The sequence below is a fragment of the Paenibacillus sp. XP01 genome, from assembly GCF_057364885.1.
The window spans coordinates 6343015-6400685 of sequence record NZ_CP139481.1; the positions used below are offsets into that span (position 1 = coordinate 6343015).

General features: G+C 53.1%; 45 protein-coding genes and 1 pseudogene (2 of these 46 only partly in view). 15 read left to right on the top strand and 31 right to left on the bottom strand.

What is annotated here, in order from left to right:
* Window positions 1-943 carry the 5' portion of a type 2 isopentenyl-diphosphate Delta-isomerase gene (fni, locus tag SNR34_RS28630; RefSeq protein ID WP_486180697.1) on the bottom strand. 125 nt of this gene lie to the left of the window's left edge, so 943 of the gene's 1068 nt are visible here — the first part of the coding sequence; its start codon is at window positions 941-943; the stop codon falls past the left edge of the window.
* 736 nt (window positions 944-1679) lie between these two features.
* Here fni and SNR34_RS28635 point away from each other — a divergent pair.
* The 9 genes from SNR34_RS28635 to SNR34_RS28675 all read left to right on the top strand — a co-directional run bounded on the left by SNR34_RS28635 (window position 1680) and on the right by SNR34_RS28675 (window position 13978).
* Window positions 1680-3158, top strand: a complete 1479-nt coding sequence (locus tag SNR34_RS28635) for a phospholipase D family protein (protein WP_236413059.1) — start codon at window positions 1680-1682, stop codon at window positions 3156-3158.
* A gap of 122 nt (window positions 3159-3280) precedes the next feature.
* The gene (locus tag SNR34_RS28640; protein WP_236413062.1) at window positions 3281-3865 is read left to right on the top strand and encodes a TetR/AcrR family transcriptional regulator; all 585 of its coding nucleotides are present in this window, start codon (window positions 3281-3283) and stop codon (window positions 3863-3865) included.
* A gap of 34 nt (window positions 3866-3899) precedes the next feature.
* The gene (locus SNR34_RS28645; RefSeq protein ID WP_236413064.1) at window positions 3900-4241 is read left to right on the top strand and encodes a DMT family transporter; all 342 of its coding nucleotides are present in this window, start codon (window positions 3900-3902) and stop codon (window positions 4239-4241) included.
* Entirely contained in the window at window positions 4241-4555 is a 315-nt protein-coding gene (locus tag SNR34_RS28650) for a DMT family transporter (RefSeq protein WP_343261886.1), read from the top strand. The genes SNR34_RS28645 and SNR34_RS28650 overlap by 1 nt, the downstream gene beginning before the upstream one ends.
* Window positions 4556-4723: 168 nt before the next feature.
* The gene (locus SNR34_RS28655) at window positions 4724-5662 is read left to right on the top strand and encodes a TetR/AcrR family transcriptional regulator (protein WP_236413068.1); all 939 of its coding nucleotides are present in this window, start codon (window positions 4724-4726) and stop codon (window positions 5660-5662) included.
* A gap of 41 nt (window positions 5663-5703) precedes the next feature.
* A complete protein-coding gene (locus tag SNR34_RS28660) occupies window positions 5704-8925 on the top strand; it encodes an efflux RND transporter permease subunit (protein WP_486180698.1) in 3222 nt (1073 codons plus the stop codon).
* A gap of 605 nt (window positions 8926-9530) precedes the next feature.
* Window positions 9531-11756, top strand: coding sequence for a methyl-accepting chemotaxis protein (locus SNR34_RS28665; protein ID WP_486180699.1), 2226 nt, complete (start codon window positions 9531-9533; stop codon window positions 11754-11756).
* 119 nt (window positions 11757-11875) lie between these two features.
* Window positions 11876-12877, top strand: coding sequence for a GTP 3',8-cyclase MoaA (gene moaA, locus SNR34_RS28670; RefSeq protein ID WP_236413074.1), 1002 nt, complete (start codon window positions 11876-11878; stop codon window positions 12875-12877).
* A gap of 264 nt (window positions 12878-13141) precedes the next feature.
* Window positions 13142-13978 carry a methyl-accepting chemotaxis protein gene (locus tag SNR34_RS28675; RefSeq protein ID WP_236413076.1) on the top strand — a complete coding sequence of 279 codons (837 nt, stop codon included), beginning with the start codon at window positions 13142-13144 and terminating at the stop codon, window positions 13976-13978.
* A 209-nt stretch (window positions 13979-14187) separates the two neighbouring features.
* Here the strand turns inward: SNR34_RS28675 and SNR34_RS28680 are convergent, their stop codons facing one another.
* Entirely contained in the window at window positions 14188-14796 is a 609-nt protein-coding gene (locus tag SNR34_RS28680) for a LysE/ArgO family amino acid transporter (protein WP_486180700.1), read from the bottom strand.
* Window positions 14797-15064: 268 nt separating this feature from the next.
* Between SNR34_RS28680 and SNR34_RS28685 the strand changes: the two genes are divergently transcribed.
* Window positions 15065-16561 (top strand): aminotransferase-like domain-containing protein, encoded by a 1497-nt coding sequence (locus SNR34_RS28685; RefSeq protein ID WP_486182526.1) that lies wholly within the window; start codon window positions 15065-15067, stop codon window positions 16559-16561.
* A gap of 241 nt (window positions 16562-16802) precedes the next feature.
* Here the strand turns inward: SNR34_RS28685 and SNR34_RS28690 are convergent, their stop codons facing one another.
* The 8 genes from SNR34_RS28690 to mobA all read right to left on the bottom strand — a co-directional run bounded on the left by SNR34_RS28690 (window position 16803) and on the right by mobA (window position 26271).
* Window positions 16803-16997, bottom strand: a complete 195-nt coding sequence (locus tag SNR34_RS28690) for a hypothetical protein (RefSeq protein WP_486180701.1) — start codon at window positions 16995-16997, stop codon at window positions 16803-16805.
* A gap of 5 nt (window positions 16998-17002) precedes the next feature.
* The gene (locus SNR34_RS28695; protein WP_236413084.1) at window positions 17003-17830 is read right to left on the bottom strand and encodes a carbohydrate ABC transporter permease; all 828 of its coding nucleotides are present in this window, start codon (window positions 17828-17830) and stop codon (window positions 17003-17005) included.
* The gene (locus tag SNR34_RS28700) at window positions 17827-18711 is read right to left on the bottom strand and encodes a carbohydrate ABC transporter permease (RefSeq protein ID WP_236413086.1); all 885 of its coding nucleotides are present in this window, start codon (window positions 18709-18711) and stop codon (window positions 17827-17829) included. Before SNR34_RS28700 ends, SNR34_RS28695 begins: the two co-directional genes overlap by 4 nt.
* Window positions 18712-18897: 186 nt before the next feature.
* The gene (locus tag SNR34_RS28705; protein WP_486180702.1) at window positions 18898-20178 is read right to left on the bottom strand and encodes an ABC transporter substrate-binding protein; all 1281 of its coding nucleotides are present in this window, start codon (window positions 20176-20178) and stop codon (window positions 18898-18900) included.
* 100 nt (window positions 20179-20278) lie between these two features.
* Window positions 20279-21361 carry a response regulator transcription factor gene (locus tag SNR34_RS28710; RefSeq protein WP_339274998.1) on the bottom strand — a complete coding sequence of 361 codons (1083 nt, stop codon included), beginning with the start codon at window positions 21359-21361 and terminating at the stop codon, window positions 20279-20281.
* Complete coding sequence (locus SNR34_RS28715) at window positions 21358-23148, bottom strand: sensor histidine kinase (protein ID WP_236413093.1); 1791 nt, start codon at window positions 23146-23148, stop codon at window positions 21358-21360. Before SNR34_RS28715 ends, SNR34_RS28710 begins: the two co-directional genes overlap by 4 nt.
* Before the next feature lie 242 nt (window positions 23149-23390).
* Window positions 23391-25397, bottom strand: coding sequence for a beta-galactosidase (locus tag SNR34_RS28720; RefSeq protein WP_486180703.1), 2007 nt, complete (start codon window positions 25395-25397; stop codon window positions 23391-23393).
* A gap of 256 nt (window positions 25398-25653) precedes the next feature.
* Complete coding sequence (gene mobA / locus SNR34_RS28725; RefSeq protein ID WP_486180704.1) at window positions 25654-26271, bottom strand: molybdenum cofactor guanylyltransferase; 618 nt, start codon at window positions 26269-26271, stop codon at window positions 25654-25656.
* 118 nt (window positions 26272-26389) lie between these two features.
* Between mobA and SNR34_RS28730 the strand changes: the two genes are divergently transcribed.
* Complete coding sequence (locus SNR34_RS28730) at window positions 26390-27610, top strand: MFS transporter (protein ID WP_486180705.1); 1221 nt, start codon at window positions 26390-26392, stop codon at window positions 27608-27610.
* Between the two features lie 117 nt (window positions 27611-27727).
* On the opposite strand, the gene SNR34_RS28735 is transcribed toward SNR34_RS28730, so the two are convergent.
* Complete coding sequence (locus SNR34_RS28735; RefSeq protein WP_486180706.1) at window positions 27728-29419, bottom strand: glutamine--tRNA ligase/YqeY domain fusion protein; 1692 nt, start codon at window positions 29417-29419, stop codon at window positions 27728-27730.
* Window positions 29420-29563: 144 nt separating this feature from the next.
* Entirely contained in the window at window positions 29564-29731 is a 168-nt protein-coding gene (locus tag SNR34_RS28740; RefSeq protein ID WP_486180707.1) for a hypothetical protein, read from the bottom strand.
* A gap of 105 nt (window positions 29732-29836) precedes the next feature.
* Here SNR34_RS28740 and SNR34_RS28745 point away from each other — a divergent pair, with 105 nt between their 5' ends.
* Together SNR34_RS28745 and SNR34_RS28750 are read left to right on the top strand one after the other, a co-directional pair.
* The gene (locus SNR34_RS28745; RefSeq protein ID WP_290371423.1) at window positions 29837-30076 is read left to right on the top strand and encodes a DUF2164 domain-containing protein; all 240 of its coding nucleotides are present in this window, start codon (window positions 29837-29839) and stop codon (window positions 30074-30076) included.
* Between the two features lie 33 nt (window positions 30077-30109).
* Complete coding sequence (locus tag SNR34_RS28750) at window positions 30110-30661, top strand: GNAT family N-acetyltransferase (protein WP_236413100.1); 552 nt, start codon at window positions 30110-30112, stop codon at window positions 30659-30661.
* 20 nt (window positions 30662-30681) lie between these two features.
* Here the strand turns inward: SNR34_RS28750 and SNR34_RS28755 are convergent, their stop codons facing one another.
* The 3 genes from SNR34_RS28755 to SNR34_RS28765 form a co-directional block, all read right to left on the bottom strand.
* On the bottom strand, window positions 30682-30951 hold the full coding sequence (locus tag SNR34_RS28755; protein ID WP_486180708.1) for a hypothetical protein: 270 nt from the start codon (window positions 30949-30951) through the stop codon (window positions 30682-30684).
* Between the two features lie 145 nt (window positions 30952-31096).
* A complete protein-coding gene (locus SNR34_RS28760) occupies window positions 31097-31888 on the bottom strand; it encodes an SDR family oxidoreductase (protein WP_236413102.1) in 792 nt (263 codons plus the stop codon).
* 74 nt (window positions 31889-31962) lie between these two features.
* A complete protein-coding gene (locus SNR34_RS28765; RefSeq protein WP_486180709.1) occupies window positions 31963-32460 on the bottom strand; it encodes a GNAT family N-acetyltransferase in 498 nt (165 codons plus the stop codon).
* Between the two features lie 157 nt (window positions 32461-32617).
* Between SNR34_RS28765 and SNR34_RS28770 the strand changes: the two genes are divergently transcribed.
* Window positions 32618-33820 carry a MerR family transcriptional regulator gene (locus SNR34_RS28770; RefSeq protein WP_486180710.1) on the top strand — a complete coding sequence of 401 codons (1203 nt, stop codon included), beginning with the start codon at window positions 32618-32620 and terminating at the stop codon, window positions 33818-33820.
* A gap of 61 nt (window positions 33821-33881) precedes the next feature.
* On the opposite strand, the gene SNR34_RS28775 is transcribed toward SNR34_RS28770, so the two are convergent.
* The 15 genes and pseudogenes from SNR34_RS28775 to SNR34_RS28845 form a co-directional block, all read right to left on the bottom strand.
* Window positions 33882-34868, bottom strand: a complete 987-nt coding sequence (locus SNR34_RS28775) for a GNAT family N-acetyltransferase (RefSeq protein WP_486180711.1) — start codon at window positions 34866-34868, stop codon at window positions 33882-33884.
* Window positions 34869-35002: 134 nt separating this feature from the next.
* Complete coding sequence (locus SNR34_RS28780) at window positions 35003-38392, bottom strand: GH36-type glycosyl hydrolase domain-containing protein (protein ID WP_486180712.1); 3390 nt, start codon at window positions 38390-38392, stop codon at window positions 35003-35005.
* Between the two features lie 332 nt (window positions 38393-38724).
* A complete protein-coding gene (locus tag SNR34_RS28785) occupies window positions 38725-39741 on the bottom strand; it encodes a LacI family DNA-binding transcriptional regulator (RefSeq protein ID WP_236413112.1) in 1017 nt (338 codons plus the stop codon).
* Between the two features lie 458 nt (window positions 39742-40199).
* A complete protein-coding gene (locus tag SNR34_RS28790) occupies window positions 40200-41498 on the bottom strand; it encodes an ABC transporter substrate-binding protein (protein ID WP_486180713.1) in 1299 nt (432 codons plus the stop codon).
* Window positions 41477-43243 carry a sensor histidine kinase gene (locus SNR34_RS28795; RefSeq protein WP_343261869.1) on the bottom strand — a complete coding sequence of 589 codons (1767 nt, stop codon included), beginning with the start codon at window positions 43241-43243 and terminating at the stop codon, window positions 41477-41479. The genes SNR34_RS28790 and SNR34_RS28795 overlap by 22 nt, the downstream gene beginning before the upstream one ends.
* 173 nt (window positions 43244-43416) lie before the next feature.
* Window positions 43417-45066: a type 2 periplasmic-binding domain-containing protein gene (locus SNR34_RS28800; protein ID WP_339275016.1), complete on the bottom strand. Its 1650-nt coding sequence runs from the start codon at window positions 45064-45066 to the stop codon at window positions 43417-43419.
* 90 nt (window positions 45067-45156) lie between these two features.
* On the bottom strand, window positions 45157-46026 hold the full coding sequence (locus tag SNR34_RS28805) for a carbohydrate ABC transporter permease (RefSeq protein ID WP_236413116.1): 870 nt from the start codon (window positions 46024-46026) through the stop codon (window positions 45157-45159).
* 15 nt (window positions 46027-46041) lie between these two features.
* Window positions 46042-46983: an ABC transporter permease gene (locus tag SNR34_RS28810; RefSeq protein ID WP_486182527.1), complete on the bottom strand. Its 942-nt coding sequence runs from the start codon at window positions 46981-46983 to the stop codon at window positions 46042-46044.
* Between the two features lie 241 nt (window positions 46984-47224).
* Window positions 47225-48772 carry a response regulator gene (locus SNR34_RS28815; protein WP_486180714.1) on the bottom strand — a complete coding sequence of 516 codons (1548 nt, stop codon included), beginning with the start codon at window positions 48770-48772 and terminating at the stop codon, window positions 47225-47227.
* Window positions 48773-49171: 399 nt separating this feature from the next.
* Complete coding sequence (locus SNR34_RS28820) at window positions 49172-50089, bottom strand: class I SAM-dependent methyltransferase (RefSeq protein ID WP_343261866.1); 918 nt, start codon at window positions 50087-50089, stop codon at window positions 49172-49174.
* A 173-nt stretch (window positions 50090-50262) separates the two neighbouring features.
* Window positions 50263-51489 (bottom strand): MFS transporter, encoded by a 1227-nt coding sequence (locus tag SNR34_RS28825; protein WP_343261897.1) that lies wholly within the window; start codon window positions 51487-51489, stop codon window positions 50263-50265.
* A 159-nt stretch (window positions 51490-51648) separates the two neighbouring features.
* A complete protein-coding gene (locus SNR34_RS28830; protein ID WP_486180715.1) occupies window positions 51649-53712 on the bottom strand; it encodes a molybdopterin-containing oxidoreductase family protein in 2064 nt (687 codons plus the stop codon).
* Between the two features lie 439 nt (window positions 53713-54151).
* Window positions 54152-55075 (bottom strand): annotated as a pseudogene (locus SNR34_RS28835) (IS3 family transposase).
* The gene (locus SNR34_RS28840; protein WP_339272616.1) at window positions 55024-55341 is read right to left on the bottom strand and encodes a transposase; all 318 of its coding nucleotides are present in this window, start codon (window positions 55339-55341) and stop codon (window positions 55024-55026) included. Before SNR34_RS28840 ends, SNR34_RS28835 begins: the two are co-directional and overlap by 52 nt.
* Window positions 55342-55578: 237 nt before the next feature.
* Window positions 55579-56421, bottom strand: a complete 843-nt coding sequence (locus SNR34_RS28845; protein WP_339275021.1) for a formate/nitrite transporter family protein — start codon at window positions 56419-56421, stop codon at window positions 55579-55581.
* 212 nt (window positions 56422-56633) lie between these two features.
* Between SNR34_RS28845 and SNR34_RS28850 the strand changes: the two genes are divergently transcribed.
* A complete protein-coding gene (locus tag SNR34_RS28850) occupies window positions 56634-57134 on the top strand; it encodes a hypothetical protein (RefSeq protein ID WP_486180716.1) in 501 nt (166 codons plus the stop codon).
* Between the two features lie 77 nt (window positions 57135-57211).
* Here the strand turns inward: SNR34_RS28850 and SNR34_RS28855 are convergent, their stop codons facing one another.
* A protein-coding gene (locus SNR34_RS28855; RefSeq protein WP_486180717.1) for an FAD-dependent oxidoreductase crosses the window boundary here: on the bottom strand, window positions 57212-57671 show its 3' portion. It continues 902 nt past the right edge of the window; 460 of the gene's 1362 nt are visible here — the last part of the coding sequence; its start codon lies off the right edge, out of view; it ends in the stop codon at window positions 57212-57214.

The window sequence follows — 57671 nt, forward strand, 5'->3', positions numbered from 1 at the left end:
AGGTTACGGCCGACTCCAGCAGCGAGCGTCCGAAGCCCGCGAGATCAGCCCCCAATGCAATTGCTTTGGCTGCATCCACCCCGTTATACAGGCCGCCGCTGCCAATCAGCGCACTTTCGGGATTCATGGCGCGCACGTCGCGGATGCAGTCTGCCGTCGGAATGCCCCAGTCCGCAAAGGCTTCTGCCGCCGCACGCCGAACCGGCTGCTTGTTTCGGAATTTCTCCACCTGCACCCAGCTGGTGCCGCCAGCTCCGGCCACATCGACAAAAGCTGCCCCGGCTTCATACAACTGACGTGCCGTTGAACCATCGATGCCCCAGCCCACTTCCTTCACGCCAACCGGAACGTCCAGCACCCGGCACAAACCTTCGATCTGCTTCAGCAGCCCGCCGAAATTGGTATTGCCCTCAGGCTGGAAAATTTCCTGCAGTCCGTTCAGGTGCAGCACCAGCATGTCCGCCCCGGCAATATCGATAGCGCGCCGGAACTCGTCCGGTCCAAAGCCGTAATTCAACTGCACCGCTCCCAGATTGGCGATCACCGGAATATCGGGGGCCCAGCGCCGCACATCGAACGTATGCGCAAGGTCCGGCTGCTCCACGGCAGCCCGAATCGAACCTACGCCGAGCGTCCAGCCCCGCGCATTCGCCACGCGCGCGAGCCGTTCGTTAATCGCGCCGGTCGTATCGCTCCCTCCAGTCATCGAACTGATGAGCAGAGGTGTGCGCAGTTTTTTGCCAATAAATGACGTTTCCAGACTCAACGCGTCGAAATCCAGCTCCGGCAGCGGGTTATGCCGGAAAGCATACCGTTCCAAGCCGGTCGTGATCCCTTCTCCCGCAACCTGTTCCTGCAGGCATAGACGGACATGCTCCAGCTTCCGTTCGCTCGTCGGGACTTCGGGAAGCAGCCGTCTGGCCGCTCTTTCTTGTTCGTTCATGATGCAACCCCCTTATGTGAAATGCCCGCATACAACTCTACCCAGTATACCGTTCCCAAAAGTCGATGGAAAGGGAGCCCGGTACGCTAATCCAAGCAAAACCGCTCCGACCCGCTCACCGACAAGCTGCCCTTACAGCATGACGAACCGATGTGCCCCTGCCCAGATACATCTTGCTTCCCAAGAATAACAGCTATCCATAACCCTGCTTCGATTGCCTGGGCGGGTAAATGTTTAACGTATATCGTTCAGGAAAAACACCACATGATGCAATCGTATGTCATACGCTGCCGAATCACCGTCAGACACAACCTGTATTTCGATATTCGCGACGTCATGCCCGCAACAAAAAACATCCCTGGCTCGGCGTTAGAGATGTCCATGTATCGGAGCCTTTCGGGCAAATATCCCTTTCAGGGCAAAAGGCCAATACCTTGGACAGATGCGGATAGATCGGGAATAGGTGGAAAAACTGATAGAAGCGCCGCGAGATCCATCAGCCAGTGCAATCCTGACTGTTTTTCCGTGTGCAACCGATATTCAGCGCTCCTGAACCTGTGGATTGCAAGGCACGCATCATTGATTTGCCGGATGCCGTCCCCGCTGCATTCCGTTTTTTGCGTCAGCCGCTGCAAACCTGTGGTAATGGTAGACAACATGCACCCGGGCTTTGGCCCATAAGCCAGTCTGTTTCCGCACATACATTCCGATCCTGCCGGATCAAGGGAGGCATCATATGATTTTTTCTCATCGTCATCGCGATCGGTCAGACCCGCGCAGAGCCGTCAGACGTTTTCCGTACATAAGGACATTATTGGGTTTGCTCGCCTTATGGCTCGTCGCTGTTATGGCGTACCAGACATACAAACCTCTGCCGCCCGGCATCTCTTATGCAAGCCCGGAGTATAGGGTGAAGGATGTGAAGTTTTTGTACGATCTGACCTTTCCTTCCGGAGACGGGCAGGTCGAGCATGAACAGCAGATTTTCCAGCGGATGCTTCAGGTCGTCGAACATGCAGAACAATTCGTCGTCGTCGACATGTTTCTTTTTAACGACTATCAGCATAAAGGGCAGCATTTTCCGCCCGTCAGCAGGCAGTTCGCGGATGCACTCATCGCCAAAAAAAAGCAGCATCCCGACATGCCCATCCTGTTTATCACGGATGAAATCAATACCAATTACAATTCCGCGCCCAACCCTCTGCTCGAAAGAATGAAGCACGCCGGCATCGAGGTCGTGATTACGAATGATGACCCGTTAAGGGACTCTACCCCGATCTACTCTGCCGTTTGGCGGACGTTCTTTCAGTGGTTCGGGCAGGCCGGGGAAGGCTGGATTCCCAATCAGATGGCGAGCGATGGCCCGAAGATGACCTTGCGTTCCTATTTAAAGCTTTTGAACATCAAAGCGAATCACCGCAAGGTGGTCACCAGCGAAAAGTCGGCCGTCATTTCATCCGGCAATATCCACGATGCCAGCGTTTACCATTCCAACATCGCCTTTGAAGTAAGCGGTCCCGTCATCGCCGACATTCTGGCAACCGAGCAAGCCGTGCTGGACATGTCCGGCGGCGGACAGGTTCCCGTATACGATCCGCCCGCTCAAAAAAACGACGGAGAGGCGCGCATCCGCTACTTGACCGAGGGAAAAGTGAACGATGCCGTCCTTCAGGAGATCGGCGCGACCGAACAAGGAGACGTGCTCTGGATGGGCATGTTTTACATCGCTTCGCCGATGGTGCTGGATGCCCTGCTGGACGCCTCGAAAAGAGGCGTGGATATCCGCCTGGTGCTTGATCCGAACGAAAATGCCTTCGGGCGATCGAAGCTTGGGATTCCAAACCGCCCTGTCGCCGAAGAGCTGCATGACAAATCGGGAGGGAACATCCATATCCGGTGGTACAACACCACGAAGGAACAGTATCATACCAAGCTGATGTACATCGACAAGTCGAGTGGGGATGACATCCTGCTCGGCGGATCATCCAATCTCACTCCCCGCAACCTCAATGATTACAATTTGGAAAACGACCTGTGGGTCGCGGCTCCGTCGGATCATCCTTCCATGCATAAGGCAGCCGATTATTTTGAAAGAATATGGTACAACAACGATGCCGTATTCACCCTGAGCTTGAAAGCATTTCAGGAAAAAACGACGTTTCTGAAGCGAATCGCCTATAAACTGCAGCTTGTGTTGGGCTTTACGACCTTTTGAAAGAATGGCCCTTTCCATCCGTCTGTCCCCTTTGCGGGCAGGCGGATTTCATATGACACTTGACACGGGATGTGAAATATGAAAATATAATCACCTAACGACCGTTAGGAAGGTGAATGAATATGACTGCAACATCCATTCGGGATGCCGCCCTGATCCATTTTGCGAGAGACGGGTATGAAGGTGCCTCCCTCCGTGCCATCGCGGATGAAGTCGGCATCAAAAAGCCGTCCATATATGCGCATTTCAGCAACAAGGATGACCTGTTTTTGCACACGTTGTCCCATGCCTTTAAAGAAGTACAGCGGCATACGCTGGAATATTTCAGGGACCATGCCCACCTTTCGTTGGAGGAGCGTTTGAAGGGTTTGCTGACTTGGGTGGAGCACGAATACAACACGCAGGCGTCGGCCCGCTTTATGCTTCGCATGTGTTATTTCCCGCCGCTTGCGCTGTACAACGATGTCATGGGTATCGTATATCCGTTTCTGGACGGATTGGAGCGTTCCCTAAAGCGGTTGCTTCAACGTGCCATACGGGAGGGGGAGCTTCCGTCCATTGCGTCCGAACAGGTTGCCGTGGCGTTCATGACCTTGCTGGACGGCGTAACGGTGGAGCTCATTTACGGTAATTCGAGGCGATACAAGATACGGCTCGAAGCGGCCTGGCCTATATTTTGGAGCGGCATTCATCATCTGAGCAACTGACACCAAGGATTGACGAAAGGAGAACTTACGGAGCATGAACCGCAATTGGTTGTATGTTTTTATTGGAGGATTAATCGAAATCGTATGGGTGAGCGGTCTGAAGCATGCCGGCAACGTCTGGGAATGGGCGCTCACCGCCTTGGCCATCATCATTAGCTTTGCTTTGATCATCGCGGCTTCCAAACGGCTGCCTGTAGGCACCGTTTATGCCGTTTTCACGGGAATCGGCACGGCAGGCACCGTGCTGGCCGAAATGATTCTTTTCGGAGAGCCGTTCAAACTGGCCAAAATACTGCTGATCGGCCTGCTGCTTGCAGGCGTCATCGGACTGAAGCTGGTCACCGACCAGCAATCTGCACAAGGGGGTGAGGCATAATGGCATGGCTCGCTCTGGTTGGCGCAGGCATTTGCGAAATTTTCGGGGTCATCGGCATTAACGGCGCCTCTTCGAGAAAAGGCTGGCGCTACGTTGCACTTATGCTCGTATCGTTTGTATGCAGCTTCTCGCTGCTCTCTTATGCCATGACCTCCATTCCCATGGGCACCGCCTATGCCGTATGGACGGGAATTGGGACGGTAGGCAGCACGTTGACCGGCATGTTGTTGTTCGGCGAACGTAAAGAAGCGAAGCGGCTGCTGTTCATCGCCATGATTCTGGTGGCCGCCATCGGCCTGAAACTGATTACTTAATGATCTTCATAAGCTATGGGTGACTTCAAATTAGAAGTCGCCTTTTTTTATCCCCATTTACCAATTCCCTTCCATTTGAAATCGGCTTTTCATTTCGTTTATACTTGTTTTGACCACAAAGTCAATTCAAGAACTCAAAAGTTCGGAGCTGAGGTGGATGTATCGTTAATGAACCCGATTCATGAAATGAACGAGAAAAAAAGGATGGTCATCACGACAGCGCTCCGGTTGTTCTCCGCCAAAGGCAGCACCGGAACGTCCATGCAGGAAATTGCGGAAGTATGCGGCATGTCCAAGGGCAGCCTCTATCTGCTGTTTAAATCCAAGGAAGAGCTTGAAGCCAGCACGATGGAATACTGCGTGTACACGCTGGTCGACGAGATGACCCAGATTGAACAGAGTGCCGGCTACACGGCAAGGGAACGCCTGCTGAAACAGATCGAGACATTGCTCATTCACGTATCTGAACTGAAGGAATTTTTGAGGGTGCAAATGCGCAGCATGATGATCAATGACGAGCAGCCCGGCCGGGATAAATGCAATCCCAAGAACCGCGACCTCGAAATTCGCATCGTGCATTGGTTTAAGGAGAAGCTCGAGGATCTATACGGTCCGGAAATTGGACCTTACACCGTAGACCTCAGCCTGCTTACGCATGGACTGTTTCTTTCCTACGTCAAAATCTGGTTTACGGAAATGCCTTCCCTGACCGTATCCAAAATGGCAACCAATTTGCTGCAAACGATCGATTATGCGGCACATGGGCTGCTGGAGCAGCGCCCTGCCCCATTCGTTCGTTTGGAAGACTGGCCGGCCTGGGCCAGCAACCCTAACACGGACTCTACAATGATGCGTCATCCCATTCACATTATTCGAGAAATGCAGGATGTCGTCACATCGTCCCTTACCGAAGGGCAGATCAAAAACGATGCGCTTGAGGCCATCGCCATCCTGAAGCAGGAAATGATGGAGTTCACGCCAAGGCGCGCAATCATCCTCGGCATGATGCACAATCTGGAGGGTATTTCCGCCATTGAAGCCTTGCATTCCGAGCTTCAGCACATTATGGATGCCATGTACAGCCGGTTCATCCAGGCTGACTCGTAACACCAATATAAAGAGAAGCAGAGAGGAGAAGAAACCATCGCATGAAAGGAATCATTAACTTTTCACTGAACAACAAATTTGCAATCTGGATTCTGACGATTATCGTTACCTTTGCAGGTTTGTACAGCGGGTTGACGATGAAACAGGAAACGATCCCGAACATCAACGTTCCGTTTCTGAGCATCACCGCCATCGATCCCGGAGGTGCTCCGGAGAGCATCGTGGAAGACGTCACCAAACCGCTCGAGCAAACGCTGAGGAATGTGGAGGGCATCAAAACGTTAACCTCGACGTCCATGGAAAACGCCGCTTCCATCATGCTGGAATTCGACTACGGCACGGACCTGGACAACGCGACCGCCGCCGTGCGGGAAGCATTGAACGATGTTCAGCTGCCGGATGGCGTGCAGAAGCCGACCATTTCCAAATTCAGCATCAACTCCTTCCCGGTCGTCTCGCTCAGCTTGTCCGACAAGGAAGGCGGGGATCTGGAACAGCTGACACGTTTGGCCGAATCCGATCTGAAGCCTGCGCTTGAGGACATTGACGGCGTAGCCCAAGTTCAGGTATCGGGCCAATACGTCAAAGAAGTCCAACTGAAATTCGACCAGGCCAAAATGAAAGAACTCGGCTTGACCGAGGATACCGTGAAAGGCATCGTGCAGGGCTCCTCGGTTCGCGTTCCGCTCGGATTGTTCGAACTGGACAAAGCCCAAAAATCCGTCGTGGTGGATGGCAACATCATCAGCCTTGACGACCTGAAAAACCTTGCCATTCCTGTCGTGCCAAGCGGTGCGGGTGCAGCCTCAGGCAGCGGTTCCGCAGCAGCCGCACAAGGCATGGACGCGCAGGCTGGCGCTGCTGCCGGACAAGGCGCCGCAGCCCAAAGCCAAAGCGCTGCACAAGGCGCTGCGGCGCAAGCCACGAACCCTGCGGCAGGTGCGGCAAGCGCCCCTGGCATCCCGACCGTAAAATTGAGCGAGATTGCCAAGATTGAAGTCATTGGCCAAGCAGAGTCCATCTCCCGGACGGACGGCAAGGAATCCATCGGGATTTCCATCGTGAAGTCCAATGACGCCAATACCGTCGATGTGGTCAATGCGGTCAAAGACAAGGCGGAAGAACTGCAGAAACAATTCAAAAACGCCGAATTGACCGTGTTGCTTGACCAAGGCAAACCGATTCAGGATTCCGTCAACACGATGCTCGGCAAAGCCGCCTTTGGCGCCCTGTTCGCGGTCCTGATCATTCTGATCTTCCTCCGCAACTTCCGTTCCACCCTGATTTCGGTCATCTCCATCCCGTTGTCCCTGCTCATCGCTTTGACGGCGCTGAACTTGATGGACATTACGCTGAATATGATGACGCTGGGTGCCATGACCGTTGCGATCGGCCGGGTCGTGGATGACTCGATCGTCGTTATCGAGAACATTTACCGCAGGCTGTCGCTGAAAGGCGAGAAACTGAAAGGCCGTGAACTGATTCGCGAAGCGACGCGCGAAATGTTCATCCCGATCATGTCGTCCACCATCGTTACGATTGCGGTATTCCTGCCGCTCGCCCTCGTAAGCGGTATGGTCGGCGAACTGTTCATGCCGTTTGCGCTGACCATGGTTTTTGCGCTTCTTGCATCCTTGCTCGTGGCGATCACCATCGTTCCGATGCTGGCACACTCCCTGTTCCGCAAAGGGCTGAAAAACACGCACAACCACGAAGAGAAACCGGGCAAAATGGCGGAAGGCTACAAACGCCTGCTGAACTGGACACTGTCCCACAAATGGATCACGTCCATTGTCGCCGTCCTGCTGCTGGTCGGAAGCCTCTTCCTTTATCCGTTCATCGGTGCAAGCTTCTTGCCGGAGCAGCAGGATAAATACGTAACCATTACGTATTCTCCGGAGACGGGTTCGCTGCGCGAAGACGTGGAGAAAGAAGCACTTGTTGCGGAGAAATGGCTCTTGAAACAGCCAGGCATCGAAAAAATGCAATATTCCATTGGCGGAAGCAATCCGCTGAGCAGCATGGGTGGCGGAAGCTCCAACTCGGCCCTGTTCTACATCGAATATAACAAAGACACCAAAAACTTCTCGCAAGTGAAGGAAGACCTTGTCGAAGGTCTGAAAAAGGAAGTCTCCGTCGGCGAGTGGAACGAGCTGGACATGTCCGGCGGACTCGGCGGCAGCAGCCTGAGCGTTTCGATCTATGGCGACAATCTGGAACAGATCAAGCCTGTATCGGATGAAGTGCTCAAGCTGGTTGAAGCAGACACCGATTCTTTTGAAAAAGCCGAAACCACGCTCTCCGATACGTATGGTCAATATACGCTCGTTGCCGATCAGGAGAAACTGAGCTCGCTCGGACTGACTGCCGGCCAACTGGCCATGGCGCTCGCCCCGGCTCAGGAACGCCCGGTGCTGACCGAAGTGGACATCGAGAACAAAACGTATAAAGTTTACGTGGAGACCGATGCCAAACAATTCAAGAGCATCAAAGATATCGAAAATGAAACCGTAACTTCGCCTCTCGGCGTGCAAGTGCCGATCAAAGACGTGGCTGCGGTGGAAGAAGGCACTTCGCCGAACTCGATCATGCGCATCGACGGCAAAATGGTCGCGCAAGTGACGGCCAACATTCTGGCTTCCGACGTGCAAAAGGCTTCGCAAAACTTGCAAGCCGGTATCGATAAACTGGATCTGCCGGACGGCGTCGAAGTGAAATTCGGCGGTACGACCGAACAGATCAATGATACATTTACACAGCTCGGACTCGCCATGGTGGCGGCCATCGCCATCGTATACTTCGTGCTTGTCGTTACCTTCGGCGGCGGTTTGGCTCCATTCGCCATCCTGTTCTCGCTGCCGTTTACCGTGATCGGTATCATGGTAGGTCTGTTTGTATCCGGCGGAACGCTTGATGTCTCCGCCATGATGGGTGCGTTGATGCTCGTCGGCATCGTGGTCACCAACGCCATCGTTCTGATCGACCGCGTTATCCATAAGGAGAACGAAGGCCTGTCTACGCGCGAAGCCTTGCTGGAAGCAGGTGCAACCCGTCTGCGTCCGATCCTGATGACCGCCCTTGCCACGATTGGCGCATTGCTGCCGCTCGTAACCGGTCTTGAGGAAAGCGCAGGTATCATTTCGAAAGGGCTCGGCATTACCGTCATCGGCGGTCTCGTCAGCTCGACCCTGCTTACGCTCGTGATTGTGCCGATCGTGTACGAAATGCTCGCAAGATTCAGAAAGAAAAAAATCGTCGATTAAGCCGGTTAGTCCATGAACTGAAATTAAACGCATTCCATTAAACCATTCCATATCCACAATTTTTAAGCACCGATTGGATAAGATTCCAGTCGGTGTTTTTTCTGCACCTTACGCCTGCGGAGAAATGCTCCATAGCATGAACGCTATAGGACCATCCATCCTGTACTTTTCGAGCAAGTTAAGTCCCTTGTCCCACTTCTCGGAAAGCAATGTTCAAATACGTATATTTATTTGCATTTTTTGTATGATTATTCGGAAAATATGACATATACCCTCGTATTTTGCTGTATTTTTTTGTATAAAGGTTCTAATAGCATATAGATAAACCGCAAAAAAGATACACGTTAACGAAGAGGCAGAACCAATCTGGAGAAGCGAAGCGGTCGCTTAAAAGCTTTCTGAAAGAAAGCTGCTTCGGAAGCATAGGCTGATCACCGGATTCCCCCTTTGAAAAAGGGAATTTTGAAAAAATCTGGGGATAACAGCGATCGGAAGATGGTACTGCACTCGCAGTGCCTTGTGTGATTGTTTAGTGCGGTTTATATAGATACACACATATAAACCGTTTATCAAAGCTTTCAAATCCAATTACCGGGGTGATCAGCATGTTTGGATGGCTGGGATGGAAAAAGGGATGGCCTTTGTGGCGTTCCTATCGGTTGAATGCTCACATTCAGGAGGACGTCGAACAAATCTTCGAAGGCATTGCCGAAACGAGGCGGCAGCTTCTCATGGACTGGGCGGAGGAACAATGGAATCATCTGGAGCGATTGTTCCATCAGCTCCAAGGGACCCATCTGCAGCATGTATCGGAAGACTCGCCTGGCCTTCACAAGCTTGAAGCATGGTTTAAAGCAAGTTATGTCCGCTCGACAGACAGCACGGAACTCTTCATGCTGGATGCGCAGAATCAGGTTGTATTTTCTACATATCAGAAGCACGTTGGAGAAATTTATACCGAAACAAGCGACGGATTCGGGCCTGGATTGCAATACGCCAAATCGGATGGCACCCATGTCCGCAAATGTCTGTATGGCCCGTATTCCGATCGGCTGACATTGGAGATCGGCCCCCGCTCTTCCTCATTTCACGACAGCATCACGATCCTGTTCATCTGGCCCATCGTGCAGCAAGGGCGTTACGTTGGTTCCCTCTGCAGCAGGGTGCCGGGCGATGTCATCGGCGATCTGATCCAGCGGGAGTCGGGGCATGTCTACCCGGATTCCGGGGATAATTACATCTTTATGGCGAACTCCGTGCTCCGTCCGAACCTGCCGCCCGGAACGGCCCTGTCTCGCAGCCGCTTTGAAGACCGGACGTTTACCCATGGGGAAAACCTGAAAGATGGCGTAACCACCGATTGGGGCATCGTATCCGTGAAAGAACATACCGAGCTTGAATTGATGTTCACCGATCCATCGACGGGCGAGCTGCACCCGGGCGTGGCGAATACCATTCGCAACGGTTCGAACCTGTTCGCGGCCTTTCCGGGGTACTCGGACTACCGGCATATTCCCGTCATCGGCAAAGGCATCACCTTCCAGCTTCCGCATTGTCCGGACCTGTGGGGCATGATGTGCGAAGGTGATCTTGAGGAAGTGTACCGGGTTCGCAGCATCGGTTGGCGTCAATCCAACACGCACAGGCTGCATGCCGTTCTCTCCGGCTTCATCGGCTCCGTGCTCGTATATGCTCTTACTTCGAATGTGTGGGCAGCACTCTCCATTGCGGCCTTCAACCTCGTTTTCGGGGTGTTCACTGCCCGCAGGCTGCAGCGTAAGCATTATCGCAGGGTCCATGAGGATCTGAGGCGCATCACCCGATTTATCCGCATCAATGCCGAGGGCCGGGGAGATTTGACGCAGCGTTTGGACACGTCCGCTTTTGCGCAGGACGAATCGGGGGAACTCGCCAAATGGATCAACAACATGATCGACTCGCTGGAGGGCATCATGCTGAAGGTCCGTCTCGCTACCATCGACGTCATGGACAACCAGCTCCAGATGCGGTCGTCCACCGAAACGACGCAAGGCACGACCGAACGCGTAAACCGCAAGCTCGGCTCCATGATTCGCGGCATCCGCAAGCAGCTTGAGGACCTGGATCAGGCGAAGGCGGCCGCAGACCACATGCGCCTTACGCTGCAGCAGTTGGAGACCTCCGCCACTGAGCAAATTCTGGTTGCCCGTCAGGAGGTCGAACGCATCGGCGGCAAAATGACCGAAATATCCGGTACCGTGTCCGATACCAACCGCACGATTTTGTCTTTCATGGAGACGATGCAGGAAATATACCAAGCGCTGGCCGTCATCGACGAAATCTCGGCCCAGACCAACCTGCTGGCGCTAAATGCTTCCATCGAAGCGGCCCACGTAGGTGAACACGGGCGCGGATTCGCCGTCGTTGCGGGAGAAATCCGCAAGCTGGCTGAGTTGTCCCGCACGTCTACGGAGAACATTCACCGCATCCTGGACAACATTTCCGCCGCAGCCGGAACGGCCTCCCATTCCATCCATGAAGGGGACCGGGTTCTGGCGGAAGGCTCGGCTCTCGTGCAGGAAGCTTCACGTCTATTGCACCAAGCCACTGCCGAAGAAATGCAGCGTACCCAGGTGGTGGATCAGGTCGTGACGCTGATGGAGAGCATTGCCGCCATCAGCCACAAAAACCGCTCCACCTCCGCCGAGGTGGAGACCGAAATGCAGGATCTCGTACTGGACATGCAGCAGGTACAGCATTCTTCGCATGACGTCGAAGCGATCACCGTCTTTTTGCAGCAGCTCGTCGGACAGTTCCAACTCACTCCATCCAAGAAGGATGCTGCCATCTGACGTGATATTGACGCGCTTTGGATAAATGGCTAAAATTTGATGCAACTGTTCCTAACTGAATAGATGCATCATTTTCAAATAGAAATAATCCAATCCGAGTCAATGAAAGGGTGGTCTGCATGGAAATGCTTCAGGACTCGTTTGGCAGGATACATGACTACATCCGTATTTCGGTTACGGACCGCTGCAATCTGCGCTGCGTGTACTGCATGCCTGCCGAAGGCATGGAGTTTGCGCCGCATGACCAGATCATGAGCTATGAAGAAATCGCCCAGGTGCTGAAGGTGCTCGCTCCGATGGGTATGCGCAAAGTGCGTCTGACCGGGGGAGAACCGCTTGTCCGCAAAGACCTGCATAAGCTGGTTGCCATGATCTCGGCGATCGAAGGCATTGAGGATATCGCGCTCACCACCAATGCGCTGCTTCTGGAGAAGCAGGCCCAGTCGCTCAAAGACGCCGGGCTGAACCGGATCAACATCAGCCTCGACTCCCTGCATGCGGACCGTTTTTCGATGATTACCCGGGGCGGGGACGTGAACAAGGTGCTGAAAGGCATCGAAGCCGCGACGGCAGTCGGTTTGGCTCCCATCAAGCTGAACGTGGTACTGATGAAAGGCATCAATGATGACGAGATCAAGGATTTCATCGCCATGACGCTGGAACAGCCGCTGCATGTGCGGTTCATCGAATATATGCCGATCGGTCATGCCACCGAGGCGTGGCGCAAGTCATATCTGCCGCTGGAAACGGTGACGAATGTGTGCGCCGAAGCCGGCTGGGAAGTGGAAAACACGGCGGGTCCTGCCGGGAACGGCCCTTCGCGCAACATGAAGGTGGTTGGGTCAAAAGGAACCTTTGGACTGATTCACCCGGTGAGCGATCACTTTTGCGATAACTGCAACCGGCTCCGCCTCACGGCAGACGGTCATATCAAAGCATGCCTGTATTGGTCCGACGAATACAACGTCCGGCGTTACGTGGACGACCCGGACGCGATGGCCGCGCTCTTCCTCAAGGCATTGGGCAGCAAACCGAAGAACCATGAAATGGCGCTTGCCCTGGAGAAAAAAATGCAAAGCCATACGCCGACCGTACGGCGCATGTCCCAGATCGGCGGGTAGCGATTGGTTGATCGTCCCCTGCTCCCGCCCATTGCCGCCATGAAACCATATCGACGACTGCATGAAAGCCGCCCGGAATTCCGGGCGGCTTTCATATCGCGGATTTGGCAAGGAGATTATGCTCCACTTGCCCATCAATCCGCTATATAATAGTAAAATCCGGAGCAGAATTCAGCCGCAGCATCTTTTTAGCGTCATTCTGACTTCTGGCGAGGCCTACTTGCATCATTTGTATACATCACTCATGTATAGGAGCTGAATAGATTGAATATCATTGATGCCCTTGTTGCCGCAAGCCCTTATTTCAAAATCATGCTAAGGGAACACAACCTCATGATCGCCGTCACAGACATGGAGAAATTCAGATATTACGTGCCCAGCGAAGACCTCGACCTCGGAATCAAGGCAGGCGATGCGATCTCGCTGGATGACCCTACGCTGCGGCGAGCGCTTGTGGACGGAGAAACGTCGGCCAACCGCATTGCCGAGCATTTTTACGGAACCGCCATCAATTCTGCCGCAACACCGATTCGTGATGAGGGAGGGCATATCGTCGGTGCGCTCGCGATCGGCTTTTCGCTGCGGAACGAACAAAAACTGGAGCAATTCACCGAATTGATCAGCAGCATTGGCGGGCAATTGACCGACATGGTGCAGACCGTGGCTGCCCATTCCGAAGAGCTGACCGCTTCTTCGACTCAAATTCTGGACAACTCCCGGCAGGCCGTCCAGAATTCGGCCGAAATTAACAAGGTTGCTTCTTTCATTCGCGAAATTTCCGAGCAGACGAACCTCCTTGGCCTAAATGCAGCCATCGAGGCTGCGCGGGCAGGCGAAGCCGGTGCCGGCTTCGGCGTGGTCGCTTCCGAAGTCCGCAAGCTCTCGAGCGGAACCAAAGAGGCCACCGTGAACATTGAACGTTCCCTGAAACAAGTGCAGGATTCCATTCGCCAGATGGAATCGGAGATTACCTCCATCACCCAGTCCAGCAATCAACAGGCTGAACTGGTGACCGAGTTTAGCAATGTCATCGAACATCTGAACAGCGTCAGCCAAGAGCTGAAAACGTTCATAGAGTCCATGCTGCTTCGAGCCGACTGACGGATTATGCGGAGGAAAGCCTGCGTGCAATGCGGCATATCTTATGAGGCTTATTTCTCCCCCAAAGAGCATTCATTTCTGAGCATTCTGCATCAATGACTTCCTTGAAATCCAGAAAGCTTCCTGCGATCAATGGCAGGAAGCTTTTTCAGTTCATGCAGGTTGTGAGGACCCTATCCCAGTCGTGGAACCTTTAACAAGAACGTGTTTCAAACCGCCATCCATTTCCAAAGCATCATGATCCCCATGGCCAACATCACTGCCGCCGACAAACGGTTGAACCACCATCCTACCCGGCCGGAACGATCGCTTCCGCCAACCCACCTGCCCGCGCCAGCCAATCCGAAGAACCAGATCCACGAAACCGCTGCGGCCACGATCGCGAACAGCAGGCGTTCTTTGCCATCGTACTGCAACGAGCTTGTCCCGATTACTGCTACCGTATCCAGCAATGCGTGCGGATTGAGCAAAGATACCGAAGCAGCAAATAGGATTTGCCTTCCCGGCGCAATCAGCTTCGGTGCTGCATTGGTTGCCCCGGTCGATCGCCAGACGCTCCATGCCATATATAACAGGAACATGCCGCCGCAGGCATACAATGCGCCTGCCAATAACGGCCACTGCAGCAGGACAAGCGAAATGCCCCCGACCGCGGCTCCGATCAGCAATGTATCGCAGAGCCCCGCCGTAATCACGGCTGGCAGTGCCCGAATCAGGTTGGGCTGCATCATGCCCTGGTTGAAAACAAATACGTTCTGCACGCCGAGCGGCAAAATCAGACCAAACGCCAACATGGCGGCATGCATAATGACCTCCATCTGTTCATCCTCCTTTTGTGCCTCAGTGTCATGGTAGCGGAGAGGATGCGATATGTATCCAACCAATTGGATGGCATCGCAGCCAACCAAATGGTATAGTTACTGCATATTGGGCCACGCTCAGGAAGCGCCCGAGTATTGACGATGAGTGCCGAGTTTAGACATTAGTTTCTCAAATATCAAGCTGCGCTTCACGCTGACCAGCCGTGCGGCCTTCCCCCACAACCCGCTTGTATTCCCATTCCGTTTACTGGAGGTGATGACCGGCATGAAACATGCCGACAATGGCCAAACAGCTGCAGGCTGGAAGCCCAACCCCGCATCCCCCTTGCCGCTGTACCGTCAGATCGAGCTCCATATCCGCGATAAAATCACGGCAGGCGAGTGGACGGCCGGTTACCGTCTGCCTGCGCAGCGCGCCATGGCGGAGGCCATGGGGGTCAATCGCAGCACCTTGATTACCGCGCTGGACAATCTCGCTGCCGCAGGCATGATTGAAGGACGCCATGGCGGGGGCACGTATGTCTGCGGAGCTGGCTGGCATGCGATCGCCCATGAGGCAGCAGCCTTTCCAAATTGGAACGAAGCCGTCGAGGAAGGATCGCATTACCCCAACCTGCCCGAGGTCCAGCATATTAACGAGGCGGAATTCCAGCCAGGCATCATCCGGCTGGGGACGGGCGAGCTTGCTCCCGAGCTGATGCCGCATGATGCCTTTCAGGCCATTTTGCGCTCCTTGCCAGAACGAAGCCGCACCCTGAACTACATGGAACCGCAGGGCAGCATGGAGCTGCGCACCGCCATATCGGCCCATTTGCAGGCACATGGCGTGCAAGCTTCTCCGGCATCCATCCTGATCGTGTCCGGCTCGATTCAGGCCTTGCACCTCATATCGGTTGGTTTGCTTCCGCGCGGATCGGCGGTGATGCTGGAGCGTCCGTCCTATCTGTATTCGATCCATGCTTTTCAGTCCGCCGGGCTGAAATTGAACGGCATCGCCATGGATGGCGAAGGACCACTGCTCCCGGCTCTGGCAGAAGCCGCCCGGCGCGGAGGGGTCGGCAAAAGCAACATCTCGCTGCTCTATACGATCCCGAGCTTCCACAACCCCACCGGCGCGCTGATGAGCGAAGAGCGCCGCCAAGAGCTGCTGGCCGCAGCCCACGCCTCCGGCATCGCCATCCTGGAGGATGCCGCTTACGCGGATCTGTGGCTGGAGGCCCCGCCGCCGCCATCGCTCAAGGCGCGCGACCGGGACGGCAGGGTGCTCTACATGGGCACCCTGTCCAAAGCCGTCAGCCCCGGACTGCGTCTGGGCTGGCTGGTCGGGCCCGAGCCGGTCATACGCCGGCTCGCCGACATCAAAATGCAAACCGACTACGGAACCAGCTCCCTTGCTCAGGAAGCTGCCGCACTCTGGTTTGCCGAAGGGCATCACGAGCAGCATCTGGAACGCCTGCGCCCCGAGCTGCGCAGGCGGCGGGACTACATGCTGGAGCTGCTCGAACGGCATTTCCGCGGCCTGGCCGAATGGAACAGGCCTGCCGGCGGCTTCTACGTCTGGCTCCGGTTTACGGCCGGCCAGCCTTCGATCCGCAAACTGTTCCACGCCTGCCTGGAACAGGGCGTGTTAATCCATCCCGGCTACCTGTACGACCGCCTGGATGCCGAACATTTGCGGCTGTCCTATGCTTACGCATCGCCGGAGGAAATGGAACGCGGCCTGCGTATCCTTGCCCAGACGGCAAAGCGCATGCTGGATTAAATTCCGCATGTAACGCCCCCTTGCACAGCACACTCACAAGCACTCACGCAGTTTTGACCGCGTCACTAACGAATCCTACGCACGTTATGTGCTGAACATCAGCCGCGTTATTCGAGGCAAAACGAGCGCAGCAGTCCTATTTTCCCCGATATAAAGACGCTGATGTTCGTTAGCATTCAAATCGGGCCAAAAAGTACTCCATTACGTGTCTCAGGTTCGTTACAGCTCGGGCAAGATCAAATCACAAAAAAAGGGCATTCCCCGTCATGGTTATGACGCCCGGAATGCCCTTATGATTTGCTCCATTTGCTCCAAACGAAAGATTGGTGACCTCACAGATTGCTTCACGGATCGCTTCGTCACCCACTTTATCGCTCACTCCATCCCCGCTTTGAGCTACCTTGCAGTTCGAAAGTTCCCATCCCATCCAATCCAACCAAATCAGCCTTTTACCGCTCCCTCCGCGATTCCCTCCATGATGAATTTCTGGAAAAACGCATAGATCAGGACGACCGGAACGGCGGTCAGCACGAGGGACGACAGGATCAGCGGCCATTCCTTGTTGTACTCGCCAAACAGCATATTCGTTGACAGAATCAACGTATAGCGGTTAACGTCCGTCAGCATGAGCAGCGGCAGCAGAAAGTCGTTCCAGATCCACAGGAAGTCCAGAATCGCAATCGTTACCGTAATCGGCAGCAGCAGCGGGAAAATGATGCGGAAGAACGTCTGGAATTCATTACAGCCGTCCATCTGTGCCGATTCTTCCAGCTCGCGCGGAATAGACTTCACAAACCCGTGATAGAGGAAGATGGCCATATTGACGCCAAGTCCGACATAGATGAGGGCCAGCCCGTAGGTGCTTCCTTGTACCGCAAGCCCTTTCGCCACTCGCGTCAGCGGAATCATGATCGAGTGGAACGGCACCAGCATCGATGCCACGAACAGGAAAAAGATCAGGTTGCTCAGCCGTCCGGCTGTACGCGACAATTTATATCCGGCCAGGGAAGCGCAGAATACGATACCGCCGATGCCGAGGAACGAGACGATTGCCGAGTTCATCGAACTGCGCAGCAGGTTGATTTTGTTGAATGCGTCCGTATAGTTTTCCCAGTGCAGCGTCGTTGGCAGCGCGATGAATGATTGAAACATTTCTCCCTGCGTTTTGAACGAATTGACGACGGCCATATAGATCGGCAGCATGGCGAAGAGAGCACCTGCGATGAGCAGCAAGCGGATCAGGTAGCTGTTGACTTTTTGCATCCTCATGCTTCCACCTCTTTCTTCTTCATGACCGTAATCTGAATGAGCGTAAAGATCAGCACGATAACGAACAGCACGACCGACTTGGCGCTGGCGTATCCATAACGAAAATTGTTCGAGAACGCTTCTTCATAGATGTTCATCGTGATCACCTGCGTAGCCCGTCCCGGTCCTCCACCTGTCAGACCATACACAACTTCAAATACCTTGAACGCGCCGTTCAGCGTAAGAAAGAAACAGATCGTGATCGCATGGGTAATCATCGGCATGACCACGTTGCGCAGCACTTGAAACGCGTTCGCTCCGTCAATGACGGCGGCCTCCTTCAAACTTTTCGGTACGCCCTGCAAGGCCGCCAGGTAGATGATCATCATGTACCCCACGCCATTCCAGAGCGATACGGTCAGAATCGAGTAGAACGAAAACTGGGGATCCCCCAGCCACTGTTGGTCAAGGAACGTTATCGCCAGCTTTTCGGCCAGCTGCGGCAGCACTTGGGAAAAGATGAACGTCCACATGAAGGCGCTGATAATTGTACTGATCATGTTTGGCATGAAGAACAGCGTCCGGAACAATCCTTTGCTGCGCGTACGCGTCTCGATGAACACGGCGAGCAGCAGCGCAATTCCGTTTTGCAGAATCAGCATAAATACGACGTACTTCATCGTGAACCACAGCGAATTCAGGAAATCGGGATCTTCCTTGAACAGCTCCACGAAGTTGCCCAAACCGATGAAGCTGTAGTCCTTATTTAGCCCGTTCCAGTCCGTCAAGCTGTAGAACATGCCGCCGAATGTCGGAATGAGCAGAAATATGGCATAAATGATAAAGGCCGGTGCCGTAAACGCCAGCAAGGATAAATACTTTTTGAAAACATTCGTAGCCATAGGCCGGGTCCTCCCCCTATTTGCGATGAGCATATAAGCAGAAACGGGGGATGGAAGGCGATGTCTGCCACCCCATTTCTTCAGCTTAGCGACTGTGATGAATAAATGGCCGCTAGTGGGTTGACAAAGCTCCAACTGCTGTGGAGCTTTGTCAACAAAAGCGCGTACTCATTGATTCACAGTTTCCTACTTGTTGACTTTGTTGTACGATTTCCACGCCTTGTCGAGCGCATCGATCACCTGTTGTTGGTTCAACTGTCCGGAGTAGTAGCCCTGCAGCGCCTTGCCTGACTCATCCTTCACTGCCTGCGGTACCGACGGATCCTGATAGGCTTTGCCTTCATTGACGTATTTCATGGCATCGTCCACCCAAGGGAAACTTTCAAAGTTGTGGACTTTCGCTACCGGATTGAATTTGAGCGCTTCATAGAACGCACTGGAGTCTTTGTCGTCGAGAATGTAGTTCACGAAATCGAGCGCCACTTCCTTGTTTTTGCTGCTGGAAGAAACGGCGAGCGACGTGGACGTGCTCAGATTGATTTTGGTATCGTCCGGATTGTCGTTGATCGGCATCGGCGCAACGCCGAAATGGATGTCCGGGTTAGACTTCAGAATGGTCTCCGCATACCACGGACCCTGTACCCACATCGCCGCTTTGCCTGTTGCAAATGCAGCCGCTCCGTCGTCCGCGCCGACTTCCAGCGCCTTCTCCGTGCCGTTTGCCGTCACCAGGTCAAAGGCATCAAACATCGCTTTCATGTCGGAAAACGAACCCTGATCCTGATTCATTTTGTCCAGGAAATCCTTGTGCTCGGATTGGGTGAGCGCGCCTACCGTCAGCGGCAGGAAGAGCTGTGGTACCCAAGCTTCCTTGTAGGCCAGCTCGAACGGCGTAATGCCGGCTGCTTTCAGCTTGTCGACGACCGCCTTCATTTCAGTCAGCGTTGTTGGCGGTTCAAGCCCTTGTTCCTTGAAGATATCCTTGTTGTAGAGGTATCCCCATGACAGCGTTTCCAAAGGCACGGCAACGATTTTACCATTGGCATCTGTCACGGAAGGTTTCACCGAATCAAGCAATTTGTCGACGAATGGCTGATCTGACAGGTCTTCCAGATAACCTGCCTTGCTGAACGGCGGAATTTCGTTGACCGCGTGCAGCGCGAATACGTCAGGCGCGTCGTTCGAGGCCAAGCGTGTCTTCAGAATCTGCGCAGCATTGTCCGCCGGCGGCATCTCCAGCTGCACGTTTACTTCAATGTTTCTCTCCGCCTTCTCCTTGGCCTTGAACTGTTCTATATATTTATCGTAATGTTCCTTCAGCCGAGGTTGCGCAACGAATATTTTCAAATTGACCGTACTGCCGGATGCAGAGCCTCCCTGCGATTCGTCCGTTCCCGTGCTCTGACCGCACCCTGCGAGCAGTACGCTGACCAGTACCGCACTTGCGACGCTTTTCCATACCTTCATCTCTCATGACCTCCCGGTGTGACTGGTTTGTCTTGCATAAGCCCATTATATGCCTGCAATGAAAGCGCTTCATTGGACAATACGGAGCTCTTGCATTGGATTATTTTAAACTTTGTCCCTTGCGCATCTCTCCGGGAGACAAGCCGAAATGTTTCTTGAACACCCGATAAAAATAGGACACATCCTCATACCCGACCATTTCGGCGATATGTTTGAATGGAATGCTGTCGTCCATCACCCATTCCTTTGCCTTGGCCATCCGCAGCTGCACGATGTAGTCGACAACCGTGATGCCGTATTCCTTTTTGAACGCCTTGCTCAGATATTCCTTGCTGACAAAAAAGACTTGTGCCAGCTGCTCCAGCGTGATCGCTTCCATGCAATGCTGCTCCATGTGCTGCCTGACCTCTTCAAGGTTCAGCTTATTCTTGAACTTCCGCTGCGCGATCACGCCTTCCAGCGCCTGACTGTAGAGGTCAAACGTCCAGGCCAGCGCCGCTGACGCCGTTGTCAATGCGGATGGAGGAGCAGGCTTTGCTGCCGCAGATTGCTCACCCGCTCCATTGGAACTGCACAGTTCCCCGAGCAGGGTCTGCAAATCATGGACGACCCTGCCCAATTGCTGCGGTTTCCGCATGTCCTCTTTTTCCAGTTTCTCCTCCAGTTGGTTGAAAAGATCTCGCAGCTCCGGCATGTTCAGTTCGTTGAATCGAATGCGGACCTGCTGCTGAAAACGTGAAAATTCCCCAGCAAACATCCGGGAATAAGGCTCCCACCCTTCCGGGCTGTAACGGACCTTCTCCAGATCACGCTTGCACTTTGCAAGCACGGCGTTCAGCTCATCCGGATTAACCGGCTTGAGCAAATAATCCGCTGCCCGGTGCCGAATGGCATGTTTCGCATAATTGAAGTCATCATAGCCGCTCACCACGATCACTTTGATTTGAGGGAACTGCGCGCTCAATGTTTCCAGCAAGGCAACCCCGTCGGTGCCCGGCATGCGCATATCGGTAATGATGATATGGGGATTCTGCTGCTGCAGCTGCTGCAAAGCCTGATCCCCATCCTCCGCTTCGCCCGCAACGACCATATCGAGTTCCTCCCACTCCCCCAAATTGCGCAAAATATCCCTGTTCCACGGTTCGTCGTCGACCAATAACACTCGATAAGGCTGCACGCTCATACGACTTCTCCTCCCTCGTCAAACGGAATGCGTACCGTCACTGTCGTTCCCTCTCCTACTTCGCTGTCGACGCTCATTCCATAACCAGGACCAAAATGCATGGTGATGCGCGATGCCGCATTTACAAGGCCGATGCTTGTCCCGGCACTCCATACCCGGTCTCCCTCTATGGCTACACGCTCCAGTCTGGCTTGCAGTTCGCTCCGTTTCCCGGCATCCATGCCCAGCCCGTTGTCATGAACGCGAATGATGATCTTCTTCCCTTCCCGAGCAACTTCAATGTTTAATTTCCATTGCGCCTTTTTGTTTTCCAGGCCGTGCACGAACGCATTCTCCACAATAGGCTGAAGTGTAAGCTTCGGAATGGCACATCCCTTCAGATCAGCTTCAATCTGCAGATGGTATTCGAGCCTGCCTGCAAATCGCTGCTGCTGGATCAGCATGTAATGTTCAAGCTGGTCCAGCTCGCTCTGGAGCGAAACCAGCCCGTCCGGAGCCCGCACGATGTAGCGGAACATCTCGCTCAGCGCACGAATCACTTTGTACGTGTCGGCAGGCTTTTGCGAATACACCATGCCGCCGATCATTTGCAGCGTATTTTGCAAGAAATGCGGGTGGATCTGGGACTGCAAAGCCTTCAGCTCTGCCGTACGTTTATCCAGATTCATTTGGTAGTTTTCGCGGATATGCTCGCGGATGCGGCCAGCCATGCCATGCAGGTTTTTTTCCAGCAGCCCGATCTCGTCCACGCGTCCGGTGCGAACCACCTCCCTGTCCTTGATGAGCCGAATGCCTTTCATGGCATTGGCCAGACTGACGATCGGCTTGGCCGTGCGCCAGGCAACGAGCGCTGCCAGTCCCACCGAAATCAGCGTAGCCAAGCCGCCTACGACAAGTCCGTATTTCATCGTTTCCAACGCGCTCTCATTAATGACATGGGCAGGCACGATCTTGACGAGACGCAGTCCCGAAGGGTCGATGGAATGGTAAAAGACATACTCCCGCTCGGTACGGATCAAACCCGCATCGTCTTGGGTATCCGCCAGTTTGTCCAATGCTTCTGCCGAAGGCTGGAATTCGGAATGGGGCTGATACACCGGATGGCCTGACGGGTCAGAGATGTACACGGTGTAATCGCCCCGGCCATCCAGCAGCTCCAGCGTCTGGTTGAACACGGTCCATTTGATTTCCAGGCTGATCGCCCCGATCTGGGCCTGGTCCTCAAAGCGGTTCATGCTGCGGGTCATATGGAATTTTTCCGGGTCGTTCGGATCATTGATAATCGTAAAATCTTTGTGCTCGGCAAAAAGCTCATGATACTCGGCCGGAATGCCCGAAACCGATTTAATCCGGTTTTCCATGGAGTTGAACGTAAACAACGTATCCAATTCCTTCAGGTACAGCTCCACGCCGAACACATAATTGCCGGCAGAGTAGTACACGCTGTTGAGCATGTTGAACACGGCCTTCTGCTCGTCGAAACGGCTCGAGGCCGACGCATCCCGGTTCAGCGCCAAATACTGGTGCACCTCATCGCTGATCTGGATCGAGTAAATCAGGTTGTTCATGCGGGCGAACTGCTCTCCCAAGTAAGCCGAAGCCCACTTCATGTTGGCCCGGTTGGTCTCCATAATCTCTTCCTCCATCGAAGAGCGGGCATTTTCGGCCGCCATCGCGGTCATGACCAGCACGGGCAATACCGCGACCAGCGTCATCGTCAGGATCAGTTTGTTGCGGATGCTGCGTTTGAACGGATCAGCCAGCTTGCGATACATTTCGGTAATCATAGGCGCATTCCCCCGATCGCGCTTGAATATAAAACGGTGCATCCTCATTTCTTCCGAGGCAGACATTCGCGTTCAGCGGGAGTCCGCCATGAAACCTACGGGAAGCAAATGTGTCGATATGTTTATAATTTCCGATAGGACAATGAAACGCCCCAGCATAAACAGCAAGGGCGCCTCCATCTCTATATTTTCACTTAACAAGCCAATGTAAACCATCATGGACCAACCACGTTAACGGTCGTTTATATTTCTTCAATAATTTGCATTCCCCATCGTTCCAGCTTCAGCTCCTGACCGGGTTCAACCGGTTCATCCGCATGAAGCTCTCTCCCGCTGCCGTGCGGATATATGAACGAAACCGGATTGTCGGAATAATTAAAGTAATAACGAATCGTTTTTCCCTGTCCGTTGACGCCCGATTTTACGATGAATGGGAATGCCAGCTCCTGATCGGCCCCCCACACGCCGGATTCCTTTAGAACCCGCTTAAGCACTTCGCGGATTACCGCTGAACTCGTGAAGCACCCGACATAGGTTGCTTTTCCGCTCCCATACGCGTTTTGCGTGATGGCGGCATATGTGCCCCAATGCGGATGATCATACCAAGCGAGCACTTCGGCCGTCGTCGGCGTTATCAGTTCCATCCAGGTGTGCACTTGGTTTTGCCCTTCACCGACTTGGAAAGGGTCGCCTTGAAGCGATACATGCTTTGGCTCCACGAACATGCTGTACTTGATGCCGCAAGCTTCGCTGATGATGCCCGGCTGGCGCGTGGAGCGAACCTTGATATGTTCGTTGGCAAACCCGCTTTTGAAAGAATACACGACATGGCCGCCGTCCTTCACGAAAGCATTAAGCCTTTCCAGCAGTTCGTCCGGAGCCGCGTACAGCGCGGGCACCACAATGACATCATAACCTTCTAAGCTCTTCACGGACGGGTCGATGAAATCGCAGCCCACGTTCATTTTGTATAACTCGTCGTACATCCAGCGCACCACGTCATTATAGGTTTTATCGCTTTGGGCTTGAAAGCCGAACCACTTGATCGACGTGAGCGCTTCGTTGCTGGCAAGGACGGCTACGCGGTTCGTTTTTTTCAAATTGACCAATTGCGGGCTCCATCTTGCAAAATCACGTCCAATCGTCTTCGCTTCCTCATACACCGGATTTGGCTCGAAGTCATGGCTCAGCAGTCCCTTCCAATACGTTTCGAATGAATTGTGCAGCGAATGCCAATGCCAGTAGGCGACCATGTTCGCTCCGGAAGCGAGATGGCTGAATGCTTGCAATCGCAGCTGCCCCGGATAAGGGACCCAGTTCAGAAACGCCTGGGCTTCGGTCTCCATGACAAGATAGTTTGCCTGTTTGGTTGACCGGGCGACGTCGCCGCCAAACGAGATTTCGATCCCGGTCAGGTCATCTTGGGAAGGATGATAGATATCCACGCTCGTGATGTCGAATGGCTGTGATGCAGCAAAATGGTTCACATCTCCCTGGATGCCGTAGGAATAACCTCTCCAGTCAAAGTCGAAGTTCTGCGTCACGAACTGGCCTTCCTGCTTGTATTCGTTCACGATGCCGACCTGCCATGCCAAAAAGTCCGTGACCAGCTGACGCTGGAATTTGGCAAACTCGGCACCCAAACTGCCATTGATCGTGCCTACCACGGAAGGGAAGTCCTCCCAGCTATTGATGCGGTTGCTCCAGTAATCGAGTCCAAACTCCTTGTTCAGCTCGTCCAGGGAAGCAAATTTGCCACGCATGTATTTGACGAATTGCAGCTGCACGTTATCCCCTGCCGTATTGTAATGCTTCGTTTCATTGTCGGTCTGATAGCCGATCACCGCCGGGTGTTTGCATACGCGCGAGATCAGTTTGCGAATAATGCGCTCGGCATAGAACAGGTAGGTCGGGTTCGTGATGTCCATAATCTGGCGCGCTCCGTATTTGCCGGGTCCTTTAGCCGTCGTGGCCAGCACGTCCGGATGTTCCTTGACCATCCACGTCGGCACGGCGTACGTAGGCGTTCCGACAATGACCTGAATGCCGGCCGCATGCATGGCGTCCAACACCCGATCCACGGACGAGAAATCGAATACGCCGTTCTGGGGTTCGTGCGTGCTCCAGGTCGATTCCGCAATGCGAACGACGTTAATGCCCGCTTCCTTCATCATTCGTATGTCTTCGCTCAATCTTTCGTAAGGCATATATTCATCATAATAAGCAACGCCGTACATCAATCGGTTCATCATCAGCACTCTCCTTTGGGTCATCAAGGCATCGGTTTTTGCACTGGCTCATGCAGTGAATTCATCCACAGATAAATGGTAGCGTTTCCATTATTATCGGAGAAAGACTCCCTTTTCGGGAGACCTTAGTCCGCTTCCCCACTTCATGAGACTTCATTGCCGCCTCTAAACTGATTATAATGAAGTATAATACGGGTGCCGATGGCACAAGGCAAGTTGTTTTTACCCTTTTCCGGGGTAAACCTCTGATTCAGGGTCAAAAAGGCTCTGTCCGCATCTGCCGATAATCCTCCGGCGTGTTCATGTTGGCCAGCTGCCGTTCTGCTGCATGAACGCCGGCGTGTTCCAACTCGTCAGCATCCGCATAACGACAGCCGATTTCATCCAGCCAGCGGGTCACCCGCAAACGGTCTTCCTTCAGCCGCTGTTCCAATCCGGGAAGCACGCTTCGGTGATATACGCCTGCAATTGGATGAATGCGCCCGTTCACTCGCGGCACAATGACGGGCGATTGCATGTCCGATTCGGCAGCAATCCTTTTCAAGCCAGCAAAAAGGTTGGTTTGGACCCGCGGCATGTCACAGGCGCAGACCATATTCCAATCGGTCCTCGAGGCCTGAAGTGCGGCGTGGAGACCGGCCAGCGGTCCCTTTCCCGGATAATGATCAGGGACGCACGGATAACCGAATCGTTCATAATCGCGAGTATGCTCCCCGGCCGAGATGAGAATCTGCGAGACCTCCGGGGCCAGCGCGGCTGCAGTCCGTTCAAGCACTGTGGCGTCATTCAGAACAAGCAGCGTTTTGTTCGTTCCCATGCGGCTGGACAACCCCCCGGCCAATATGATTCCCGTCCATGTTGTTGCATTCGTCATCGGTATCATCCCTTTATTCCAATCATGATAAACTTATTCTATACATTGAATCCCCTTTCAACAAATGATACATTTGAACAATATGACCCGGAAAGGATGGCCCTCTTTGGATAGAACCGTGCCTGAAAGAGGAAACGCCTCTTTAACCTCACTCAAACTGTATAACTTTTTCATTTACGGCGCCATCTCCATCTTTGCCGGCTTTCTGCAGCTGTACCTTCAGGAAATCGGCATGACGAAGCTTGAGATCGGCAGCCTGATGGCCATCGGCCCGTTTGTATCATTGTTTGCCAACCCGTTCTGGGGGTACTGGAGCGACAAGTCCCGTAATATCCGCGTTGTGCTGATGTTGATGATGGCGGGTACCTTTGTGTTGGCCCAAGCGGTTTTCTATGCACCGACGTATTCCTGGATTTATGCATCCATGATCGTTTTTTATTTTTTTCAAAGTCCCTTGTTCGCTCAAACCAACAGCCTCATCCTGGGATATATCGACGGAACGTCACAGAAGTTCGGCACATTCCGGTTATGGGGTTCACTGGGCTGGGCGTTGACGGCGGCGGCAGCCGGTCCGCTGATCGATCGTCTGGGCATACGGAGCGTCTCCATCGTGTTTGCCGTCATGATCGTCATTGCGTTTGGTTTCTCGCTGCTGCTGCCGAGACAGCCCATCGCTTCGGACACGCCTGTCATCACGTTCCGGCGGTTCGGCAGGGTCATGTTCAACCCGTATTTCATGACGTTCATCGGCCTCGGCGTGCTGGTGTCGGTGCCCAATGCCATGAACAGTACCTTCATGTCCCTGTACATCACGGAAATGGGCGGAAGCAAACAGATGGTCGGTTATGCCATTTTCACGTCTTCCATCCTTGAGGCAGTCGTCTTCCTGCTGCTGGATCGTCTGCTCAAGCGCAGAATGAGCATGCTGCTGGCTTATCTCGTTCTCATCTGCCTGCTGTTTGCTCTCCGTTGGCAGCTCATGGCCGGAGCAACCAGCCCGCTGGAAATCGTGTTCATTCAGCTGACGCATTCCGTGACGTTTGGCGGTTATTTCTACGTCGGCACCCAGCTCACGATGCTGTTCATCCCCAAACCGTACCGATCCTCCGGCCAGGCGGTATACACGATGGCTTGGGGCGGATTGTCCGGCGTTATCGCGGGCCTGTTCGGGGGCTGGCTCTTCCAAAATTTCGGTGCCGAGATCATGTACAACATCGGTGTGTTCTTCTCGCTGATCGGCGCAGCGGGATTTGCCGTCATGTGGCTGATGAACCGCCGAAACGGCTACCAGCCTGCGGTACTGACCGAACTGGGCAATATGGACGAAGAGGATCGATAGATGTTGTCCAGGCCTCTTGGATTGCTTAGCGAATCCCCCAAACTCAAAAAAAGAGCGTCATTCCACGGCCATGGCCATGGATGACGCCCTTTTTGCATATAAGTTATGCCGCTTATTTTACTTTTTCGGGAGCTGGAACGAACTTTTCAACGATACAACCCGGTTAAACACGGGACGGCCCGGTACCGAATATTTCGGATCTACGCTGAAATAGCCGTGACGGAAAAATTGGAATTTGTCATATGCTTTTGCTTCCTGCATTTCCTGCTCCACGAACCCGTGGACCACTTCAAGCGAATTCGGGTTCAATTGGTCCAGGAACGTTTTTTCCGGCTGCCCTTCCAGTTCTGCCGCTTCCTCTTCTTCTGCGGATTCGGCTGCGATCAGCGGCTCGTACAAACGGAACTCGGCAGGTACGGCCTGCGTCGCTTCCACCCAGTGGATCGTTCCCTTCACTTTACGGCCGGTGAACCCGCTGCCGCTCTTCGTTTCCGGATCGTAAGTGCAATGAATCTCGGTCACGTTGCCTTCCGCATCCTTGATCACGTCGTTGCATTTGATGAAGTAGGCATGCTTCAAGCGCACTTCGTTGCCAGGGAACAGACGGAAATATTTGTTTGGCGGATCTTCCATGAAGTCGTCCTGCTCGATGTAAATCTCGCGGGAGAACGGAATTTGGCGGCTGCCCATTTCCGGGTTCTCCACGTTGTTTTCCGCTTCAAGCCACTCCACTTGGCCTTCCGGATAGTTGGTGATGACCACTTTCAGCGGCTGCAGGACAGCCATCGTACGCGGAGCTTTCAGCTTCAGGTCTTCACGGACGAAATGCTCCAGCGTTTGCAGGTCGATGACGCCTTGGCTTTTGGAGATGCCCGTCTCGAACACAAAATCGCGAATCGCTTCCGGCGTATATCCGCGGCGGCGCAATCCGGAGATCGTCGGCATGCGCGGATCGTCCCATCCGTCGACGTGGCCTTCGTCCACGAGCAGCTTCAGCTTGCGTTTGCTCGTCACCATTTGGGAAAGGTTCAGCCGACCGAATTCGTACTGATGCGGCTGGCTTTCCATCTCGCATTCGGCAATAACCCAGTCATAGAATGGGCGTTGATCCTCGAACTCCAGGGAGCAGAGAGAATGCGTTACGCCTTCGATGGCATCTTCAATCGGATGCGCGAACGCATACATCGGGTAGATGCACCATTGGTCGCCCGTATTATGATGATGGGCATGAGAAATCCGGTAGATCACCGGATCACGCAAGTTGATGTTCGGCGATGCCATGTCGATTTTGGCGCGAAGCACCTTTTCGCCGTTCTGGAATTCGCCTGCCCGCATGCGCGTGAACAGATCCAAGTTCTCTTCCACGCTGCGATCGCGATAAGGGCTGTTTTTGCCCGGCTCGGTCAGCGTACCGCGCATTTCGCGGATCTCCTCGGCCGTTTGATCGTCGACGTATGCTTTCCCTTTTTGGATCAGCAATACGGCACGCTTGTACATCTCGTCGAAATAATCGGAAGCGTAACGTTTCTCGTTCCACTCGTATCCAAGCCATTTCACGTCCTCTTGGATGGAGTTTACGTATTCCACGTCTTCCTTGACCGGGTTCGTATCATCGAAACGCAGGTTCGTTTTGCCGCCGAATTCGGCACCCAGCGTAAAGTTGATCCAAATGGCCTTGGCATGGCCGATATGCAGATATCCGTTAGGCTCCGGCGGAAAGCGGGTAACCACTTCCTGGACTTTTCCGGACCGGAGGTCTTCGGCAATGATATTTTTGATAAAATTGGGAGGGGTAGTACGGTTCTCCATCGGTATCAACCTTTCGTGTGTATGGATTGAAGCATTCAGGAACGGCAACCATTCCCGCAGTATTTCCTTCATGGTACGAAGCCAAATTCCGTGCGTTTTCTTTTCTTTGGAAAAGTTTCGTACTGCTTTCATTTAAATATACCTTTAACGCGGAACGAGTTCAATAAATAACGGCACCAAATTGGGATTTTGCGCACTGGAAGATAGGCCTAAAACCATTTTGACTGGTTCCCGCGAATCATGTAGCATGATATTAGGAAAAACGCAGACCAACGCATGCCACTGAACATTCGGAGCGCGTTTTTCAGCCATTATGTCTCGCGAAATCAGAGGGGCATTTCACGGGGAATTTGACCTTTCTGACGTGCGAAAACATCATCATTCAGGGGAGGGATTCCCGTTCTGAACACACTAAAACTGACCAAAGAACAGCAGGATGAAGCCATACGGTCCATACAGACCTATTTCGCGGACGAACGCGGGGAAGAGCTTGGCGACCTGGCGGCTTGGGGCGTGCTGGACTTATTCATGACCCAGTTGGCACCCTACATATATAATCAGGCATTAAGCGACGCCCGCACGACCGTCAATCAGCGCATCGCTTCCATCGAAGAGGACTTGTTCGCCCTGGAGCGCAAACCGCCGCGTTCCCGCTGATCACCCATTTTACGAAGAAAGAAGGTTGCACTCATGTTTACCTATGCATTGGATGAATATACGGAGCTTCGCCCCCTGGCCCTGGAGCATGCCAAAACGTTATTCGAGCTGACGGACCGCTCCCGTGACCAACTGAGACATTGGCTCCCTTGGGTTGACCAGGTTACGGAGCTCGATCACACGACCCATTTCATAAGCAATGCGTTAAAACAGGGCGCAGAGAACGGCGGATTCACCGCCGGCGTCTGGCAAAAAGGAGAGCTGGCCGGCGTCATCGGATTTCATGAAATCAACTGGACCCATCGTTCCGTCAGCATCGGCTACTGGCTTGGCAAAGGCTTCGAGGGCCAGGGCCTGATGACAAGCGCCTGCCGCGTCCTCGTGGATTACGCGCTCGTAACGCTCGATCTGAACCGCGTCGAAATCCGCTGCGCCACCAACAACAAACGCAGCCGGGCCATCCCTGAGCGGCTTGGATTCGTGCTTGAAGGCGTGATTCGCCAAGCGGAGAAGCTGCCGATCAAAGGTTACGTCAACCATGCCGTATACGGCATGCTGCAGCATGAATGGGAGCTTTTGCGTTAAAGGACTACATAATTTCGGCTTCATCGGCCTTGCATGCGATATATCATCGCCGCTTTTACAAGCACGGGCTTTGAGTGCCCCTCGCCTCTTGGGAATGCCCATTCCAGGCGAGGGGCTTCTTTAACGTTTGAGATCACGTTTTTACTGTAAAACAAGGTCGTTTCCAGCCGGTCGAGCTGCCCATCCATCTTAGCGCGTAATCGCCCTTGTTGACGGTGCTCGCCCGCAGAGCCGTGCTGGGCAGGGAACAAAGCCATGGACGCAAACGGACCATAAACACGCCATTTCACCAGAAATAGTGTGTCTGTGGTCCGTTTGCTTCTGCGAGAACGCATTTCCGATCAAATAAAGCACTCAGGTTCACTCAATTCTCGAACTTCTACTCTGAAGCATCCTCTTTGCGCTTACGTCCCCAATCGTTATTCGAACGCAGCGTTACAGCGCCCGCATCATACCGCCATCCACCACCAGCGATGCCCCGGTAATGTAGGTGTTTGCCCCGGACACCAGAAACAGCACAGCCTTTGCAAACTCCTCGGGTTCGCCGTAACGGCCTAGCGGAATTTCGGTCAGGAACTGCTCCGCCACTTCCTCCTGTGTGATGCCAGACTGTTCTGCACGCGCGGCATCCAATTCGCGAATACGGTCCGTCCCGATCCGACCTGGAGCAATCGTATTGATCAAAATGCCGTAAGGCCCAAGCTCCTGGGATAACGTCTTGGCCATGCCGAACACCCCGGTACGGAACGTATTGGATAAAATAAGGCCGGAAATCGGCTGTTTGATCGATGATGACGCGATATTCGCGATATGTCCGCCATGCTGCTTCATCAAAGGCAGCGCTCCCCGGATAAGACGTACGTAGCTGAGCACGTTCAGTTCAAACGCGCGCTCCCAGTCTTCATCCGTCAACGACTCGAAAGTGCCGGAGGGCGGCCCGCCCGAATTGTTGACCAAAATGTCGATTCTGCCGCCGGACCAATCCCCGGTTTTGCTCATAAGCGCATCGATATCTTGTTTGCGGGTAACATCGGTCACGCAGTACTCGACTCGCCCGCCACCGCCCAGCCCCAGCAGTTCCTGCTGCACGGCCTTCAGCTTATCCTCATTCCGGCTGGCAAGCATAACGTCGGCGCCTTCAGCAGCCAACTGCTTCGCCACCGCCTTGCCCAGTCCCTGACTGGATGCAAGCACAAGCGCCTTTTTTCCCCGCAGTCCCATATCCATCATTCATGCCTCCTAAGTGTGGTATACCGTTACATTCAAAGCGTCAATCGCTGAGGAGAGTTCGACGATGCATCCTACCCCTCCACAAAATAGCCCATCAAAATATCGTCCACATATAGGCCGTGAATATAAAATTCCGCCACCAAGCGGCCTTCCGTTTTGAATCCGCACCGTTCATAGAAAGCTACCGCCCCCGCGTTGCTCGACAACACCCGCAAACGCAATTTTCGGATTCCTTGCTCCGACGCATGCCGTTTCATGGCATCCATTAATGACGTTGCAATGCCATTTCGGCGGTATTCGGGATGCACGGCAATATGAATTTCATAGACATGGCTGTTGCTGTGCATTCCCGTGGCAGGCCGAAACCCTACCAGCCCGCATACCCGATCCCCCATGGTTGCCACCAACTGGCTGCCTGGAGGGCAGTGCTGCAAATACTGCTGGCGGGAGCGCCATTGCATCGGCGCAGGTGAGGTCTGGTCCGTCCATACGAGCGCATCCAGTTCCATCAGCTGGTCCGCATCTTTCATTTCGGATAGACGTATATGGTATGTGTCCTGTGTGAGCATGTTTTTTTCAACCTTTCCTGCATTCATTCTTCCCTTGTCCATGTATTGTAGCATAGCTCAAACCTGCAGCTAAAATCCCTTCCTTAACTCTTAACCTTGACGTAACGTAATCGTTTATACTTAGGCTCAACGGAGATCACAGCAGGAGGTAAGGGCGATGAATATCAAGGAAGCTGCCGACCGGCTTGGCATTTCGGCCAGGGCCATTCGTTTCTATGAGGAAAAAGGACTCCTTCGGCCTGCCAAACAACCGGAGAACGGTTACCGCATCTATACGGAGAACGATATTTGGCGTTTACAAACCATATCCGCCCTGCGCGAGATCGGCATGTCCATTCAAGACATCGCCCAGGCACTGGCCGAAATTGATCGCGGCAACCCGCAGAAGCTTGAGGAATACCTGGAGCTGCAGCAAGCCGTTATGTATGCCCAGTGGGTCGAATTGAAACGCATGCTGGATACGACCCAGCGCATGATCGATATCAACCGCTCGGACGGGCCTCTGAACGTCAGCCATCTCCATGATCTGGCTCAAAGTGCGCGCCGCCTGAGGGAAGCGCGGCAGAACTGGCACGACCGCTGGAATTACGACAAACAAGCCGCCATTCATGACCAGCGTGTCCGTAGCGCAGGCAGAAGAACCACGGAGGAGCAGCTCCCATCGAATACAGAGCATCAAACATCTGCTTCGGCTGCCTCGGAAGCGGAGGACGGATCTGCCTGCGGATGCATTCCGGAAGAGGTAAACGGAAGCATCGGGCACGCCGATGCCGGGGAAGATTCCTCCTTTTCTCTCTATGACAACTATAACGAGGCGCTGGAACAAACGGCTAACTGGATCAGCCCGGCTCAGGGCGAAAGGGGCCTGGATATCGGCACAGGCACGGGCAATCTGGCCGGAAAGCTGCTGGAACGCGGTGCCATCATAACTGGCATCGACCAGTCCCGGGAAATGCTTCGCGCCTGCCGCACCAAATATCCGGAGATGCAGGTGAGACTGGGCAATTTTCTGGCGCTGCCCTTTGCCGATCGGTCGTTTGATTTTCTCGTCTCCAGCTTTGCCTTCCATCACCTGAGTCCGGATCAGCAGCAGCTGGCGCTGCAAGAGATGCAGCGTGTCCTCACCGCACGGGGACGCATCGGTCTGACCGATCTCATGTATGTCGACGCGGCATACCGTGAGCGATACGTCCGTGCGGCGGAAGCAGCAGGCGATGAAGCAATGCTCCGCGCCGTAAGGGAGCGCCATTTCCCTTTGCTGGACGAGCTGTGCCGCTGGCTGGAACAGCACGGCTACGTTACGAAGGCGTTTCGGCATAATGACCTGCTGCACACCTTACTCGCCGTACCTTTGCGATAAAAAAAGATTGATTCTCCTTATGCCCATAGGAGGATCAATCCTTTTACCACTCGTCTTTTGGCTATCCAATCGTCACTTTATAGTATTGCAGCACATTATCTGTATAAAAGCCGGCACATCGGTATAACCCCGCCGCAGCTGCATTGAATTCATCCACACAGATAGATACCTCATGGATCGAATCTTTGAAAAACAGGTCATTGAGCGCGGCATAAAGCAAATTTTTTCCGATTCCCTTCCCTCGGTACTGTTCATCTACGGCTATATACTCAATGTTGCCTTCCTGAAAATCCGGCTCAGCTTCAGTATAACAATACCCTGCAAAATCCCCTTCGACGATGGCAACATATAATCTGTTGTCTTCTTTATTGGCAAGCTGCAGCACATTTTCCGCATTATAATACGTATTCGGGAACGTTCTGGCATGCAAACGAATAAAGTCTTCATGCCACTCAGGAGAAATCTTCTGAACAGCGTGATCCAAGCTCCAGGAGCATTCAGGCTTTTTCAATTTCATGATCATATGCCCGCCCATTTTTTTGGCCTGTAAATATTCCATAAACTCGTGACCTCGAACATTCTCCTTATTGTAGAATCCATGGTATTCCCTAACTTCACTCCCAACTTTAGCGATGCCACGGTTCCACAAATCAGCAGCAACGGTTATGTAATCTTGATCAGTACCGTCAATATAGGGCCCCCACATCTCCGCATTCCCGGTTTCTTCATCGATGTTCAGCCCCAGCACTCCGATGATGCGATCATTTTCCAATACCTGCGTGAAATAACGCTCCCACCTTCCTTCCCCATTAAATTCCTCATGAAGGGTTTTAAGGATTTCGTCTTCCTGATCACCTACGTAACCGATATGGTGTCTCTTTTGCACATTCAATTCGGCAATGAATTTGGAGATCCGCGCTAATTGGTCCAACCCCAACCTTCCATTCATGCCATCCACCTCCCTGCCCCAAGAACACTTACCAACGGGACATAAGTATTGGGAAAATCGATACCAAGTCCAGATTCTTGATGATACAAAATCATACATTTAAATACATAATTTCACAACACATCTTCTCTTTCAAATGAATTCAGTTCTTATGTCTTTCAATCTACAAAACTACGAAAAAATGCCTTAGTCCCACAGATTGTGGAACCAAGGCATTCGCCACTTTGTTAACTTTACATGTAGATATCAACAACTGCACGCTCAGTGCTGCTGCTTGCCTGTCTGAACTTGTCCAGCGAAATGCAGAGGCCGCCCTGACGGTAACGGTTATTCGTTTGCTCACCGGATACGTCTTTGCCGTCCACGGCTACGCGCTGCACACCCGTGCTGCCGTTCAGGTGGTACACAAAGGTTACGGGGGTACCGGCGTACTCGAATTCGAACTGCATGCCGTCCAATTCGGGAGGAAGCACCGGGTCGATTACGAGATCGCCGCCGTCCTGCCGAATGCCCAGCGCATTGGAGATCAGCTGGTTCATGTAGATCCCCGGGCCGCTGGAGTAGATTCTCCATCCGCCTTTGACCGGAACGGCTCCCGTGCGGAGCTGTTCGAAATGCTCCTGCGCCTCGTAACGCGTGTTGAACTTGCCGTCCGAGCTGCTGAAGTACGCATTCGCTTGGCGAATCTCCGCGTTCGGCACCACTTCGCCGATGCCGACCGGGTTGATGATCGCAAGGCCGTCCCACACTTGATCGGTTTTGCCCAGCTTCGCCATCGCTTCCACGTAACGGATGTGGGCATGCACGTACTGCAGGCCGATTTCCCGCCCGAAGTTGGACGCCTGCTCCGCACGTTTGAAATGCGAGCTAACGCCGCCGGCATACTGTGCGGGGCGGTTCATCAGGCGAACGCCGTCCGGGCACAGGAACTGCTCGCGAATCAAAGCATAGTGCGCTTCGGCTTGCTCCGGCGTCAACAGTTCGCCGATCATGCTGCGCGTCATCGGCAGCAGACGGTACTGAATGCCTGTTTCTTCGTCGGTTGGATGCAGCATCAATTTCGGTTGGTCGGCGTGCTCCATGTATACGAAGCCAGGAATCACGTCCGTGCCGAGCATATAGCGGTTGAAGTCGCCGCGAATGCCTTCGGCCAAAGCGCCCAGCTCTTCGGCAAAGGCCGCGTCTTTCTGTTGCAGCGCCCCGGACAGCACCTTCATCGCTTGGTACGTCAAGGCCACGGTCCAGCTGCTGACCATGTATTGCTTCAGCTGTGCATTGGCCGGCTGGAGTGTATCGTCCCAGTCGCCGTCGCCGTACGAGGACAGGAACGTGTCGTGCAGGAAATGGGTACGAATGTACTCGATCTCTTTTTTCGCATGCTCCAGCACCGTGAACGTTTCGTCCGTAAATCCAAACTCATGTTTAACCGTATAAGGAACCTTCTCGTCCAAAATCGCATAATCGCGGGTCGACGTCAGATAGTCTGCCAGCACTTTCAATGGCCAAACGATAATGTCGCCATGGCTCTCTTCCTGCTGGATCGCATAATAGTTGTCGAACATGAACCATTGCGGCCAGCTGCCGTCGTCTTCGTATTGATGCGTGTACACCATTTTGATGATGTCCCGGACTTGCTCGTATTTCTGGGTAGCCATGAAATATTCCACCGGTCCCTGACATACGTCGCGCGTTCCCCATGCGGCACCGCCGTATTGCTCCAGTCCATGAGGTACGGAGTAGTGAACAAGCATGTTGTGGGTATACCACCAAGCCAGTGCGTTGACTTTAAAGAGATCCTCCGCGCTTTGTCCTTCTCCGCGGGACAGGCGGAACCCGTTCATCACCCCTGCGAAAAATTCGCGGTATGCCTGCACTTCTTCCTCAAAGGACAGCGCCTTCGCCTCGGCTGTGCCGTTCGCGCCCTGCTCCAAAACGCCTTCAATCGTCATCGTCCATTCGCTGGAGCTATCCAGGCTTAACACGACGAGAGACGCGCTTCCGCTTCCTACGCCGCTCGCCAGTAAGGTCTCGTCCCCTGCGGCAATGGATGCACCTTCCACGGATAACCGGTATTGCAGCCCTGGATACGCCGAGGAACTGATCGCTTTCGGATCGGCCTTAAACACGAGCACTTGGCCTTCCTGCACCATATGCAGCGGATATTCGTACTCGTTTACGTTCATCGTGATCTGGTTGGTCACCAGGTAACGGTATGCCTTGCCGCTGGCAGAACTTACGTTGAGGCGCACTTCTGTTGCATCAGTTGTGGTATAGTTCGTCACCACGATCATGTCGGATGCGGTTTTGTACATCCAGCGCACGTAGTTGAAGCCGATTTCGAACAGGGATGGCATCGTCAGCAGGCGGTATTTCCCGTCCATTTCCACGTAGATGCGCTGTCCTGCCGTTTTTGGCACGTTCAACGCGTTCCGCGCATTGCTCATCATTTTGTTGAAATTGGTGTTGCCGATGACCAGTTGGGAATTGAAAATACCGTACATATACGAAGTCGTCGTAATGACCGGCGTTCCGAGCTTCACGTTGCGCCCGCTCATCAGAATATGACCGTGCGGACGCTCCACCAGCAATTCCTTCGCTTTCAGCACAACATGCTCATAGTTCTCCGTAAAGAAGGACAGCAGCTTGCCCTCGCCGCGCTCTTCCTGATGGCGCTGCGGGAACAAAGCTTGCACCTCTTCTTCGGACATGTCGAGCGCAGCCAGAGGTTCGCCGATCATGGAGGAGCGCTTCACTTGCTCCAACGTTTCGCCGCTTTTCAGGCTGCGGTTTTGCACGGATTCCCAAGCAGCTTCGATCTCTTCTCCATATTCCAATGCAGTGATGGCGGCAGCATGATCCGGTTTGGCCAATCCGTAGAACACCACTCGTGCTTCGCCGTCCAGCTTCAGCAGTTCGGATTGCAGGGCCGTGTAAGCAAACTCATATTGATACGTTTCATTGGCCAGTTTGGCATGCTTCAAGCTTTCCGGTTCATTCGTTTCCTTATAGGACAATCCGAAGAACTGAAAGCCATCCGTGGAGTATCCAACCGCCCTCGTGAGCGAGCCTTGCTGCATGTACGGAAATGCACCGCCTTGCGGTTGGTTTTGACGGGAGCATACGACGTATCCTTTCGCTTCATCCTCGAATACCGTATGATCGATATACTGCGACAGATACGCTTCATTGCTGCGCACGGCTCCCGGATCGGCCAAACCGATATCCTGCCCGTAAACGACGTCCACGCCGTCATGTTGTCCATTCAGCGTCACGTCCCAGAACCACACGCCTTGCGAGGTTGCCGTAAATACGACCCGATAACCGATCGCTTGCCCGACCCCTTCCGGCTGTACGCTGCCTTCCCAGATCAGTTGATCGCCAGCTTCCCCACCATGGGACAGCTTGCTGCCGGAATGAACGCCCAGCAGCGGATACGCGCTAATGGATTCTCCTTCATACACCCGCAAGTACAGATTGTTCAAAGAACCGTCGAGCGGATTGCCGAGCAGTTGATTCAGCATCGTGCTGCCCAAAGAAGCCTGGTACAGGTCGCCGCTGTTCATGAAAGTAAAAGTCAGGTCCCCGGCCTTCAGACGGATGGATTCATGTGTTTTCGTTGTCAATTGGCTCACTCCTTAATGAAATGTACTACAAAGAACGATGAATCGAAACGTTTCGATTTTATTGGAAAACAATAGAGGTCCCTCTGGAAATTTACCTGAGCAGGCAAACTTCCATCGATGAACCTATATTACCTATGCATTGTCATGAGGCTGTTTCCCATGAACCGGAAGTTATGCCTCACTCCATGGGCCATTTGGCCAAGCTTGCCAAGCGCTGCCCAATGATTGGGGCAGCATACATATATACACTCAGCTGCTCCAGCACTCAGCCACTGACACCTCTTTACGCGCTGCCTTCCAGGCCCATTATGGGGTGGGCCTGCAGGCAGCAGCTACGCAGGCGATACACCCGATTCGGCTTGCACAGCACGAACAGAGCGGCGCTCTACCATGTCGATCGTCAGCGTATAGGAGGGGTTGACCGCTTCGCCATTCAACATCTGGAACAGCAAATGCCCTGCGAGCGATCCGGCTTCGTGCTTGGGCTGGCGTACCGTCGTTAGCGGCGGGTGCACGTACTCCGACAGCTGAATATCGTCGAAGCCGATCACCGAGATATCTTCCGGCACCCGAATGCCGCTCTCCTCCAGCGCTTTCAATCCGCCGATCGCCATCTCGTCATTCCCGTAAAAAACCGCCGACGGAAGATCCTTTTGCATGATCATCATCTTGGTTGCGCTATACCCGCCCTCGCGTACGAAATTCCCGCTCAGGCGCCATTTCGAGCGCTCTTCCAGGCCAGCCTCCTGCATCGCCCGGATATAACCTTGATATCTCAAAGCGTTATCGTACGAATTGGACGGCCCGCTGATATAAGCAATCGTTCGGTGGCCGCCTTGGATCAGATGACGCGTAGCCAAATATCCGCCCTGCTCCCCGTCCACAAGTACATTGACCAGATGGTCTCCGGACAAATGGCGGTCCATCACGATGATCGGAAAACGCTCCCCGGCCGACTCCACCAAAATATCGTCATGGATGTTATGCGCCAAAACGATGGCTCCATCCACCCTCTTCTCACGCAAAAACCGCACGGCCGTCGAATCGCGGCCCCCCATGGAGCTGCACGCGATCAGATCGTATCCGTTAGCCAACGCCACGTCCTGCACGCTGCGGATCAGTTCGGAATAATACGGACCCGACAAGTCGGTCAGGATCAGCGCAATCGTATTGGTCCGGCTCCGCTTCAGGTCCATGGCAAAGCCGTTTTTGCGGTAATTCAGTTCCCGTGCTGCCTCGAGCACTTTAGCCCTGGTCTTGGCACTCACCTTGCTGTCCCCGTTCAATGCATAGGATGCCGTCGATAATGCCACACCTGCCAGCTTGGCCACATCCTTAATCGTTGCCATTCCACGTTCGCCCCTTCTTACAAGAACAAAATCTCATTTTAACTACATTTTATACTGTAAATGGTTATAACAACCACTTAATTCTATACAAAAACATGATATTGATTTCCCTCATTTGATTCGAAACGTTTCGAGGTGTTTCCAAAAAAAATGGACCTGCTTGCGCCGGCTTGAATTCCAGTATACACACCCATCTACGTGGGTGCTCGTTCATCAAAACAACTTCAAAAAATGAAGAAGATGGAATAACGCCCATGTTGCTTTAAAAAAAACAGCTTATAAAACCATGCATTGAAACGTTTCGACACTATCATTATAGACGGAGTTGACAGCGATTTCAACCATTTTATCCATTTTCGCAGAATTAAGTATGCCCGCTGACTCGTTTTCGTCGTCATACACCCCATAATTACGCAAAGGAAGGGCAGCCCGGACCCCCCCCTTCTTTTGGTATTGCGTTAAGGAACGGTCCCCCCGCCCAAAATGGCGTCGGCCTGTTCCCGAAATTGCTGTGCCGCCTCTTCCGGCGTAATCCGGCCAAATAAAAGCTGGTCATATAAATCGCGCAGCACCAGGGTCACTTCCGGCGTCTCTACAGGGTCGGGAGGATCGATGGGACTGCTGTTGTTTTCCACCCAATCGATATACTCGAATACCCGCGCCAATTCAGGCTCAACCAGCTGCTTCATCTGCTCTTTCACAGTGGAAGATACGGGCACGCCCCGCTCTCCCTTGAGCAGCATATTGGCTTCCAAATCATTGACGAAAAAGCTGATGAATCGTGCAGCCTCCTCCTTGTGCCTGGAATTGCCCGCGATGGAGAAAAACATGCCCGGCTTCAGAAACAATCCTTTGTCATTGTCTGGTCCCGGCATCGGCGCGATGGATAAAAGCTTGCCATAACGCTGAACGGTGCTGATGTACTGATTCGAATATCCCCAGCTGAATAACGCCTCGCCTCTGTAGAACGGATCACTATCCGGCTTGCCGATGTCCGCGGTCCAAATGTCTGGCGCAAAAATCAGCTTGCTCTTCGCCAAGCGCTGCATCCGGCCGAAGTAGTCGACGAACAACGCATCATCCTCGTACCCGAGCCGTTTGCCGTCCTCGTCATATAACTTGTAGCCATGCTGCCTCAGATAATACGCAAAGAACTGTTCCGGGGTGAAATAGGTGCCCACGTAGACGTCTTTGCCGATCAGCTCCTCCCCCATCCGTTCAAAATCTTCCCATGTCCATTTCTCGGTTGGCTCCTCGATCCCTTGCGTCTTCAGGACTTCCGGATCGTACATGCTTAACATGGCATTGACGCCGAGGCTAAGGCCATAGACCTTGCCGTCAATGCTTCCGCCTTGCACCTGCTGAGGATCCATGTCTTTCGTGTCGATTAGCCCTTTATCGATATACGGCGTCAAATCCTCCAAAAGCTGCAGCGAGCTGTACTGGGACAAGTAGGAAATGTCCATCTGAATGATATCGGGCAAGGCATTGCCCGCTGCGTGGGGGGCCATCCTTTTCCAATATTCGTTGAAGCTGCTGTACTCGTATTCGATGCGTACGTGCGGGTTCATCTCCTCATACAGCTTGATAACGGCAATGGTCGCATCGTTGCGAAATTCGCCGCCCCACCAGGCTATGCGCAGCGTAACCGGTTCTTCCTCCACGATCATGCCGGGCCGATGGGCAAGCTGGGGTACACATCCCGCAAGGGCGATCATCATGCCGATGATCCCGATCATTCGCAGCCATCTTCCCACAGCTCTTCCTCCTTTGGCAGCGGCAGCATGACCGTAACCCGGGTTCCGTATCCCGGCCTGCTCTCCAATGCAATATCGTACTCTTCCCCAAAAGACAAACGCAATCGCTCCCTGATATTCAGCAGCCCGATGCCGGTGCCTCGCGTTTCCACTTCGCCGCGCAGCACGCGTTCCACATATTCCGGGGCCATGCCTGGACCATGGTCCTCAACGATGACCATGAGATTCTCAGCCTGCACCTCAGACCACACCCTGATCAGACATGGCCCGACTTGGGGCTCCAATCCGTATTGAATCGCATTTTCAATCAGCGGCTGCAGTGTCATCTTGGGTATGGAGCACCCAAGGTACGCAGCGGGTACGTCCAATCGGAAATCGAGCCGCTGCTGAAAACGATATTTTTGAATCGTGATGTAGTGATTGACGATTTCTAATTCTTCGGCCAGCGTGATGACGTTTTTTTTGAAGCTGATGGACGCGCGCAGCAGGTACCCCAGCGATAGCACCATGCGGGATATTTGCTCCTGCCGGTTTTTTTTGGCCAGCCAGTGCACCGAATCGAGCGCGTTGTACAAAAAGTGGGGGTTGATCTGGGCCTGCAGCGCCTTGAACTCGGTTTCCTTAATGACCAATCGACTCGCATAATTTTCTTTAATCAGCGTATTGATGCGCGTGATCATTAGCCGATAGGTGCGCTGCAGCAGCCCCAGCTCATCCATCTGTTGGGACGCCGGCATGGAGATGCTGGCATCCATGCTTCCAAGGTCACCGTGCTGCACTTCCTTCATTTGCAAAGTCAACTGTCGAATCGGCTTGGTGAGGCTGCGTGCAAACGCCATTCCCAGTCCCAGCATAAACACGATGGCAATCAGATACACGACGACGAGCGCGTTTTTCAGCCAGATGACGCTCTGGAACACGTCTTCGTAAGAAACCATGTTGTAATAGCTCCAGCCTGTATGTCCCGATTTCTTCTGGGCCAGGAACACAGCCTTTCCGTTCAAATTTTTGATCTCATATCCACCGCTTCCGGGAAGCGGTTTCAAACCGGAGGATACTGACTCTGGAAGCTTGCGGTAGGGGTACACGACTTCGTCTCCCGCCTTCAGTACGATGTCGCTGTCCTCGCTGTCGATCCCGGCATAGTCCTCGACGAGCCGTTCGATATGGATACGCAGAAACAGAATACCGACCGGCTCCAGCGTCATGGGTTCATAAGCCCGAACTTGGCGTACCAGGACCAGCATCGGATCGTCGTCATCGGGGTACAACCAGCGCACCGCGCCATCTGCCCGTTCGGCGGCCTGAATCATTCGATCGTATTTTTCCTGCGGCACGGTCAGCGTCTCGCCATATTTGTTCACCATGCCTTGCGCATCAATCAGATGAACGGACTGCACGTATCGTGCAGTCCCGCTAATGTGCTCCCAGAGCCGATCCGTCATCTTCTTGCGTTCGATGAAGCTTGAGTAATCCGTCTCGTCCTGCAGCAGTGATTTGAGCGCCTTCTGAATGACGTTATCCGAAATGATATCGAGGGACAGTGCCTCCAGTTTTTTAAGCTCCACATCCACCGTGGAGGATGAAAGGTTCAGCAGCCTCGATGATTTGTCATACAGCTGTCGGTCGTAAACGGAGTACGTGTAATACAGGGAAGTGAACGCCAGCGTGATGACCAGGGCCATCATGAGCATAATCATGAGAAACATTTTCATTTTGATGCTTAATCTGCGGTAGGCTGTCATGGCAAGTGCGCTCCTTTGCACCACGTGTTAACACTACTTATATCACATGGAGGGGAGACTTTCTGTCGAATTGGGACAAGATCGGCCAAAGTATGACCATGAATGCATATTGCCCATCCGATGAAGCCGTTTCCCGCATATCGCCTGCGATCGCCATCTAGTATGCAAGACAGTTATTTGGCTTGATAACGGTCGTAAGCAGCCTGATGCACCTCGATGGCCCGATCGATGCCCATGCTTTTGATCGTTTCCACCATGGCGTCGAATTCGGTGATCGGTTTCTGCCCACTGATGATGGCCGTCATCGTTTCATTCAAATACGTGTTGACCTGGCTCATGATGGATGTGCTTGTGCTCGCTTCTTCCGTCGACAGGCGAATCGGGGGCAGCGTGAGTGCCGAGCTGGATTTCATCCATGCCTCGTTGGCGGCTCGCTGTCCATCATCGAAGAGCAAAGCGTCCAAATAACGGCTGTCCTGGTTGATCGGGCCGTCCATGATGGACAACGCATAAGCAGCCAATGCCTGGTCATACGTCAGCCCTTGGGGATTGTTCGTAATGGTTTCGGTGAATTTCACACCGTCTCCATCCTTTACGTAACTCTCGTTCTCGATTCCGAAGTTGAACAGATCGCTGCCTTCCTCACTGTAATTGTAATCCATCCACTGCACGATATATTTCAATTTGTCCTCATCGGCAGAGGAAGTGATGGCTTCGCCGTAACTCAACACTTTGGTTTCCATATTAAAAGCGGCATAAGGCGTTCCGTCAGGCGATATCGGCGAAGTTACGCCGGTTACATTGAAATCCGGATTGGTATCCCGCATCAGGTTGAAATATTTGCCCATGCCGCTGAATACGCCGCCTTGATAGGCTCCTGCCAGATTGTTGGTGACTTTGTAGTCAAATGCTTTGCCGTCATTGGTCATGATTTCGGGGTCGACCAGCCCTTCCTTGTACCACTGAGCCATCGTTTCCAGGAAATCACGGTATCCGGGCTGGATCGGTCCGAATTCAACCTTGTCGCCATTCATCTGAAAACCGCCGATCACGCCGAAGCCTGGAGCGAAATCGTGCAGCTTCGTCAGGTTGCCGGGACCCCAGTTGCCGGTGAACGGGAGTTCATCCGCCTTACCGTTGCCGTTCGGGTCCTGCTCCTTGAACGCTTTGAGCACCGTATGCCACTCGTCGATGGTTGTAGGCGCTTTCAGATTCAGCTTATCCAACCAATCCTGACGAATGATCAGACCGGAGGTGGCATTCAGCTTGAGCGCGTCCAGCTTGAGCAGCGGGAACATGTAAATCGTTCCGTCGTCGAGCGCAATCTGTTTCTTGACGTCCGGGTCGGATTCGATAATCCGCTTCAGGTTTGGAGCGTACTGGTCGATCAGTTCGTTCAGTCGAATGATACGCCCGTCTTTGATCATCTTTTCCGGCCCGCCCACGGCATCGGCCCAGTTGTAATAGATGACGTCAGGCAGCTCCTTGGTCGAAATCAGCAAATTGAATTGGTCGCGCTGCTGTCCGAGCGGCGGATGCGTGAAATTGACCTTGATGCCGGTCAGCTCCTCCTTCTTTTTGTAAGCGGCAATTTCACCGAAATTGCCGAGGGAAGCCGTCAGCTTGGCATCATTTGCCCGCCAGTAATCAATGGTGAACGGCTCGCTTGTAATCGGCAGCGGAATTTCGGTCAGTGCCTCGGCCTTAGGCTCCGTGCTCTCCGCAGGCTTGGCTGCTTCCTCTTCCGCACCTCCCGAACAGCCTGCCAGCAGTGTCATCGTCAGCAGGGAAGACAGCAGGATGGACCCCATTCTTTTTTTCACGTTGTTCGCCTCCAATTAAGTCATTTTATAAATATCGGAAGCCGTGCATCATGCGCAGTCAGCTTCCTGATATTGCAACGAAAATATCATTTATTGTTTCACGGCACCGATCAGGGCGCCTTGGACAAAGTAACGCTGGATGAACGGATACACCAGCATGATCGGCAGCGTCGAGATGATAATCGTGGCATACTTGATGTTTTCCCCGATGGCAAAGCCCGTATCGGCTCCCGCCCCCATGGCCTCCGTGCTGCTGCTGATCAAGATATCCCTCATAATAATTTGGATCGGATACAAGTCCTGGCTGCGCAGATATAACATCGGGCCGACATAATCGTTCCAATGATCGACCGCGTAATACAGCATCATGACGGCCAGAATCGGCTTCGACAGCGGCAGCACGATGCGGAACAGGATCCGGAAGTCATTCGCCCCGTCCAGCTTCGCCGATTCGATCAGGCTGATGGGAATGCCTTCAAAATTCGTTTTCATGATAAGGAAATAAAACGTGCTGATGGCACCTGGAATGATCATCGCCAGACGTGTATCGACCAGCCCCAGGTTTTGAATGAGCAGGAAGGTCGGAATCATGCCCCCGCCGAAAAACATCGTGAACGTGATCATGCGCATCAGCATTTTTCTGCCCATCAGATCGCTGCGCGACAGCCCGTACGCCGCGAGCGAAGTCATCAACAGGTTAATGGCCGTACCGACGACTACATAGAACAGCGTGTTCATGTACCCGGTGTAAATGCGCGTATCCTTAAACACGGACTTGTATGCCTCGAGCTGGAAACCCTCGGGCAGCAGCATCAGAGACCTGGAGCGCAGCATCTGGTCCGGGTCGCTGATCGAAGAATTAAACACATAGAGCATCGGGTAAAAGCAGATCACTATGATCATGAGCAGCACCAGTGCATTGATCGCATCAAAGACGCGTTCCCCTATAGACCGTTTCATCGCTTCACCTTCCGATCACCAGAGACTGGTTGAATTGAGCTTTCTGCTGATCGCATTGGCGATAATAAGCAGAGAGAAATTGATGACGCCGTTGAATAACCCGATGGCGGTGGAATAGGTATAGTTCCCCTCCAATATGCCTGACCGGTATACAAAAGTGGATATGACGTCCGATGTTTCATAGGTAGGGGCGGTCTGCATCAACAGGATTTTCTGGAAGTCGGAGTTCATGACCGCCCCCAGACGCAAAATCAGCATGATGACGATGGTCGGCAGAATGCCCGGCAGCGTAATGTGCAGCAGTTGTCTCCAGCGGCCCGCGCCATCCATTTTGGCAGCCTCATACAGCTGCGGATCGATGCTGCTAAGCGCGGCCAAAAAGATAATCGACGCCCAGCCTGCGCCCTGCCAGATGTTGGACAGGATGTACATCGGCCGGAACATGTCTTTTTCCGCCAGAAACATGATCGGCTGCATATCGAAAAATTCACGAATGACGTTAAACAGTCCGCCGTCCAAGGATGAGAACGTTTTCAACATTCCGACCACGACGACGACGGAAATGAAGTGTGGCATGTAGCTGATCGTTTGCACGGTGCTTCTGAACCATTTTTTGCGCACTTCGTTCAGCAGCAGCGCAAGAATGATCGGAGCCGGGAACCCGAACACGATGCTGTAAAAGCTCAAAATGAGCGTATTCTTGATCAGCCGCCAGAAGTAATAGCTTTCAAAAAACATCGTGAAGTTGTCAAACCCGATCCATGTCCCGGACAAGATGCCCTTGACCGGACTGTAAGACTCTTGAAACGCCATCAGCAACCCGTACATCGGCCCATAGCTGAAGATCAAATAATAGGCAACGACGGGAATGAGCATCATGTACACGTACCTGTTGCGGATCAATTCTTTTTTGACGACGCCCCATCTGCCGGATGGTTTCAAACGCCCGGATGGCATGACCGGACTTCGTTTCAATTCCATTCTCCTTGCCCCCATTCCTGATGTTCATTCACCTTCATATGGATAATGATAAAATCCGGAAGCGGTTCTTCCCATGTCCATTTCCGATATGTTAATGCTCAAAACCGAGTTCTGTCCGACAAAAAAACACCCTGTCGCCATAACGGGCATACAGGGTGCGACTATATAAATTGTACGGTACATTCCCATAAGAACGGAGCCGGCTGAACGAATCGGGTTACGGCGCTTTTTTGAATTCCGAAGGAGAGAAGCCTGTGAGTTTCTTGAATACTTTGCTGAAATAGGGCCAGTTCGCCCCAAAACCCGTTTGCTCCGCAAGCGAGGAAACCGTGCATTCCCCATCCTGCTCCAGCAGTTCCATCGCTTTGCCGATCCGGTAACGCATGACGTAGTTCGTGAATTTCTCGCCGGTCTCCTTTTTGAACATTTTGCCGATATAGTCCGGGTTCATATAGATCTCTGCCGCAATCGCCTGAAGCGTAAGCGACTCATCTCCGTACCGCTTTTCCACCAGCTGTTTGACGCTTCGCACCATTTGCGACTGCCTTGATCGCTGCTGTCTGTAGCGCTGCATGGCAATGTCTTTGGCCGTGCCGAGCAGAAATTGCTGGAACGAAAGAAGCGTGCTCGTCTCGATCATGCCGGGCAGGCGCTCCATATGCCTCTTCATCTCGTCCGGGCCGGTTAAGCGGATGATCTCCATGAACATCTGGATGAGATAGGACTTCGTCTGGGAAATGTCGTAACGCAGATCGGTCAGCAAACGGAAGCTGCGATCCAGCTCGTTCTCGGCCTCCTGCCAGTGCCCTGATTTAATGGAGGTAACGAGGCGTTCCTGATCAAATTCGAATTCGGGCAGTCCTCGCTCCTCGGGAGGAAGGAGGTCCCTTTCCATGATAAGGCTGCCTTCCCCAAGGTAGAAACGATGATTCAGGTAAACCAGCGTCTGCATGTACAACTGCCGTGCCTGTGACAGCTCCCCTGGCTCGCTCAGCGCGATCGTCAGGTCGTAATGGTAATATCGGGCAAACGTATCACGGATTTCGTCAATGCTGCGAAAGAGCTGATCTTCCGTGAGTTTATTCTCGATCATGAGCAATACGTGCCGTCCGACGGTTGTGCTGAGCATCGGATTACGGACGATATCCTCGGCAATGTTCTGAATGGCAAACAAATGCATGAATTCGTGCTCTCCCTCAATTTCGACCAGCAACAGCCGTACCTGCTGGCTTCGGAACTGCACGCCGAACAGCTCGCCAAAATGCTTCCACTCCTTAGCGCCATACGTCTTGTTTGTGACGAGCTCCTTCAGGAAATATTTCTGCGCATGCGGCAGCACCCGTTCCAAATTAGCCTGGATCGATTGCACAAACCGCTCCTGATCGGTCCATTCGTCCTTTTCGCCCACCAATTCGCCGATGGCTTCCACGAGGCTTTCTTCGCTGCACGGTTTGAGCAAATAATGCTTCACCCCGTACTGCATCGCCTTCTTGGCATATTCGAATTCCGTAAATCCGGTCAGCATAATAAACGAGATGTCCCGGTATTTCGAAGCTACTTTCTCGACGAGCTGCAGCCCGTCCATGCCAGGCATGCGAATGTCCGAAATGATGATGTCCGGCCGTTCGCGCTCAATAAAAGCAAGCGCTTCCAATCCGTCTTGCGCGGTGCCAACCAATTCCGTGCCGAGCTGCTTCCAATTCATGACGCTGGCGATTCCATCCACGATCAAAAATTCGTCATCGACCAGCAGAACCTTATACATGTCTGTTTCCCCCTGCTCTATATGCGGATCACATCTCTATTATATGGGTATTTTGCACAATTCCGGTCATAAAAGTTTCCAGTACCGGCTTTTGCGCAATGTAAGGGAAACAGCTTCTACACAATAACGGAGAGGGCAGGAAGAATCTGGAGAAGCGAAGCGGTCTAAAAGCTTTCTGAAAGAAAGCTGCATCGGAAGCATAAGCTTCACCGGATTTCCCTTTGAAAAAAGGGGATCAAAAAAATCCGGGGATAACAGGGATCGGAAGATGGTTCTGACCACGTAGTGACTCCGTGTAAAAATCATCGGTTCAACTTATATAATGTCAAAAAAGCCGCGTGCGGACCGAGGCATTTGCCTCATCCGAACGCGGCTGAACGCCGAAATAACAATGTGATCCTATCGTGCTTTCACGGCATGAATGAAATGTATCGTCTCAAACGCGGCCAGCCGGTCGCTTCGATCCTCGAAATAGCGCTGCTGAATGTCTTCGGGCGACAAATGCTCATACACAAGCAGCCCGGCATCGGCCAGCAGGGACTCTATTTCTGCATACGTATAGCAGGACTGCATCGGTTCGCCGCCCATCGCCGCCATTTGCACCATTTTTTCTACTCTTCCCGAAAGACCTTGCGTGCTGAATGTTCGTTCATCGGCATAATCGAACACGATAGAGCTTCCGGCAGGCAAATCGGCAAACAGCTCCCGCAACAAGCGTGCATTCACTTCTTTACTCAAGTAATACGATACGCCCAGCAGGCTGAAAAATGTTTTCAGCTGCCCGAATCCGGCATCGGTTAGTTTCCGGATTGCCGGTTCATGGATAAAGTCCATCGGAACCGGATGCAGGTGAGAGGGAACGTCCAGGCCAGCCCGGCCCAGCCGGTCCAGTTTGGATTGCTGCGTGGCCGGATGATCCGCTTCATAGATGTGAAGAAGTCCTTGGAGTTCCGGGTGCCTGAACGCAAACGTATCCAGCCCTGCGCCAAGAATGACGTATTGCCGGGTCCCCAGCCGCACCTCATTCATCAGACACTGCTCGCAATAGGCTGCCCTTGACAACGTAATCGGAGCAAGCTGCACATGGACGATCCATTTCAGCGTTTCGTCCGGGTCGTCGGCGTAACGCTCCGCGATCTCTGTGTTGAAAAATGCAATGCCCTGCGTCATGTTTGCGCGAATCATGGCTTGTTCTTCGGGTGTAATCAGCTGCTTGGCTAGGAAATCGTCAAAAATAAGCGGGGTATCATGCTCACTGTGGTAGGCGCGGGCAAAAGCCGAAATCAGGGATGTGATGCTGGACTCATTCTTCTTCATCGTCGAATCCTCCGTATATACAAAAATAGAGTTCCCCTGGCCAGGAGAACCCTATTATATACGCGATCATTTAATATGTAAATTATAGCATAAATAAACTTTTTTGTCAAGTAAAAATTCCGCTATTGGCGAAAAAGCGACCTTCTCCTTGCCGGACGAAGCCGGACAAGGAGTCAGGCATCCAGCCCGTACTCCTTGGCTTCCCTGCCGCGGTTCATTGCCCCATGGACCAGGAAGCCGATGACCGCCACGCCCGCCATGGCCGTGGCCAGCCAGGCTACGGGAATCAGTCCCTGGTGGTCGTACATGACCCCCATCGCATACGGCCCGATGACCCGGCCCACCGCACCGATGCCGCCGGACAACCCGATATAGAACGGGGCAGCCCTGCCCGCATGCTCTGAAATAAACGCCGGGGTCGCAGGCGAGATCAGCATTTCCCCGAACGTAGCCAGCACCATCGCGAGCACCATGCCCGGATAATTATACATCGTGATCATGACCAGGTAAGCCATACCGTAAAATACGGCGCTCGCCGTCATCTGCGCATTGGACGTGCGTGCCATGGTCCGCTTAACCCAAGTGGTGAACGGTTGGCCCACAAAAATCAGCACGCCGTTCAACGTCCAGAGCAGGCCGTACATTCGTTTTTCCATGCCCTCGGAGATGATGTACGGGGACACGCCCGTATTCCAGATCGAGTTGCCGAACAGCAGAAACAGCACGCCCAGGCTCATGAACAGATACAACCTGACATTGCCGAGCAAAGCCCATGTGCTTGTGCCTGTTTGACCGGTCCGGCTGCGTTTGGCAAGATGCACGCCCCCCTGTTCCGGCTCTGCTTTCGACAGGTAGAACCAGAAAAAGACCGCAAATGCCGCTGATGTCACCCCGTTCAATACAAAGCTGAGATGATACGAAAAGTCCGCCAAAAAACCGCTGAGCGCCGTTCCTATGGCTACGCCGATATTGTTCGCCACATAAATGACGTTGAACAGTTCCGCCCGCCGCTCGGCAAACCGGAACCCGACAAATGCCTGGATTGCAGGCAATGATAATGAACTGAACAGGCCGATCCAGCCCATGGCGCAAATGAATACGACCCAGTAGGCGCTAATGAACGGCAATGCAAACAACCCGGCCGCATTCAGCGCAAGCGAACCGATGATCAGCTTTTTGACGCCGACGCGGTGGTACAATGCGCCCCCCAGCAGTTGGCCGAATATGCCGCCAAGCGACTGGATGAGGATGACGAACCCGGCATTAGCCATCGTTCGTCCTAGTTCGTCGAACACGTACATCGTGGTCAGAGGCCACATCAGGGCACTGCCCGTAGCGTTGACCAAGCTTGCGAGCAAAAACACTTTTACTTCTTTCGGATACGTATCAAGCCATCTCAACATGTCGATTCCATTCTCCTTCATTCAAAACAAAAGCCTTCGCTCCGGCCGTCTGATCAGCCCTGAGCGAAGACATGGATATTCTAGGTCTATTCGTTCATTGTTGTTTCCACTGCCCTCAGTCCATCTTACCCGAAAACATGACATGCGCAAGCACACTCATTGACGCTTCACTTCAACAGTGGATGAGAAAAAGGTCGCTCCATTGCCCATGTCGGACAATCGGTTTGGCGTCAGCACGTTGACCCGCTGTTTCCGTCCCGCGCCATCCCACCATAATCCTTGGCTGATGACCGTCCCCGGCAGCATCGCATCGCTGACCTTCGCGACCAGCTCGATGCGCCCGCGGTCGTTCCAAACGATAATCGGGTCGCCGTCGGCCACGTTCCGGCGCTCCGCGTCTTCAGGATGAATGTGCAGCAGCGGCATTTTCTCCATCTTCTGATGCTTCGCCGAGTTGGCGAAGGTGGAATTCAGGAAATTATGGTTCGGCGGGGAAAGGAACATCAGCGGATATTTGTCTTCTTCGCTTGGCCGGCGCTCGCCATCATACCCTTCCACCGCCGGGCGGTATGTCGGCAGCGGCGGCAAGCCGCGCTCCCGCATCGTTTCCGAGTACAACTCGATTTTGCCGGACGGCGTGGGCAGCGTTTCGAGGAATGTGGCATGCGCCGCCATGTCCAGCTTCACGAACCGGTTGGCTTTGAGTGCTCCCAACGTAATGCCATTCATGTACGGATTGCCCGTATCTTTTAGCGCATCCGCGATCATTTGCTCCGGCGTTTCGCTGAATATTTCTGGGTCATACCCCATCGCTTGTCCCAGCAGCGAAAACAGCTCCACATTGCTTTTGCTCTCCCCGATTTTCGCGATGACCGGTTGCTGCAGCTGCACATACTGATGCCAATACGATGTGTACAAATCCGTTTCTTCGAACGAAGATGCCGCAGGCAGCACGATATCGCCGTATTTGGCGGTATCCGTCAGAAACAGGTCATGCACGACCGTAAAAAGGTCTTCTCTGGCAAAACCTTGCATAACCCGCTCTGTATCCGGCGCAACCACCAACGGGTTGCTGCAATAAACCATGAGGGCCCGAATCGGCTGCTCCGCCTCCAGCAGCGCTTCACCGATCCGGTTCATGTTCACGACGCGCGGTTCCGGGTTCGCTCGCAGTTCCGGGCGCTCCAAGGCATCGCCGTTAGTGCTGGCATAACTGTTCGTGCGCACGGCCCCGCCGCCGCGCTTCAGCCAGTGCCCGGTAATCGCGGGCAGGCAGGCAATGCTGCGCACGCTCATGCCGCCATGGTCGTGGTGCTGCAGCCCGTTGCCGATATGGATGTAACCCGCGTCGGCGCGCCCGTACAGCTCGGCAAGCTTCACGATGTCCTCGGCCGATACGCCCGTAATCCGCGCCACCCGCTCAGGCGTGTACTCGCGGACATGCTCGCGCAGCGCCTCGTGACCGACGGTATATTTTTGCATGAAGGCTTCGTCCACCATCCCGCGTTCAAACAGCACGTGCATAAGTCCGAGCGCAAGCGCGCTGTCCGTGCCTGGATAGAGCGGGATGAACCAGTCAGCCCACTGTGCGGTGCGATTGCGATGCACGTCGATGACGACGATTTTCGCCCCTTTTTTGCGGGCTTTCTCGGCCAGCACGACTTGGTGCATGTTGGTGCTCACGATATTGCCGCCCCATACCACAATGACGTCCGCGTGCTCCGTATCTTCCGGCAATGTGCCGCGATTGGCACCCATCGTATATTTCCAGCCCGTATTGCCTGCCGCATTGCAGATTGTCTGCTCCAGCACGCTGGCACCCAAAGCGTTGAAAAAACGTTTGTCCATGCCGTCCACGCCGAGAATGCCCATGTTGCCGTAGAAATTGTAGGGCAAAATGCATTCCGGTCCGTACGTCTCGGACAACGCGCGGAATCGGGTCGTGATCTCGTCGATCGCTTCGTCCCAGCTGATGCGTTCGAACCGCCCCTCTCCCTTGGCGCCGACACGTCTGAGCGGATACTGCAGCCGTTCCGGATGATAGACTCGCTCCGTCATGTTTCTGACCTTGTTGCAGATGGCGCCTTTGGTGATGGGATGATCGGGATTGCCCGTCACCTTCACGATTTTTCCGTTCTCCTTATGTAGCAGCAGGCCGCACGTATCCGGGCAATCAAGCGGGCAAACCGCCGGAAATACGCCATTGTCCTGATCGATCATGTCCTTTCTCCTCCTCCTGCAAAATGCTATTGCTATATCATATCGCCAATTCGACTTTTTGCGCAAAAAAATTTGCTTTACCTGATTCACCTAAAGATGGCGCGGGTACAATATAAGCAAGGCATCAGGTTAGTGTTTCCCCACTTCCTCCTTATGCCATATCATGGACCACTCCCGAAATTCGCCATGGACAGGTTTCGTTCCCCCGAACCTCTTCATGGCGAATTTACTTTTCTGCGGTTTACATTTTTAAAATGGTAAAAAAACAAGTGCAGGCGTCCCTGCACTTGTTTCGTTATGAGTATAAAACGGTCCTCTTCACGTTACGTTATAACCTCTCGCGGCTTACGAACCTCACACACCTTATTCGGGTTGATTTGGCCGTCTTGCATCGGTAACGAACCTCATGCTCTTCTGTCAATAAAGTGGACACTCTCGTTTATGAGGTTTTTTGGTAATACTGTTGCTCGAATTCCAAAGGAGACAGGTAACCCAGTGCACTGTGTGAGCGTTTGCGATTATAAAAGAATTCCAAGTAGCGATATAGTGCTTCATAGGCTTCTGCCTTCGTTTTAAATCTAGGGATGCGATAGATCAGTTCTCGCTTCAATGTGCTGTGAAAGGCTTCAATACAAGCATTGTCATAGCAGTTTCCAGGCCTGCTCATACTCGCTTTCATCCCATACTGTTCCAACTTGCGTCGATACTCTTTGGAAGCATATTGTGCTCCACGATCAGAGTGGTGGATGAGCCCTTTTGCTGGCTTTTTCGCAGTATAGGCCTAGTTTAATGCATCCATGACGAGATCAGTGGTCATGCGGTCGCTCAGCTTCCAACCTACAATTTGCTTGGTATACAGATCCAAAATGCTGGCTAAATACAGTCTGCCCTGACGGCATGGGATATAGGTGATGTCTGCGACCCATTTTTCGGCCGGTTTTGAAGCTGAAAAGTCTTGCTGGAGCTCATTAGGCGCTACCGGAAACGTATGTCTGGAATCCGTTGTACACACTTTAAACTTAAGCGAAACACAGGAACGAAGTCCGTTTTCGCGCATGATGAAGCCGACCGTACGCTCCGATACGACCCAACCTTCTTTTAAAAGTTCATTGCGAATACGAGGACTACCATACCTCGAATCCGAGTCATGATAGTGCCACAAAATTCGATTCGTAAGGCGTTTCCTCCGCTGATCTCGGTTGGATGGTGCAGCCAAACGCCATTTGTAGTAGCCACTCCGAGACACTTGCAAGACCTTGCACATCTTCTCCACTCGAAAGTCGGAGCGATACTCTTCGATGAATTGGAACCTCAGTTCTTTTCCTTGCTGAAGATGTGCAGCGCCTTTTTTAGAATAGCCAATTCTTCTTTGAGATCTTCAATTTCACGGTCTTTCCGGCGTTGTTCTGCTTCATTGGCCCGTAGTGTTTGTTCGAGATTTCGGATCTTTTCGGGATGATTGACGCTTTCCTGATCGAACTGCCGATACTTGGTCATCCATTGACTCAGCGTACTTTTAGGAATATTTAAATCTTCCGCTACATCGGATAACGTCTTCGTTTGCTCCTGAATGTACTTTACCGTTTGTTTCTTAAATTCTTCATTATAGCGTTGCCGTTGTTCTCCCATGCCGTGGACACCTCTTCTTTCGTTAGGTCTATTATTTCTGTTCCTTAACGATGTGTCCACTTTTTATTCTAGCTGCATCAGACACGTTATAGTTAGCGCAAGGCCACCCGATTCCCCTTTTTCGGTAAAATAGCGTGCGTAGGATTCGTTAGCGCTGAACAATGCGGAAATGAGCCATTATAAGATGCCTCAGGTTCGTTACGCGTCGGATCACGTTGGATTCCTCCATCGCTGGCATTATGCCTGCTTGCTCCATACCGCTCTTGTCTCCGCCTTCGGCTGCGCCCCTTCCGCTGCGGCCGCCTCCGGTTTGGCTGTGCGCATATACGCCAGGTAGTACGCCCCCGCCACAAAGAGCGCGCCTCCCGTCAGATTCCCCAACCATACGGGCACAACATTCATAAAGAACTCGCCCCACGAATAGTGCCCTTCGAAAATGGCCGCCGGAATCAGGAACATGTTGGCCACAACGTGCTGGAAGCCGATGGCCACGAAAGCCATCGTCGGAAACCAGATGCCCAGCACCTTGCCGCTCATCGTGTCGGCTGCATAGGACAACCATACCGCCATCGCCACCAGCCAGTTGCAGCCGATGCCGGAGATGAAGGCCTGCAGGAAACCGTCATGCAGCTTATGCCCCGCCATATCGACCAATTTGGTCAAGTATGCTCCGTCGCCGGTCAATCCCAGTACGTGGCCGAAGAAATACGCAACGAACAGCGCACCCAACAAATTGCCGAGCGTCACCAGCAGCAGGTTTTTGAACATGCTGCCTGGCGTAATTTTGCGTGTCACTGCCGCCAGCGGTACGGCCATCATGTTGCCTGTCAGCAGCTCGCCGCCCCCGACCAAAACCATGATCAGCCCCACCGGGAACACTGCGGCCCCGATAAAATTGGCGATGCTTCCCCACTCCGCCGGAGCAGAGGCAATGACCCGAATATCCAGCAAAAAGCCGAGCGCGATAAACGCTCCGGCCAGAAAACCGAGCACCAACACGGTGGATACCGGACTTTGCGCTTTTTTCATCCCGGTCTGCGCCGTATATTGTGCAACCTCAAGAGGTGTTTTTGCCGCCATAACGCATCCTCCTCTTACTGTGTGATGAATCGCCCTGACAAAGGTCTTTTCTCTTCACCGTTCAACTTTATGTTTTCATTGTATCTCGCCAGGCGGCAAAACTTTGTGCAAATAATCACAATGCCCGTATTAGCGATAATGTTGAACATGTTCCTTTCCATAAAAATGCGGTAAGATGAAGAGAAACCTTACTGGAGAGGGGCTTTGTCATATTGGATTTACGAAAAGGAGCATGGGCTGCGCTTATTCTTGTACTTAGCATTTTGCCTGGATGCATTCTTCACTTGAACAAAGTTCAGCCTTCTCTTGCACAACAGCATCTAAACGCGTTCGAAGACATGATCCACTCTATGGATGACGGGGAATATGCGCTGAACGCACTCATTCCGTTTGACTGGGATGCCATGTATTCATTTTCTCCCTATACCTCCAAAGAAGAAATCACTTCGGCCATCGGCTTCGAAAGCGATCACGTTTATGAATCGGACGATGAAGCGATCCAACAGATCATTTTCGTGAAAGACCGGGAAATCGTCTGTTCCCTCTATGGCTCTGTGGTCAAAATGGGTTATCAATTTCATTTTCAGAGCTATGACGAGTATTATCGTGAAGTGAAAAAGAGTGAGAACTTTAGCGTTACTGTTCTGCGTGAAGAGAATTTCATACATTTGAAGTTAAGTGGCAGATCGCCGCAGCATGCGGACAACCTGTAATCACCAAAAAAACAGCAGGCTGACGGATCTCCGCCAACCTGCTGCTGTTTAAATATCGACTTTACATATATAAAGTGTTAAACCATTGCCGGTGCCTTCACTTCCACTGGAGGCAGAGCTTGGAGTCCCGCCGAGTTCAGGAAGTTCCACGGTTTGTTGTAATGCGGTTGGAAGAAGAAGTCGATGAACGCCAGCTCATCCACCGTCATGTTGTTCTGGATGCAAACCGAGATCGTATTGATCGACTGGGTCAGATCCGCCTGCGACATCACCTGCGCCCCGACGATGCGGCGTGTAGCTTGTTCATACACCACCTTGAGCAGCAGTTTCTCAGCAGTCGGCATGAACTCCGGACGATAGCTGTCTTCCAGCGTAACCGCTTCGACAACCAAACCTTCATCGGCTGCCGATGTTTCGGTAAGTCCCGTACCGGCAATGTTTTGCTCATAAATTTTGATGCCCGATGTGCCTTGGGTTCCGAGGTAAGGCGTTGTCGGACGAACAAGGTTGCGTGCCACGAGCGTACCCATGCGCACC

Bases quoted from the DNA above. Each gene is read 5' to 3' on its own strand.
- SNR34_RS28635 (WP_236413059.1), top strand. From the start codon at position 1,680: ATGATTTTTTCTCATCGTCATCGCGATCGGTCAGACCCGCGCAGAGCC.
- SNR34_RS28640 (WP_236413062.1), top strand. From the start codon at position 3,281: ATGACTGCAACATCCATTCGGGATGCCGCCCTGATCCATTTTGCGAGA.
- SNR34_RS28645 (WP_236413064.1), top strand. From the start codon at position 3,900: ATGAACCGCAATTGGTTGTATGTTTTTATTGGAGGATTAATCGAAATC.
- SNR34_RS28650 (WP_343261886.1), top strand. From the start codon at position 4,241: ATGGCATGGCTCGCTCTGGTTGGCGCAGGCATTTGCGAAATTTTCGGG.
- SNR34_RS28655 (WP_236413068.1), top strand. From the start codon at position 4,724: ATGAACCCGATTCATGAAATGAACGAGAAAAAAAGGATGGTCATCACG.
- SNR34_RS28660 (WP_486180698.1), top strand. From the start codon at position 5,704: ATGAAAGGAATCATTAACTTTTCACTGAACAACAAATTTGCAATCTGG.
- SNR34_RS28665 (WP_486180699.1), top strand. From the start codon at position 9,531: ATGTTTGGATGGCTGGGATGGAAAAAGGGATGGCCTTTGTGGCGTTCC.
- moaA (WP_236413074.1), top strand. From the start codon at position 11,876: ATGGAAATGCTTCAGGACTCGTTTGGCAGGATACATGACTACATCCGT.
- SNR34_RS28680 (WP_486180700.1), bottom strand. From the start codon at position 14,796: ATGGAGGTCATTATGCATGCCGCCATGTTGGCGTTTGGTCTGATTTTG.
- SNR34_RS28685 (WP_486182526.1), top strand. From the start codon at position 15,065: ATGAAACATGCCGACAATGGCCAAACAGCTGCAGGCTGGAAGCCCAAC.
- SNR34_RS28695 (WP_236413084.1), bottom strand. From the start codon at position 17,830: ATGAGGATGCAAAAAGTCAACAGCTACCTGATCCGCTTGCTGCTCATC.
- SNR34_RS28700 (WP_236413086.1), bottom strand. From the start codon at position 18,711: ATGGCTACGAATGTTTTCAAAAAGTATTTATCCTTGCTGGCGTTTACG.
- SNR34_RS28705 (WP_486180702.1), bottom strand. From the start codon at position 20,178: ATGAAGGTATGGAAAAGCGTCGCAAGTGCGGTACTGGTCAGCGTACTG.
- SNR34_RS28710 (WP_339274998.1), bottom strand. From the start codon at position 21,361: ATGAGCGTGCAGCCTTATCGAGTGTTATTGGTCGACGACGAACCGTGG.
- SNR34_RS28715 (WP_236413093.1), bottom strand. From the start codon at position 23,148: ATGATTACCGAAATGTATCGCAAGCTGGCTGATCCGTTCAAACGCAGC.
- SNR34_RS28720 (WP_486180703.1), bottom strand. From the start codon at position 25,397: ATGAACCGATTGATGTACGGCGTTGCTTATTATGATGAATATATGCCT.
- mobA (WP_486180704.1), bottom strand. From the start codon at position 26,271: ATGACGAATGCAACAACATGGACGGGAATCATATTGGCCGGGGGGTTG.
- SNR34_RS28735 (WP_486180706.1), bottom strand. From the start codon at position 29,419: ATGGAGAACCGTACTACCCCTCCCAATTTTATCAAAAATATCATTGCC.
- SNR34_RS28740 (WP_486180707.1), bottom strand. From the start codon at position 29,731: ATGGCTGAAAAACGCGCTCCGAATGTTCAGTGGCATGCGTTGGTCTGC.
- SNR34_RS28750 (WP_236413100.1), top strand. From the start codon at position 30,110: ATGTTTACCTATGCATTGGATGAATATACGGAGCTTCGCCCCCTGGCC.
- SNR34_RS28760 (WP_236413102.1), bottom strand. From the start codon at position 31,888: ATGGATATGGGACTGCGGGGAAAAAAGGCGCTTGTGCTTGCATCCAGT.
- SNR34_RS28765 (WP_486180709.1), bottom strand. From the start codon at position 32,460: ATGCTCACACAGGACACATACCATATACGTCTATCCGAAATGAAAGAT.
- SNR34_RS28770 (WP_486180710.1), top strand. From the start codon at position 32,618: ATGAATATCAAGGAAGCTGCCGACCGGCTTGGCATTTCGGCCAGGGCC.
- SNR34_RS28775 (WP_486180711.1), bottom strand. From the start codon at position 34,868: ATGTATGATTTTGTATCATCAAGAATCTGGACTTGGTATCGATTTTCC.
- SNR34_RS28785 (WP_236413112.1), bottom strand. From the start codon at position 39,741: ATGGCAACGATTAAGGATGTGGCCAAGCTGGCAGGTGTGGCATTATCG.
- SNR34_RS28795 (WP_343261869.1), bottom strand. From the start codon at position 43,243: ATGACAGCCTACCGCAGATTAAGCATCAAAATGAAAATGTTTCTCATG.
- SNR34_RS28805 (WP_236413116.1), bottom strand. From the start codon at position 46,026: ATGAAACGGTCTATAGGGGAACGCGTCTTTGATGCGATCAATGCACTG.
- SNR34_RS28810 (WP_486182527.1), bottom strand. From the start codon at position 46,983: ATGCCATCCGGGCGTTTGAAACCATCCGGCAGATGGGGCGTCGTCAAA.
- SNR34_RS28815 (WP_486180714.1), bottom strand. From the start codon at position 48,772: ATGTATAAGGTTCTGCTGGTCGATGACGAATTTTTGATCGTGGATGGA.
- SNR34_RS28820 (WP_343261866.1), bottom strand. From the start codon at position 50,089: ATGAAGAAGAATGAGTCCAGCATCACATCCCTGATTTCGGCTTTTGCC.
- SNR34_RS28830 (WP_486180715.1), bottom strand. From the start codon at position 53,712: ATGATCGATCAGGACAATGGCGTATTTCCGGCGGTTTGCCCGCTTGAT.
- SNR34_RS28840 (WP_339272616.1), bottom strand. From the start codon at position 55,341: ATGGGAGAACAACGGCAACGCTATAATGAAGAATTTAAGAAACAAACG.
- SNR34_RS28845 (WP_339275021.1), bottom strand. From the start codon at position 56,421: ATGGCGGCAAAAACACCTCTTGAGGTTGCACAATATACGGCGCAGACC.